Below are 57,671 nucleotides of genomic sequence, written 5' to 3'. Positions count from 1 at the left end.
GTTTTCCGTGCTTTTTCTGGAGACAAAGCAGCCGGTAAAATGGATGCGCAGAATCGGTGCAGGAGTGTTAGGTCTGTTCGGTACTGCAGTGGCATTTTTTGCCTGCATTGCTCTGGACGCTTTGGGCAGTGGGAAGCAGATGGAGAATGTGCTTCTGGCATGGTGGAAAGTCTTTTCCCCCGGGAAATTCACATGGATTGCTCTCTATGAACAGCCGAACCTCTACACTTATGTGCCTTATCAGGTGGTAGCAGCCATTATGGTTACGATCCTTGCAAGCGGTGTATTCAGTTACTGGTGCAGGATAAAATGCGAAAGACAGTCCGTGTGGCTTGCACAGGTGTTAGCACTTGGAATCTTAAGTGGTTACGGAATGTTAAGTGAGGACATGCCGGGATTTACGCTTTTGTATCTGCTGCTGGCCATAGTTGCCGGTGCAGGAATACAGGCGATTCTGCCGTACGAAATGGAACGACTGCGGGATGCTGGCGGGATGCCGTCTGAGACTGTTGAGGCGGTCCCCGTAGGAGCGGTTCCCCGAAAGCACAGACTGAAAGTACAGGATCTGGAGACTGAGGATCTGCCGGAGGAAGAGACGGCACCGGCACCGGAAGAGGTTCCGGAGACAGACAAAATACAATTTATCGAAAATCCCCTGCCTCTGCCGAAAAAGCATGTGCCTAAGGTGTTGGATTATAAGCTTGGTGATAATGTCGGCGATTATGATTATCCGGTAGCGGATGATGACGATTTTGATCATTAAAATAATAAAAACAGGACATACTAAAAGACGATACTAAGGTAAGATGCCTTTGTGTCGTCTTTTTTGTTTTTATATTTCAAAAATCATAAATCATTGAAACAGGGAGGGCACAGACCGTGCAGAATCATAAAAAAAACGATCAGAACAGGAACGAAGCGCCGAAGACCGAAGCACCGAAGACCGAAGCGGAAGAGCACAGAGATGAACGGATTGAAAAAACAGGGCAGCTGACATTGTCAGATGAAGTTTCCGGAAAAAAGATTCATCTGCTGACCATCATCGGTGAGATCGAGGGTCATGAAAATCTCTCAGGCAATTCCAAGACCACAAAATACGAACATATTCTTCCACAGCTGGCAGCAATCGAAGACAGTGAGGAGATCGGAGGTGTTCTGGTGTTATTAAATACCATGGGTGGGGATGTGGAAGCGGGACTGGCTATTGCGGAGATGTTAGCCTCCTTAAGCAAGCCCACGGTATCTTTGGTGCTGGGCGGCAGTCATTCCATCGGTGTACCCATTGCGGTGAGTTGTAAGTATTCTTTTATTGTACCGACAGGGACTATGGTGATTCATCCGGTACGGATGAACGGCATGGTGATCGGTGTGCCCCAGACATTTGAATATTTTAAGCTGATTCAGGACAGGATCACGGGATTTGTGTGCAGACATTGCAAGATCAGCAGACAGAAGCTGGAAGATCTTATGATGGAAACCGGTTTCCTCACAAAAGATGTGGGAAGCATTCTGGTGGGGGAAGAAGCGGTAAACACAGGTATTATCGATGAAGTAGGCGGTATCGACCGGGCAATCGGCAAACTTAGGGAGATGATCGGGGATGATCAGGTGCAATAGAAAAAAGGATGACAAGGCAGTGGAAAAATGATATACTTCTAATTATGACTATTATGCTAACGTAAAAGAATAGCATCGAAGATACGATTTTACGAATGTGGTTCTGAATAGTTATATTAGTATTAACATTAAAGTTAGGGGTATGATGACATGGCATCTTCATCAGGCAAAAGAACATCATCTTCCGGCAGGACAAGAAAAAGCACGACAGGCAGTCGCAGCAGGCAGGCGCAGAGATCTGCACAGGACAGTGAACTTTTTCACGAGATCGGTCTGATCGTCCTGTTTGTTGCGATGTTGATATTATTTTGTTGCAATTTTGGTATTATCGGTCCGGTTGGCAATGCGATCAGCGGGGTCTTATTTGGCATCTTCGGATTTACTGCGTATATAGCGCCCATCGTAATATTTCTGGCGGTGGCTTTCTGGTTCGCCAATGAGGGGAACCCTACCGCAGTCCGAAAAGTGATCGCCGGTGCCGTATTGTTTTTAATGATCGGCGTGGTATGCGATCTGATCGCGAAGACTGCCGGCTCCATGGAACAGTACGATATCAAACTGTTATATACGAACTGCAGCACCGGTAAAAAGGGCGGCGGTATTCTGGCAGGCAGTATCTGTTATCTGCTGTTACAGTATCTGGAGACCGTAGGAACAGTGCTGGTAGTGCTTTTATGTTCAGTGATCAGCCTGATCCTGGTAACAGAGCGATCCTTCTTAAACAGTATGCGTAACGGTGGCGACAGGATCCGTGAACTGTCCAGAGAGGATGCAGCGCGCAGACGGGAAAATGCCGAAATCCGCAGGCAGGAGCAGGAAGAACGTACTTCCCAGAGAGAGGAAGCCCGTCGCATCCGTGAAGAGGAGCGCCGTATTCGTGAGGAAGAGCGAAGACTCCGCGCTGAGGAGAAAGAGAACGAAGAAATCCTGAATGCTGTCCCCCGCAGAGAGAAAAAGGTGACAGGAGTCATGATGGATACCTCCTTGAAAAAGCAGGATACACAGCCTGCCGGCAGACGGGATGATATCCATGAGATCGTATACGAAGAGGATGCACAGGAAGCTCCCGCGGTGGAAGAGACCCGGGTGACTTCCAGTGATTTTGATAAAATCAATGTGACGGATATACATCAGGTGACCATGCAGGAAGCGGCAGACGATGTTTCCTATGAAGATATTCCGGTGGAGGAAGTAAGCAGTGCAGCTACGTTTAAAAAGCCTTTTGAACGTAGAGAATCCTGGCAGGAGGAAGCGGCGCTTCTGACACCCCAGGCAGAATCTATCCGGATCCATAAGGAAGACATTCCGGAGCCTGAAAATACACCTGTGGAATCCGGGGGGCCTGACCGGGGAATGCAGCAGATGCAGCCGGAACAGAACCCCTATGAGGCACCATCCGTTAGCCGTGTACGTCCGAAGATTACAGCACCGGAGCCTCCTAAGGGGAATTCCCTTGCGGAAGACCAGATACATAAGGATATTGCGAAAGCGGCCAAACAGCCGCCCGCAGAATACCGGATCCCTCCTTTAAGTCTGTTACAGAAGGGAAAGGCAGCTACGGGAGATTCTTCCAGAGAATTAAAAGAGACTGCCATGCGCTTACAGCAGACACTGAATACTTTCGGTGTGAAGGTAACAATCACCGATATCAGTCAGGGTCCCAGTGTTACCCGGTATGAATTACAACCGGAGCAGGGCGTGAAGGTATCCAAGATCGTAGGTCTGGCAGATGATATCAAATTGAATCTGGCAGCCACGGATATACGTATCGAGGCACCGATCCCCGGCAAGGCAGCCATCGGTATCGAAGTCCCGAACAAAGAAAATATGACTGTGGCACTCCGTGATCTTTTAGAGAGTAAGGAATTCAGGGAATTCAATTCCAATATTGCTTTTGCAGTAGGTAAGGATATTGCGGGCAAGACGGTAGTGGCAGATATTGCCAAGATGCCCCATATGCTGATCGCCGGAGCTACCGGTTCCGGTAAATCCGTATGTATCAATACCCTGATCATGAGTATTTTGTACAAGGCACATCCGGATGATGTAAAACTGATCATGGTAGACCCGAAGGTCGTAGAACTGAGTGTGTATAACGGCATTCCTCATCTGCTGATCCCGGTAGTGACAGATCCTAAGAAGGCATCTGCCGCATTACACTGGGGGGTCAGTGAGATGGAAGACCGTTACCGGAAGTTCGCGGATTATAATGTCCGTGATCTGAAGGGCTATAATAAAAAGATTGAGACCATGTCTGTTCCCGAGGGCGAGGAACGACCTAAGAAGATGCCGCAGATCGTTATTATCGTGGACGAGCTGGCGGATCTGATGATGGTATGTCCCGGTGAAGTGGAGGAATCCATCTGTCGTCTTGCACAGTTGGCAAGAGCGGCAGGAATCCATCTGATCATTGCTACTCAGCGGCCCAGCGTGGATGTTATCACCGGTCTGATCAAGGCGAACATGCCCAGCCGTGTGGCGTTCTCCGTATCCAGTGGCGTAGATTCCCGTACGATCCTTGACATGAACGGTGCAGAAAAGCTGCTTGGTAAAGGCGATATGCTGTTCTACCCTCAGGGCTATTCCAAACCGGCCCGTGTACAGGGAGCTTTCGTATCGGATAAGGAAGTATCCGATGTGGTGGATTATTTGAAAAATCAGACCATTGGCAATGTCTATAACAGCTATGCCGAGGATATCGAAGAGAAGATCAAAAATATTGGTTCGTCGGGTGGATCTTCCGGAAGTGGATCCGGTGGAGGCAACGACAGAGACGAATATTTTGAGGAAGCCGCACGTTTTATTATTGATAAAGACAAGGCCAGCATCGGTATGTTACAGCGCGTGTTGAAGATCGGCTTTAACCGTGCCGCAAGGATCATGGACCAACTGTGTGAATACGGCGTGGTCGGTGAGGAAGAAGGCACAAAGCCCAGAAAGGTACTTATGAGTATGGAACAGTTTGAGCAACTGTTGGAGGAGATCTGACAAAGACCCGGAACTGTCTGAATAAACGGAGGGAAAAAGGACATGAAAACAGATATTGAAATCGCACAGGAAGCGGTAATGGAGCCCATTACCAAGGTCGCCGGAAGTCTGGGAATCGATGCAGACGATCTGGAACTTTACGGAAAATACAAGGCAAAGCTTTCCGAAGAATTTTTAACTAAGATTCAGGACCGTCCCAACGGAAAACTGATTCTGGTTACAGCCATCAACCCTACACCTGCGGGAGAGGGCAAGACCACGACTACAGTCGGTCTGGGGGAAGCATTCGGCAGAATGGGCAAAAAAGCTGTCATTGCTCTCAGAGAGCCATCCTTAGGCCCCTGCTTCGGCATCAAGGGTGGAGCTGCCGGCGGCGGTTACGCACAGGTAGTACCCATGGATGAACTGAATCTGCATTTTACCGGTGATTTTCATGCCATCACATCTGCCAATAATCTGCTGGCAGCTCTTTTGGACAACCATATCCAGCAGGGGAATGAACTGGGGATTGATACCAGACAGATCGTCTGGAAGCGTTGCGAAGATATGAATGACAGAGTCCTTCGTAATATCGTGGTAGGACTGGGGAACAAGACAGACGGTTTCGTCAGAGAGGATCATTTTGTCATTACCGTGGCCAGTGAGATCATGGCAATCCTGTGTCTTGCAGACGATATGAAGGATCTGAAGGAGCGTCTATCCAAGATCGTTGTAGCTTATAACTATCAGGGAGAACCGGTGACCGCAGGACAGTTAAAGGCGGTTGGTGCTATGGCAGCTCTGTTAAAGGATGCGATCAAACCCAACCTGATCCAGACCTTAGAACATACTCCGGCACTGGTACACGGTGGTCCCTTTGCTAATATTGCTCACGGATGTAATTCCGTAAGAGCCACCAAGGCAGCCATGAAGATGGCAGATTATTGCATCACGGAAGCAGGCTTCGGTGCCGATCTGGGTGCTGAAAAATTCTTCGACATCAAGTGCCGCAAGGCAGGGCTTACTCCTGATGCGGTAGTACTGGTTGCGACTATCCGCGCACTGAAATATAACGGCGGCGTTGCGAAAGCCGATCTGGGCGCAGAGAACCTGGAAGCATTGAAAAAGGGTATCGTGAACCTGGAGAAACATATTGAGAATCTGCAGAAATACGGTGTACCAGTAGTGGTTACCCTGAATTCTTTTATTACAGACAGCGAGGCAGAGACCGCTTACGTCAGAGAATTCTGTGAGACAAGAGGCTGTGAGTTCGCTCTCTCCGAAGTATGGGAGAAGGGCGGCGAGGGCGGCATCGCTTTAGCCAAAAAGGTATTAAAAGCATTAGAAAAAGAGAATCATTTCCATGTATTATATGAGGATGAATTATCTCTTCAGGATAAGATCACAAAGATTGCCAGAGAGATCTACGGAGCAGACAGTGTGAACTTTGCACCGGCGGCAGCAAAACAGTTAAAGCGCCTGACAGAGCTGGGCTTCGGCAACTTGCCGGTATGTATGGCGAAGAATCAGTATTCCCTGTCGGATGACCCCACGCTGTTAGGAAGACCCTCCGGTTTTGAATTAAACGTAAGAGAGGCTTATGTATCTGCCGGTGCCGGTTTTGTCGTAGTGCTCACCGGTGCGGTCATGACCATGCCGGGACTGCCCAAGGCACCCGCTGCCTACAATATTGACGTGGATGACAACGGGAAGATCACCGGATTATTCTAGTAAGGAGGACAAGTGTCCCATGGCACAGTTAATAGACGGAAAAGCAATTTCCGCACAGATCAAAGAGGAAGTAAAAGAAAAAGTTGCTGCTTTAAAAGAGCAGGGGTGTGAAGTGACTCTGGCAGTGATTCAGGTAGGAGCCGATCCGGCTTCTTCCGTATATGTTCGGAATAAGAAAAAAGCATGTGAATACGTGGGTGTTCGTTCTCTGGCGTATGAACTTCCGGAGGAGGCCACAGAAGAAAAGCTGCTGGAGCTGATCCGGGAACTGAATGACAGAACGGATGTGAACGGCATTCTGGTGCAGCTGCCGTTACCCAAACACATCGATGAGGAAAAGGTACTGGATGCCATTTCTCCCTTAAAGGATGTGGACGGCTTCCATCCGCAGAATGTCGGTGCTCTCTGTATTGGCAAACCAGGTTTCGTGTCCTGTACCCCGGCGGGAGTGATCCAGCTTCTGAAGAGATCCGGGATTGAAATCGCCGGAAAGGAATGTGTGGTGATCGGCAGAAGCAATATTGTCGGCAAGCCCATGGCACTGCTTTTGCTTCGGGAGAACGGTACGGTGACAATTGCTCACAGCCGGACGAAGGACCTGAAAGAAGTGACAAAGAGAGCGGATATTCTGGTGGTGGCTGTCGGCAGACCGAAGATGATCACAGCAGAATATGTAAAGGAGGGGGCTGTTGTTATTGACGTGGGAATTCACCGCAATGCAGAGAACAAATTGTGCGGCGATGTGGATTTTGACTGCGTAGAACCGATATGCAGCGCCATCACTCCGGTTCCCGGAGGGGTAGGCCCCATGACCATAGCCATGCTGATGAACAACTGTCTGGAATCTGTAGCTTTGCAGGCAGCAAGAGGATAATTGTATGAAATGTCCGAATTGCGGAGCAGAGATGGAGGAAGGAAAACTTTACTGCGAACATTGCGGTGAAGACATCCATATCGTACCTGATTTTGAACCGGAAATTGAATACAATATGGCACAGACGCTGAACAATATCGCAAAAGAGATGGCACCGGATACGGAGCCGGAGGAGACGGATTCTTCCGCAGATACCGCGGAACTTCAGGACTGGGATGAACCTATGGATGAACCTTTGGCACATCCGTTCCGTTGGAAATTTATCGTGCTTTTACTGGTGCTTACAGTGGTGGCGGTGGTATGTACGGGAACCGGAATCTCATATTCCCATTACCATTCCGTAGAATACCAGACGAAATGTGCAAGAAATTATGTGGCAGAGGGAGAATACGACCAGGCAGTTACTTGTTACAACCGTGCATTGGAACTGGATCCCGATAATATTACACTTAAATTCGAACTGGCGGATATCTATTTTCAGAAGAATAACAAGATGGAATATGAGTATCTGCTGCGGGAGATCGTGACGGATGGAAAGGCAACTTCCGAACAGTTAGAGAGCGCCTATGGGAAACTGATCGCCATTTACGCTGCCAGAGAAGATTATAAGACTATTAATGATCTGTTGCAGAATTGCGGGAATGTCAATATTATGAGCAAGTACCAGAGCTATATGGCAATGGAACCGGAATTCAGCTTACAGGAGGGGTATTACACCAGCATCCAGCCGTTAAAGCTGACTACCTTCGGGACCGGCAGTATTTATTACACCATGGACGGCAGCGAGCCGGGAGAGAACAGCTCTCTGTATACGGCACCGATTCTGTTAGAAAGTGGCGACTACTGTATCAAAGCGGTGTATATCAATGAGAATGACATCAGCAGCAAAGTGGTAACCAAAAAGTATCACATTGAAATTGAACAGTTAAGTACACCGGATGTAACGGCAGTCAGTGGAGATTATGAATTCCCGATCAATATTGAAGTAACAGACGGGGAAGATGTCTATTACACGACGGATGGTACGGATCCGACACAGAATTCGACTGTATATGATGGACCGATTCCCATGCCCCTTGGTAAATCCGTATTCCGTTTTATCCGGATCGCGGAAGGCCGTAAGAGTGAGATCGTGGAGAGAAGCTATAATCTGGTCATGAACACAGAGTTTACCCCGGAAGAAGCGGTGCAAAAGATTGTGGAATACGCACTGCTAAGCGGTAAAATACAGGACGAATCCGGTAGCTTTGATGAATCCGGTGCTGTGTATCTGTACCAGTATCAATATGTGACCAATATTAATAAAATTGATGATTTTTATGTGATCGCGGAGATTTACAGAGGAGCTGACGGTACAGTTACCAGAACAGGCAATCTGTTCGCGGTCAATGCCTATACCAGAGAGCTCTGGAAACTGCAGACGGACGAGAGCGGCCGCTTTTATACACTGGTGGCTGTTTCAGCTATATAAATTCTATTAATCCTAACAGAAGGGACGGAAAAGAGAAATGTATAAGATCGTAAAAAAACAGGAGCTGACAACCAACATCTATCTGATGGAGGTAGAAGCAAACAGAGTGGCAAAGACCTGTGAACCCGGTCAGTTTGTCATCGTAAGAATGGACAGTGAGGGAGAGCGTATTCCGCTGACCATCTGTGATTACAACAGAGAAAAAGGAACCGTGACCATTGTGTTCCAGACCGTAGGTGCCGGTACGAAACTCATGGCACAGTTGGAAGAAGGAGAATACTTCCATGACTTCGTAGGACCTTTAGGATGTCCCTCCGAACTGGTAGAACAGCCTCTGGACGAAGTAAAGGCAAAGAAGATCCTCTTCGTAGCAGGTGGCGTTGGTGCAGCTCCGGTATATCCTCAGGTGAAATGGCTGCATGAGCATGGAATTGCTGCTGATGTTATCGTAGGAAGCAAGACCAAAAATCTGCTGATCCTGGAAAAAGAGATGGAAGCGGTTGCCGGCAATCTTTATGTGACCACCGATGACGGATCCTATGGAAGAAGCGGTATGGTAACTCAGACCATCAAAGATCTGGTAGCGGAAGGCAAAAAGTACGATCTGTGCATCGCTATCGGCCCCATGATCATGATGAAATTCGTATGTCTCCTGACCAAGGAACTGGAGATTCCCACAGTAGTCAGTCTGAACCCCATTATGGTCGATGGAACGGGAATGTGCGGTGCCTGTCGTGTCACTGTCGGCGGCAAGGTAAAATTCGCCTGCGTAGACGGTCCCGAATTCGACGGACACGAAGTAAACTTTGATGAGGCAATGAGACGTCAGCAGATCTACAAGACAGCTGAGGGACGTGCAATGTTAGCCCTGGAAGAGGGAGATACCCATCACGGCGGCTGCGGCAACTGCCAGTAGTTCTACTGCAAACGTGTGAAGACGATAAATCAGAAAGGCATGGTTAAATAAAATGGATGTATTAAAAAGAATTCCTGTCAGAGAGCAGGATGCAAAGGAACGTGCTACCAACTTCAAAGAGGTGTGTCTCGGATATAACAAAGAAGAAGCAATGGAAGAGGCTTCCCGCTGCATTAACTGTAAAAATGCACAGTGTGTAAAGGGCTGTCCCGTAGCGATCCAGATCCCTCAGTTCATTGAACAGGTGAAGAACGGCAATATCGAAGAAGCATATCGTATCATCAGCGAATCCAGCGCACTTCCCGCTGTCTGCGGTCGTGTATGCCCCCAGGAAAGCCAGTGTGAAGGAAAATGTATCCGTGGCTTCAAGGGGGATCCCATCTCTATCGGTAAGCTGGAGCGTTTCGTAGCTGACTGGGCAAGAGAAAACGGCATCAAACCTACACCGGCAGCACAGAAGAACGGTAAAAAGGTAGCTGTTATCGGTTCCGGTCCCGCAGGTCTGACTTGTGCCGGAGATCTGGCAAAGATGGGTTATGATGTTACCATCTTCGAGGCACTGCATGAGGCAGGCGGTGTACTGGTATACGGTATCCCTGAGTTCCGTCTTCCCAAGAGCGGCGTTGTGGCAAAAGAGATCGAAAATGTAAAATCTCTCGGTGTTCATATTGAAACCAACGTAGTGGTAGGTAAATCCGTGACCATCGATCAGTTGATGGACGAAGAGGGCTTCCAGGCTGTATTTATCGGTTCCGGTGCAGGACTTCCGAAGTTCATGGGTATCCCCGGCGAGAATGCCAACGGTGTATTCTCTGCCAATGAATACCTGACCAGAAGCAATCTGATGAAGGCGTTTGATCCCGATTCCAGAACACCTATCATGCATGGTAAGAAGGTAGCTGTGGTAGGCGGCGGTAACGTGGCTATGGATGCTGCAAGAACCGCACTTCGTCTGGGTGCTGAGGTACATATTGTATACCGCAGAAGCGAAGAGGAGCTTCCTGCCAGAGTGGAAGAAGTACATCATGCAAAAGAAGAAGGCATCATTTTTGATCTGCTGACCAATCCTATAGAAATCCTGTCTGACGATAAGGGCTGGGTGACCGGCATGAAGTGCATCCGCATGGAACTGGGCGAGCCCGATGAGAGCGGCAGACGCCGTCCCGTGGAAGTACCCGGATCCGAATTCGTGATGGAGTTAGATACCGTGATCATGTCATTAGGTACCTCCCCGAATCCTCTGATCTCTTCTACCACCAGGGGACTGGATACCAATAAGTGGAAGTGCATCATTGCGGATGAAAATAACGGCAAGACCACCAAGGAAGGTGTCTATGCCGGTGGAGATGCGGTAACAGGAGCAGCTACCGTTATTCTGGCGATGGGAGCAGGAAAGGCTGCTGCCAAGGGTATTGACGAATATCTGAGTGTAAAATAATTACCCCGCATCCGGTCGCTGGACCGGACAGAATGGAGGCTTACATGGTAAGACATATTGTTATGTGGAGCCTGGAAGGTAATCTGACCTCCCAGGAGAAGAGAGCAGCCGCCGAGAAGATCAAGGCACTTTTAGAGCCCATTAAAGAAAAAGTACCCGGTGCCGTGAAGGTGGAAGTGATCATAAATGAACTGGACAGCAGCAACCGGGATGTGGCACTGATCTCTGATTTTACAGATACAGAGGCACTGGCGGCATATCAGGTGCATCCGGATCATCTGGCAGCAAAAGAATATATTGGATCTGTGGCAGGAGGAAGAGCCTGCCTGGATTACGAATATTAAGGATGGTGTTAGCATATGGCATGGTGTCCGAAATGTAAAAATGAATATCGGGAAGGGATCACCGTATGTCCCGATTGCGGAGAAACACTGGTAAGTGAGGAAGAATTGACGGACTTTACTTCCGTGCTGTTCGGTGAACAGGATGAGATGGAGAAGTTAAAAGACTTCCTTACATACAATGGCGTGGAAAAAAGTAAACTTGTCTATGATGAGACAGAGCAGGTCTATGAACTGTTTGTAGATGCAAAGGACGAGAAAAAGGCGAAGACCATCGCCAGAGTTTTCTTAGAGCAGCAGGAAAAGGAACGCAAGGAGAATGTCGCAGAGGAAGAAGCAGCGGTAGACGAATTCCTGATGCCGGACGGAGATGAAGCATCGGAAGAAAAGCCAAATTCTGTGGAACTATTGAAAACCGCATCCACACAGGGTGGTCTGACTTATATGAACAGTGGTGCCAAAGCAGAGGAAAACAGATCCTCTGCCTGGGTACTGTTAATTGTGGGTGTTTTGGGAATCTTGGTGATGGCCCTTGGAATTGCAGGAGTACTACCCTTTAACATCGGGAACCCATACATGTTCTACGGGGTCATGAGTGCTGTATTTATCCTCTTCATTGTTATGGGCGTGGTGTCCATGCGTAATGCAAAGCTTTTCGAGAAAAAGGCAGAGTCCGAGAACTCTCTGGTAGATACCTTGCTTAAATGGAGCGAGGAAAACCTGACTGCGGAAAAAATCGACGCGCAGATCGAAAATGCAGCAGATACTCCCGAAGAAGCCCTGTATTATAAGAGATTTGAAGTCATACGCAACCAGATAAACCATCAGTTCATGAATTTGGACCAGCAGATGCTGGAGAATCTCATTGACACGAAGATCTACGAACAGATCTTCCCGGATACTGACGGAGCAGAGGAAGAATGATCAAAATATCCATCATATGTGTAGGGAAGATCAAGGAGAAATTTTTCCGTGATGCCATTGACGAATACAGCAAACGGCTGAGTCGTTACACGAAGTTGAACATTATCGAAGTGGCGGATGAGATGACACCGGATGGAGCAAGCACTGTTCTGGAAGATCAGATCCGTGAAAAAGAGGGAGCCCGCATTCTTGCAAAGCTGCCCCAGGATGCTCTGATCGTGACACTGGAGATCGCCGGCAAAAATTATTCTTCCGAAGAGTTTGCTGCGTGGATCGAGGACTGCAGTGTCCGTGGAAAAAGCCACATCTGTTTTGTCATCGGTGGCTCCTTAGGACTGCACAATAGCGTCTGCAGGAAAGCGGATCTGGCACTTAGTTTTTCCAAAATGACCTTTCCCCATCAGCTGATGCGTGTGATCCTGTGTGAACAGATCTATCGGGCGTTCCGGATCATTCAGCACGAGCCTTACCATAAGTAAAAGTTTTGTAACTATTTTAAACAAGAGTGACGAAAATATGACAAAAAAACAACGTGCATTAGAAATCATAGAACGTCTGAAAAAAGAATACCCGGATGCCGGATGCACTCTGGATTACGATCAGGCATGGAAGCTGCTTGTCAGCGTCCGTCTCGCGGCCCAGTGTACCGATGCCCGGGTAAATATCGTGGTGGAGAAGCTTTACGAGAAATTCCCGGATGTGGATGCCCTGGCGGATGCTCCGGTGGAAGAGATCGAGGCAATCGTAAAGCCCTGCGGCTTAGGTCACAGCAAGGCGAGAGATATCAGCGCCTGCATGAAGATTCTTAGGGATAAATATCAGGGGAAAGTGCCGGATGACTTTGACGGGCTGCTGTCTCTGCCGGGAGTAGGCAGGAAAAGTGCCAATCTGGTCATGGGGGATGTCTTCGGTAAGCCCGCCATCGTGACGGACACTCACTGTATCCGCCTGGTGAACCGTATGGGACTGGTAGACGGTATCAAGGAGCCTGCCAAGGTGGAGAAGGAGCTGTGGAAGATCATTCCGCCTAAGGAAGGCAGTGATTTCTGCCACAGACTGGTATATCACGGAAGAGAGGTATGCACTGCCAGAACCCATCCCTATTGCGAGAAATGCTGCATCCGTGATATCTGTAAAAAAGTCGGTGTATAAGAGTTGGTGGTAATGTTGCCGCAGACAGGAGGAAGCCTATGAGAATGTATGACATCATCATGAAAAAGAGAAACGGCGGAGAGTTATCCAAAGAAGAGATTCACTTTTTTATTGAAGGCTACACGAAGGGAGAGATACCGGATTATCAGGTGTCTGCTCTGATGATGGCAATTTATTTTCAGAAGATGACGGAGCGGGAGACTTACGAACTTACCATGGCCATGGCACATAGCGGGGAGATGCTGGATCTGTCCAAAATCCATGGCTGTAAAGTAGACAAACACAGTACCGGCGGCGTGGGTGACAAGACTTCTCTGGCACTGACTCCCATGGTGGCTGCCTGCGAAATCCCGGTGGCCAAAATGAGCGGCAGAGGACTGGGCCACACCGGAGGAACCATTGACAAGTTAGAGAGCTTCCCCGGATTTACCACAGCACTTACCGCAGACCGCTTTATTGAAAATGTCAATAAGATCGGGATCGCCATTATGGGACAGACGAAAGACCTGGCACCGGCAGATAAAAAGCTGTATGCCCTGCGGGATGTGACGGCCACCGTGGACAATATGTCCCTGATTGCCAGCTCCATCATGAGCAAGAAGCTGGCAGCCGGTGCGGATGCCATTGTGCTGGATGTCAAGACCGGCAGCGGTGCTTTTATGAAGAGTCAGGATGATGCATTTGCCCTGGCGGAAGAAATGGTCAAGATCGGTAAAAATGCAGGCAGACAAACCATTGCCGTAGTCTCGGATATGGATCAGCCGCTGGGGCGTGCTGTGGGAAACGCTCTGGAAGTAAAAGAAGCCATTGCAACCCTGCGGGGAGAAGGACCGGAGGATTTTAGAGAACTCTGCATGGTACTGGGCAGTCAGATGCTGCTTGCCGGTGGCAAGGTGGAGAATGCCGAAGAGGCAAGAGGAATGCTTACTAAAGTCATCGAAGACGGCAGTGCCTTACGGAAATTGGAACAGTTCGTGGAAGCCCAGGGGGGTGACCCGTTGGCAGTAACGAACCCCGAACTCCTTCCTAAGGCATCGATGGTAGTGCCTGTCTGTGCGGACAGAGACGGTTTCGTGGGAAGAATCGCCTGCGAGGACATTGGCATCTGTTCCCTGCTGTTGGGCGGAGGAAGAGAGACCAAGGAAAGTACGATCGACCTGTCGGTAGGTATCGTATTAGAGAAGAAAAAGGGAGATGCTGTGAAAAAAGGCGAGGTTCTCGGGTATCTTCATGCCAATGATGAACAACGTCTGAAAGCGGCAAAGGAGAAATTCTTAAATGCTTACTGCATTACCGACAGCTGCCCCCAAAAGGAGCCTCTGATCAAGGGGATTTTGCAGTAACATATTTCGGTGCTCTTCGTCATATAGTTTTATATGAAAATGAGAAGAGCACAACAGCAAAAAGAAAAATGGATCAATTCCCTGCAGCTTCCCAAGGATGTCTGTATGGGAGCGCTGCGCGTGACACTTACCGGCAACTGTGAAGTCTGGATCGAGAATTACAGAGGGATTTTGGAGTATACCGGCGAACGGATCCTGCTGCAGGCGAAGACCTGTCAGGTGTGTCTGGAGGGAAGCCGGCTTTCCATCGACTATTATACCAATGAAGATATGAAGATCAGCGGAAATATCAGTACGCTACGCTATTTATAGATCATTACTGGTAAACGGAGGTCGTCTGGAAATGACGGAATGGATCAAACGTCTGCAGGGATATGTGAAAATTCGTGTATGGGGATTTGCACCGCAGCGGTTTATCAATCTGTGCAGTAATAAGGGTGTATTACTGTGGAACATTGAAAAGCAGGATGATATTTATACGATGTGTGTCAGTCTGAAAGCTTTTTATCAGCTGCGTCCCATCGCCAGAAAAACAAAAGTAAGGGTAGTCATATCGGAAAGATGTGGACTACCTTTTTTAGTGCCCGGAATGCTTAAAAGAAAGGTATTTTTTGCAGGCTTTTTTCTGACAGCAGCGTTTTGGATTCTATCTTCTTTTTTCATATGGGATATCCGGGTCTCCGGAAATTTACAGGTGACGGAGGATGTTTTTTTAAAATTTCTGGAGCAGGAAGGCGTACATACCGGAATGTGGAAAAGCAATCTGGACATCGGAGAATTGGAAAAACAGATCCGCCGCAATTTTCCACAGGTCACCTGGACCTCCGGACGACTGGACGGAGTACGTCTTTTTATTGAACTGAAGGAAAATGATATGCCTGTTCCGGAAGAAACTGTTGCAGATCCTAAGACAGGCAGGGATCTGGTGGCACAATACGACGGTGTGATCACGGAGATGATCGTTCGAAGCGGTGTGCCAAAAGTAACCACCGGCAGTGAAGTAGCAAAGGGGGACATTCTGGTGGAAGGCAGGATCCCCATATATGCGGAGGATGGCACCGTAAGGGAATACCGGCCGGTAGTATCGGACGCAGATATCCGGATGGAACACACCGGTACTTTCCAGGCGTATCTGCCGGCGGATTATATCCAAAAACAGTACACAGGGAGGGAAACAAAGTATTATTTTATTCGCTTCGGCGACATAGAGTGGAGACCGAAGGCGGAGCCCGGGTATCTGCAATACGACAGCATCCTTGACACCTGTCCGGTAAAAGTACTGGAATATCTGCATGTTCCCTGCACACTGTGTAGGATCACTTATAGAGAGTATCAAAAAACAGAATATTCCTATACGACACAGGAAGCAAAAACTGTTTTACAGAAAAAAATATTGGACTTTCTCGAAAGTTTAGATGAAAAAGGGGTACAAATAATCTCGAAAGATGTTAAAATAGAAACAAAGTGCGCCGGATGGACTGCTCACGGAGAATTGACATTACGCGAGGCGGCGGGAGTGCTTACAGATTCCGTGCCGGAGATGGTCGAAGATCTGCGTACGGAAGATACTGATGGAAATGAGGAATAAGGCATAAATGGGTGTGACAACAATCAGTTTTGAGATGGATACGGAACAGATGCGTAAAATATTCGGCATGCAGGATGCCTATATCAAGAAGCTGGAACAGGATTTTCAGGTGACTATCGTGGACCGTAACGGCAGCGTTGTGATCACCGGAGAGGAAGAGAATTCTTCGAAGGCATCCCGGGTATTGAAACAGTTGACTGCCCTGTCGGATCATGGCAATGAGATCGAAGAACAGAGTGTGGATTATGCCATTGAAATGGGAAAAGAGGATCAGGAAGATAAACTGATGGAAATGGATGCGGACTGCATCTGTCATACCATCAGCGGCAAACCGATCAAGCCAAAGACTCTGGGACAGAAAGCTTATGTGGATGCCATCCGCAAGAATATGATCGTATTCGGACTGGGACCTGCCGGTACCGGTAAGACTTACCTGGCCATGGCAATGGCGATCACAGCATTTAAAAATAACGAGGTCAGCCGTATCATACTGACCAGACCTGCCATTGAAGCCGGTGAAAAGTTAGGATTTTTGCCCGGAGACCTGCAGAGTAAGGTAGACCCGTACCTGCGTCCGCTATATGACGCGCTGTACCAGATCATGGGTGCTGAGAGCTTTGCCAAAAATATGGAAAAAGGTCTGATAGAAGTGGCACCTCTTGCTTATATGAGAGGCCGTACTCTGGACAATGCCTATATTATCCTGGATGAAGCGCAGAATACCACCCCGGCGCAGATGAAAATGTTCCTGACCCGTATCGGGTTTGGCTCCAAGGTGATCGTAACCGGTGACTCTTCCCAGAAGGATCTTCCCGTGGGAGCAAAGTCCGGTCTGGATGTGGCGACGAGAGTCCTTAAAAATATTGACGACATTGCTTTCTGTAATCTGACCAATAAGGATGTGGTTCGACATCCGCTGGTACAGAAGATCGTAAAAGCATACGATGATTATGAAGCCGGGAGCAAAAGAAGCCCTAAGTTAAAGCATACGGACAAGGGAAAAAGATAAGTATGAAAACGGAAAACAAAAACGGTCTTTTGGTATTTCTGCTGCCGGAACTTCTGACAGTTTTGGCGGGAAGTGCCGGGGTTTACGGGCTGGGGATTATTGCCAGACAATTATCGGCGGAAAATGCATTGCGGGATGCGGTGATGACAGCACTGGGATTTGCTGTGGCAGGTTTTTTCCTTCGAAGGGAGACCCTGGACGATCATTTGGATTATGATAATGCAGATCATCCGATCCGGTTTTGGATCGTGGTCTGGTGCTGCCTTTTGTTTTCTCTGGCATGCGTTTTTTTGCCGGCGGGAGGATGGCCGTTCCCTGCGGTGTTTGTAGTATTATCGTTATTTGGCAATCTCCCTGTGGGAATTCTGTTTTCCTCAGTGTTTTTAATGATTGCTGCGTTTGAAGGACAGTCTGCCGGCATTTTCTTTTTGTATTTTATCAGCGGTATTTTCGCAGCCTGTCTGTTTCAGCATCTGGAAGAGGAATTTTCCATTGCGATACCCTTATTTTTATCCCTGTTGTGTCTGCTTTTGTGTGAAACGGCCAATATTGTATTGCTGACCAATGAACATCTTACGTTGGAACAATTCCTGGTACCGGCGGCAAATCTGATCATCTCGGGAATCCTGCTTTTGGGAATACTGAAAATCTTCTCGGGAATGGTGGTCTACAAGGACAGAGTGCGGTATCTGGATCTGAATGACACGGAGAACCAGACGCTTTCCCAGTACCGGAAAACGGATCGTGCAGAGTATTTTCTCTGTATACATACGGCGTATTTCTGCGAGCGTATTGCCGTCAAACTGGGAATGGACAAGGAGGCACTGAAGTGTGCGGGGCTATACCATAAAAAGTGCTGGGATCAGATGACAAAGGAAGGCGTGGAATTCCCGAAAGGGGCTCGGACGATTCTAGAAGAATACACAACGAACAAAAAATATCACCACAAAGAGACAGTGGTATTGTATTGTTCCGATGCGATTGTCAGTGCGGTTTTGTTGCTGCTTCAAAAGGAGCCTGACAAGAAGCCGGATTATGACCAGGTCATTGATAAGATATTTGAACGCATCTGGCAGAAAGAAATCGTCAGTGAATGCGATATGACGCTGCATGACTGGAAACGGATGCAGAAGATATTTAAGGAGGAGAAACTGTATTATGACTTTTTACGTTGAAAATGAAACCGGGGAGAGCTTTTCCGAAGGGACAGAGGCGTTTCCTGTGGAGGATACGGTAGAAAAGGTAGCATGTGCTGTACTGGATATGGAAGGCTGCCCTTATGAGGTACAATTAAATGTTCTGCTCACCGATAACGACGGCATTCACGCATACAATAAGGAATACCGTAACATTGACAGGGAGACGGATGTGCTGTCTTTCCCCAATCTGGACTTTGACAGACCCGGTAATTTTGAGATCTCCGAAGACAGAGAGGCGGATTATTTTGATCCGGATACGGGAGAACTGATTCTGGGAGATATTATTATCTCCGTGGATCGCATAAAGGAGCAGGCAGAGAGCTACGGACACAGCAGAAAAAGAGAATTTGCGTTCCTGGTAGCCCACAGTATGTTGCATCTGTGCGGATATGACCATATGGAAGAAGACGAAGCGAAGGTAATGGAGGCTAAGCAGGAGCAGGTTCTTTCATCCCTTGGAATTACAAGAGATTAAAAAGGGCGTGTAATACACGTATAGGTAACCGAAATGAATCAGGTAGAGGTAAAAAGAAAACAGATACAATTTTTCGCATATGCTCTGGCGGTGATCAATGTCTGGATATTCGGAAGGAAACTTGGCAATAACGGGCTGGCTTATCTTACGGCGGCTTTATTGGTGTTTGCATTTTTCTGGATCCTTACGGGGAAGAACATTCCTGACCGGATGGGGAAGCTTCTTCGCGGAAGAAGTGCCAAAGGACAATATAAAAATGTATCGATAATGCGTAGAAATATGATGCTGTTCCAGATGGCTGCCGGACTTTTGGCGGCGTTATTTTGTGCAGCTGCTGGATATACGGTATTGGAAAAGATATTTCGCATCCCCTACGGCAGTATGATCTTATGGATTCTTTGCCCTGCGTTATTTTTCAGATGCATTCAATCCGTGTTTCTCGGATGTTTCCAGGGGGAAGGATCGGAGATGCCCTCCGCTGTGTCTTGTGTGCTTCGTCAGGTATTTTATCTGGGACTTGGTCTTTTATTCTTAGGAATCTTCGGCAATTACGGAGAAAAAGTAAGTCTTCTTCTGAAAAGGGATGATTTCACGGCAATGTACGGAGCCATGGGGGTGGCTTTGGGTATTCTGATCTCGGAGCTTTTAGTGACGCTGTTTTTATTCGTGATCTACCGGGGCAGCATGTCGGGAAGAAGAGCGAACGAGAACGGGATGAAGGGAACCGACAGCTTTGCGGGGCAGATCGGATCTCTGTTTCCCGGAATCGGCGGAGATATTTTAAGACAGCTTCTTTTCCTGCTGCCGTTATGGCTGGGACTCATTCTGTTTCAGAGACAGTCGCAGGATATTTATGCATCAGCAGAACAATACGGAGTGTTTGCCGGAAGATATCTGGTGACGCTGCTTTTCCCCACGTTGATATTGTATGCGGGAATGCTGTCTTGTATTGCCAGGACCTGCGCTCATCTTAAGAAAAAAGAAGACCGGTTTGCAAAATCCGTGTTTCAGGCAGGTATGCAGGGTGTTTTCCTTCATGGAATGTTTTTTACCATAGTGACCGCTGTGTTGGCATTACCGATTGCCCAGACCCTGGATAACGCCGTTTCCACACAGCTTGCGGATATGTTCGCCAAAGGCTCCTCAATTATTTTGTGGCTGCTTTTGCTCCTGTATTGCTCGGAAATCCTTAAGATGACAGGAAAGGGTTATCTTGTCCTTGCAGGATACGGCATTATGGATATTGTTTTTGTGATAGCGGAAACAGTGCTTTTAAATTTGGAAAATGCCGGAAGCTTAAGTATTGTGCTGGGCAGTGTCATAAGTATGGCATGCGGTGCCGTGTTCTTATGTGTGATTGTCTGTCTGCAGATGAAGACATGGCCGGACGCCCTTAGGAGTCTGGCAATTCCCGTCGGATGCAGTCTTGCCTGCGGTCTGCTGGCGTTCGGGCTGGAGAAGATTATGCTTCCCCGTTTGGGAGCAGTGGTGACGGTACTCTTGGAACTGGTGATTACGCTTTTGCTGTACTGGTTTTTGCTTATTATGTTACGATGCTTTAAGGGATCCGATTTTTCCTATATTCCCTGCGGCCGGCTGATGCGTAAGCTTGGGAAAATACTCCGGCTGATTTAAGACTTTCCCAAAGCGGGTTGGCAGGATGTATATTTTCCAAAAAATAACTGATACTGATACAAAGAATGAAACATTGACACCAGGGATGTGAGGCAGTATGAAATTTGTAAAACGTATCAGTTACTTTTTTGTGGTTCCGGTCTTTTTCCTGGGACTGGGAATATATCTCGGCGTCTGGGGAATCCATTTTTTCTATCCGGGTCTTTGGTATGATATGAATGATACAGCTAAGCCACCGTATGTTGTAGATGAGACAGTGACAGACGAAGAGGACAATTCACCACCAGCGAGTGTGGCTGTGGCTTCTTCCGGGGAGACACTGTGTGCGGATACGGAATATGTGCTGGAAGAGACCGATATTCTCCGGGGGACTAGCGTTGAGACCTCCTGGAAGATTCCGCACAAATATATCGGTATGGATCGGGAGAACTTTTTGGAGACCATGGATCTGTATGCCGAACATCCGCCACTTTCGGAGATTGAGCGGGGATTTGTGGGGCTGGAGGTATTGTCATTTTCCAGGGAGAGAGTGGTGGTCCGCATGGATTACCGGTATGTGCAGCCCAGTGAAAGTTATTATCTGGCGGTGACGGATCATGAAGTGGTGGTATATTTAGAGGACCGGACCACGGTATATATCAATACGGGAATTGCACTGGAGGATCTGCCGGAGACTTTGCAGCTGCAGATCATGGACATGCTGTTCGTCCCGGATGAAGAGACATTGTATGATTTTTTGGAGACTTATTCCTCTTAAATAAAGGTGAAGAAACAGATGAAGAAACAGATAGGTGTGATCGGCGGCGGAGCTGCCGGTATGATGGCAGCGATAACTGCTGCAAGAGAAGGCGCTAAGGTGACGATCTTCGAGCGCAATGACCGTGTAGGGAAGAAGATATTACAGACAGGAAACGGAAAGTGCAATCTGGGCAACCGGGCACTTTCTGTGGAATGTTATCACGGCACTGATCTGCAGTGGATCGGAAAGGCACTGGAACGGTTTGACACAGAAGATACGATCCGCTTCTTCCAAAGCATCGGGCTGATGGTAAAAGAAAAAAACGGATATCTCTATCCGGTCTGCGAACAGGCGGCTGCTGTATTGGATGTACTGAGGTATGAATTACAGGCGCTCGGCGTGGAGATTGTATTTTCGTGTAAGATTACAAAAGTAGAACGGATGGATTCCGGGAAGCTGCTTGTCAGTGACGGGGAAAAAGAGTGGATGTTGGATGCGGTGATTCTGACCTGCGGAGGTAAAGCAGCTCCTGCCACCGGATCGGATGGCAGTGGATTTAAGCTTGCGAAGAAGCTGGGACATACCTGCACACTTACGGTTCCGGCACTGGTGCAGCTGCGTTGTCAGGAAACGGATCTGCTAAAAGGTATCGCCGGGGTCCGGACGGACAGCGAGATCCGTTTCCTGTGTGACGGAGAGGAAATCAGCAGAGAGCGTGGAGAATTGCAGTTGACGGATTACGGTATCTCCGGCATTCCGGTATTCCAGTTAAGCAGCAGTGTGAACTACCGGCTCAGAGAACGCAGAGAATGTGTGGCACAGATTGATTTTCTGCCGGAATTGTCAAAAGAAGAATATCGTAAATTACAGGAGAACCGTAAGCTGCTTTTGGGAGACCGGACAGCGGAGGAATTTTTTACCGGTATAGTACATAAAAAGCTGACTTCGACACTGCTAAAGCTGGCGGGGATCCGTCTGGCAACGCCCATGCGGGAGATCCCGGAGGAGAAGATCCGCAATTTCTATGGGCTTTGCAGGAACTTCAGACTGCATATTACAGAGAGCAATCCCTACGAGAATGCACAGGTATCTGCAGGTGGAGTCGCAGTAACGGAAGTAAAAGAGACGATGGAATCCAAATACTGTGCCGGCGTCTATTTTGCAGGAGAGATCCTGGATGTGGACGGCAGATGCGGAGGTTACAATCTGCAATGGGCATGGAGCAGCGGATATCTGGCAGGATATCATGCAGCACAATAACAGGAGTAAAATGATTATGATCAGACTGAACCAGCTAAAGCTTCCGGTGAATCATACCGAAGCGCAGCTTATGAATAAGACGGCACAGATCTTAAGGATTCCGGAAGCGGAGATCCTTGAAATTGAGATCGTAAGGCAGTCACTGGATGCCAGAAAAAAACCGGAGCTTTTCTACAGTTATAGCGTAAATGTGACGGTGAAAAGAGAGCAAAAAGTATATAAGGATGCGGTTCACAGACTGGGAAAGGCAAATGTAGCGCTTGTAGAAAAGACAGAGTATCATTTCCCGGATGGCGGCACACAGCCGCAGAAACATCCTACTGTGATCATCGGTATGGGACCGGCAGGATTATTTTGTGCCTATTACCTGGCACAGCACGGATATGCACCGGTGATCTTAGAGCGCGGCGAAGACGTGGATACCAGACAGGCGGATGTGGAAGCGTTCTGGCAGACGGGAAGGTTAAAACCGGATTCCAATGTACAGTTCGGGGAAGGCGGCGCCGGAACTTTTTCCGATGGTAAATTAAATACACTGGTAAAGGATAAATACGGCAGAAATACGGAAGTGCTGAAAACCTTTGTTCGTCATGGCGCCGATCCGTCGATTGTTTACCAGGCAAAGCCTCATATCGGTACGGATGTCTTGAGCAGAGTCATAAAAAGCATGCGGGAAGAGATCCTGCGTCTGGGTGGTGAGGTTCGTTTTAAGAGTCAGGTGACAGAGATTAAAACGCAGAACGGGCAGGTCACCGGAGTCATCGTAAACGGCAGGGAAGAGATTCCCTGTGAGCAGGTGGTACTGGCTCCGGGACACAGTGCCAGAGATACTTTTGCTATGTTATATGAGAAAAATTTCCCCATGGCGTCGAAACCTTTTGCAGTTGGATTCCGCGTGGAGCATCCACAGAACCTGATCAATAGAAGCCAGTATGGCGCAGAACATGTGAAAGAGCTGGGGGCTGCTGCCTATAAAGTAACGGCGAAGACAAGTTGTGGCAGAGGTGTTTACTCTTTCTGTATGTGTCCCGGAGGCTATGTGGTCAATGCATCCTCGGAACCCGGGCGGCTTGCGGTCAACGGTATGAGCTACAGCGGCCGTGACGGAAAAAATGCAAACAGTGCCATTATCGTAGCGGTTACTCCCGAAGATTACGGCTCCGATCACCCGTTGGCGGGAATCGAATTCCAACGCAGACTGGAGCAGCGAGCCTACGAACTGTGTGACGGAAAACTTCCGGTTCAAAGGTACGGAGACTTCAGGGAAAAGGTCACCGGAGAACTCTGTAAGATACAGAACGGACCTAAGGATGACTTGTGGGATAACTTGGAACCGCAGTGCAAGGGAGCGTTTGCATGGGCGGATCTTACGGGGATCCTTCCCGGGGAGTGTAACCAGGCATTCGTGGAAGGAATGGACAGCTTTGATAGGCAGATCAATGGTTTTGCCTCTCCGTCAGTGATCCTGACGGGAGTGGAGAGCCGGACTTCTTCCCCGGTGCGGATCGAGCGCGATGAAAATTTACAGTCCGGGATCCGTGGGTGTTACCCCTGTGGGGAAGGCGCCGGATATGCCGGAGGAATCACCTCTGCGGCGATGGACGGTATCCGTGTGGCGGAACAGATCGCATCACAGTTTGCTCCGTTACAGCGTTGACGTACGGAGCAAAATAGTATATTATGCAGATAATCCATAGTTTGTATGCAGAAAGGCAAGCAACGTGAATAACATAAGGGAACAGATTAAGAACAAGAAAAGAATCGTTATTAAGATCGGTTCTTCTTCTTTACAGCATGCTGAGACAGGAGATCTGGATTACATCCGTCTGGAGAAGTTAGTCAGAGAACTCTGTGATATCAGTAATCAGGGGAAGGAAGTCGTGCTGGTGACTTCCGGCGCCATCGCAGTTGGTAAAAAAGCTGTAAATTTAAAAACGATAGAAGGAAAGACCCAGGCAGAAGCTATGGCAGTGAAACAGGCATGCTCCGCCATCGGTCAGGCGAGACTGATGATGGCTTATCAGAAGCTGTTTGCGGAGTACAATCATGTGGCAGCACAGATTTTGATGACAAAAAATACCATCGTGGACAATCTGAACCGTTACAATGCCCACAATACCTTTACCCAGCTGTTGAAAATGGGTGCAATCCCGGTCGTCAATGAAAATGATACCGTAGCAACCTACGAGATCGAGATCGGTGATAACGATACCCTGTCCGCTATTGTGGCGGCGCTGATCGATGCGGATCTTCTGATCCTTCTGTCGGATATCGACGGTCTCTACACCGATGATCCCAGACAGAACCCGGAGGCGGAATTTATCGAACAGGTGGATGAACTTACGGATGAATTCATGAATATGGGTAAAGCTACCACCGGCAGCAATGTAGGTACCGGAGGCATGAATACCAAAATGATCGCTGCGAAGATCGCCACCAGCTCCGATGTGGATATGATCATTGCCAACAGCAGAGACATCGGTGTGCTGCACCGGCTGTTAGAAGGGGAGAACGAAGGTACCCTGTTCGTGGCACATAGGGACGAAGCCTTTGACCTGCCGGGCTTTGTCGAAAATCTACATAAAAATTAATGATGAAGAGTCACACGACTATTTGTGACGTCTGCGGAATGGAGATTACTATGAATATGGATGAGAGAATAAAGCGCATTAATGAGCTTTATCATAAATCACAAAACGAAGGACTGACAGACGAGGAAAAGCTGGAACAGTCCATACTGCGACAGGAATATGTAGACAGTATCAAACGTAACATGAAAGCACAGTTAGACAACATTGAGATCGTCAGACCGGACGGTTCTGTTGAAAAATTAAAGCCGTCTTATAAAAAGAACAAAAAATAAAGAAAAATGATCAGAGAAGAAAAAAAATTACTTCGTAAGGAAATATTATCCCGCAGGGATGCCCTGACAGAAGTCGAACGGGAGAGGGGAAAGTTGCTCATTACCGAACGGATCCTTGGGCATCAGTGGTATTATCTCTCCAACAGGATCCTTAGTTTTGTAAGCTACGGAAGTGAGATCTGTACCACGGAGATTTTAGGAAATGCCCTGCAGGATGGAAAAGAGGTTTATGCCCCTAAGGTGGAAGGACGGGAAATGCAATTTTACCGAATCCGGTCGCTTACGGAACTGAAGGAAGGCTATAAGGGAATCCGGGAACCGGAGGGAAATACGGAAAGCTATGTGTTCACTCCGGAAAATGCGGCAGGAAGCCTTTTTCTTATGCCGGGAAGTGTATTTGATCCATTGGGTAATCGCTTAGGGTACGGCGGTGGATTTTATGACCGGTATCTGGCAGACAAAGAAGCCTTAAGACTGCGCAGCATCGCTGTGGGATTTCGGTGTCAACAGGCAAAAGAGGTGCCGGTGGAAGAGACGGATATAAAGCCTTATCAGGTGATTTTAGTATAAACAAATGTTTTAGAAAGGCGAAGAAAAATGGCTGAGCTTTTAGAACTGGGGAAAAATGCCTGCGATGCAAAATATATATTGCAGAAGTTGACAACCGAAGAGAAAAATAAAGCATTGCAGACTGCGGCAAACAATTTGTGTGACAGACAGGAAGAAATCCTGTCCGCAAATGCAGTGGATCTGGAAAACGGCAGAAAAAACGGAATGAATCCGGGACTGTTAGATCGTTTAAAGCTTACCGCTGACAGAATCTCGCAGATTGCGGAGGGGCTTATGCAGATTGCAGTGCTCCCGGACTGCATCGGCGAGACCATGGAGCATTTCGAGCGTCCCAACGGACTAAAGATCGACAAGGTCAGAGTTCCGTTAGGTGTTATCGGTATTATCTATGAGGCACGCCCCAATGTCACCGCGGATGCCTTTGGTTTATGCTTTAAAACCGGTAACGCCGTGATCTTAAAGGGCGGCAGTGATGCCATTCATTCCAATATTGCAATCGTTAAGGTATTACAGGATGCACTGGAAGTTTGCGGAATGCCCCGGACTGCGGTGCAGTTGATTGAAAATACGGATCGCGCGGTTACCGCGCAGTTTATGAAAATGAAGGAATATGTGGATGTACTGATTCCCAGAGGCGGTGCGGGACTGATCCGCAGCGTGGTGGAGAACAGTACCATTCCCGTGATCGAGACCGGAACCGGTAATTGCCACGTCTACGTAGATCAGGACGCAGATGTGGATATGGCAGTAAAAATTCTGATGAATGCCAAGACCCAGAGGATCGGTGTCTGCAATGCCTGTGAGTCTCTGGTGGTACATCGGGCAATCCGTGACAGATTCCTTCCCAAAATGGCGGAGACCCTGAAAACAAAAAATGTGGAACTGCGGGGAGACGAAAGTACCCTTGAAATCCTGCCGGACTGTATTCCGGCAACGGAAGAAGATTACGGTACCGAGTATCTGGACTATATTTTATCCATTAAAACGGTCGACAGCGTGGACGAGGCGATTGCTCATATTAACCGCTATAATACGAAGCATTCCGAATGTATCGTGACAGAAAATGCGCAGACGGCGGAAAAGTTCTTAAACGAAGTGGATGCGGCCTGTGTCTATGTCAATGCATCCACACGTTTTACGGATGGATTTGAATTTGGATTTGGTGCCGAGATCGGCATCAGTACACAGAAACTGCACGCAAGAGGCCCTATGGGTCTGAAGGAGCTGACCTCCTATAAATACAAGATCCACGGAAACGGTCAGATCCGCGGATAATAACCTGTGTATTCTCCGGATGTTTTGACCGGAAATAACTATAAGAGTAGAGGAGAGAGATTATGAAAGAAGTAAACGGAAGCATTTGGCACACCATGAGCACCCAGAGAGTCACCCCCACAGATTTTGTCTGTGTCATTGAGATCTCCAAGGGCAGTAAGAACAAGTATGAACTGGATAAGGAGACCGGCCTTCTGATCCTGGACCGTATCCTGCATACATCCACCCATTATCCCGCTAACTACGGATTCATTCCCAGAACCTACGGCGATGACGGTGACCCCCTGGATGTACTGTTATTATGTTCCGAGCCGGTACAGCCCATGACCCTGGTAAGAGCGTATCCTATCGGTGTGATCTCCATGCTTGACAACGGCAAAAACGATGAGAAGATCATTGCGGTTCCTTTCAATGATCCCAATTATAACTGCTACCATGATATTTCCGAGCTGCCCAGTCATGTGGTGGACGAGATGGAACATTTCTTCACAGTATATAAGGCACTTGAGAACAAGACCACCGCAGTCAATGAAAAGGGTAACAGAGAAGAAGCTATCGAAGTCATCAAGAAATGTCTCGATAACTACATTGATACGTTTATCAAGAGCTGGTAAATAATTGATAATTGATTTTCAACAGTCACATAACACCATATTCCTGCGCTACGGCGTAAGAATATGGTGTTTTTTCATAGGAACTAATGAAAAAAATGTCAAAACCCACTAGATTTTTTTAGGGAAATATGAGAGAATGAACACGACCATTATGATATTATTTTATCAATAGTATTATAAGTACATATTGAAAGGAGATTTCACATGATTTATTCAAAAGAAGTTGAAGAAATGTGTCCCGTTGCACAGGGCGTACATCATGGTTGTGCTCCCATTCCCGAAGAGGCAAAATGGGTGCAGGCAAAAGAAGTTAAGGATATTTCCGGTCTGACTCACGGTGTGGGCTGGTGTGCACCTCAGCAGGGTGCATGTAAGCTGACCCTGAACGTTAAGGAAGGCATCATCCAGGAGGCTCTGGTTGAGACCGTTGGATGTTCCGGTATGACCCACTCCGCAGCTATGGCTGCTGAGATCCTGCCCGGTCTGACCGTTATGGAAGCTTTAAATACTGACCTTGTATGTGATGCAATCAATACCGCTATGAGAGAGCTGTTCTTACAGATCGTATACGGTCGTACCCAGAGCGCATTCTCTGAGGAGGGTCTGCCTGTCGGTGCAGGTCTGGAAGATCTCGGTAAGGGCTTAAGAAGCCAGGTTGGTACTATGTACGGTACTCTGAAGAAGGGCCCCCGTTATCTGGAGATGGCAGAAGGTTATGTAACCGGTATCGCTCTGGACAAGGATGATCAGATCATCGGTTACCAGTTCGTTAACCTCGGCAAGATGACCGACTTCATCAAGAAGGGTGACGATGCCAACACTGCATGGGAAAAGGCTAAGGGCCAGTATGGTCGTGTAGATGATGCAGTTAAGATCATCGATCCCAGAAAACAATAAGATATAGGAGGACAGAAAAAATGGCTTTATTTGAATCATATGAAAGACGTATTGATAAGATTAACGCTGTATTGAACAGCTATGGTATCTCCTCTATCGAAGAAGCAGAGAAGATCACAAAAGATGCAGGTCTGGATGTATACGATCAGGTTAAGAAGATCCAGCCCATCTGTTTTGAAAATGCTTGCTGGGCTTACACCGTAGGCGCTGCAATCGCAATCAAAAAGGGCTGCAGAAAGGCATCTGAAGCAGCAGCAGCTATCGGTGAAGGCTTACAGTCATTCTGTATTCCCGGTTCCGTTGCTGATACCCGTAAGGTAGGTCTTGGCCATGGTAACCTGGGCAAGATGTTACTGGAAGAGGATACTGATTGCTTCTGTTTCCTGGCTGGACATGAGTCCTTCGCAGCAGCAGAGGGCGCGATCGGTATCGCAGAGAAGGCTAACAAAGTTCGTCAGAAGCCTTTACGTGTTATCCTGAACGGTCTTGGTAAGGATGCTGCAAAGATCATTTCCCGTATCAACGGATTTACCTTCGTAGAGACCTCTTATGATCCTTACACCAACACCGTTACCGAGGTAGAGAGAATTGCTTACTCCGAGGGACTTCGTGCTAAGGTTAACTGCTACGGCGCTAACAGCGTTCCCGAAGGTGTTGCTATCATGTGGAAGGAGAACGTAGACGTATCCATCACCGGTAACTCTACCAACCCTACCAGATTCCAGCATCCCGTAGCCGGTACTTACAAGAAGGAGAGACTCGAAGCTGGCAAGAAGTACTTCTCCGTTGCATCCGGCGGCGGTACCGGACGTACTCTGCATCCCGATAACATGGCTGCAGGCCCCGCTTCTTATGGTTTCACTGATACTCTGGGCCGTATGCACTCTGATGCGCAGTTCGCTGGTTCTTCCTCCGTACCTGCACACGTTGAGATGATGGGTCTGATCGGTATGGGTAATAACCCTATGGTAGGCGCTACCGTAGCTGTTGCAGTATCCATCGAAGAAGCTGCTAAGGCTGGCAAGTTCTAACTAAATCTGATTTTCAGAATTCTGAGACTCCCGATTTTTCGGGAGTCTTTTTTTCCATAAAAATCACTTTGCAATCGAACATACATTCTGCTATAATATAATGAGCCCAGGCTCATTAGCGAACGAATATCCTGCAAAGCAGGATGTAGAGTGCAATAGCACGAATTCGTGAGCTTATGATATAATGAGCGCAAGGGAGCCAATATGCTTGCATAATTGGCGAACGGCGAATTTGATCATGATCGTTGTGAAGCAACGGTAAGCACCATAGGTGCGAATCATGATGTAATGAGCAACCGCAGCACAGAAAGGAGACATTTGTGGAAATATCATCACATACATATATTGCTATGGATCTGAAGTCCTTTTATGCCTCCGTGGAGTGCGCAGACAGAGGCCTGGATCCTCTGAATACGAACCTGGTGGTGGCAGATGCCTCCAGGACGCAAAAGACCATCTGCCTGGCAGTATCTCCCTCCTTAAAAGCCTACGGAATCCCCGGAAGAGCCAGACTGTTCGAGGTGATCTCCAAGATAAGGGAAGTGAATGCTCTGCGGAAAGTGCGGGCACCCGGAGGCAGTTTTTTAGGAAAAAGCACTTTTGCGGATGAATTACAGGAACATCCGGAACTGGAAGTGAGTTTTATCACGGCAACACCCCGGATGGCGAGATATCTGGAGTACAGTACACAGATCTATGATATTTACCTGAGATATCTTGCACCGGAGGATATACATGTCTATTCCATTGATGAAGTATTCCTGGATGTAACGCAGTATCTGAAGATCTACAAAATGACGGCGGAAGAACTGGCAACTACGATTGCCACAGAAATCCTTAAGAAAAAGGGACTGACCGTCACGGCGGGGATCGGAACAAATCTGTATCTGTGTAAGGTGGCAATGGATATTGTTGCCAAGCACATAGAACCGGATGCAAATGGCGTACGGATCGCAAAACTGGATGAGATCAGCTATCGGGAACTGCTGTGGGACCATAAGCCGTTGACGGACTTCTGGCGGGTGGGCGCAGGATACCGTAAAAAGCTGGAAGCCGCCGGAATATTTACCATGGGAGATATCGCCCGTTGCTCTATCGGTGGAGTGGGTGATTACTATAATGAGGATCTACTGTATGGAATGTTTGGAATCAACGCGGAACTTCTGATCGATCATGCCTGGGGATACGAACCGGTGACCATGGATCTGATCAAATCCTACCGCCCGGAGACCAACTGTATCAGCGCCGGGCAGGTTCTGCATTGTGCTACGGATTTTACACAGACGAAGATCGTGGTTCGGGAGATGGCAGAGCAGCTGGTACTGGACCTGGTGGAGAAGAAACTGGTGACAGACCAGGTTGTTTTGACGGTGGGGTATGACATTGATAACTTGAAGATACCAAGGATTGCGGATCGTTATCACGGAGAGATCACCGTGGACCGTTACGGCAGAAGTGTACCGAAATACGCGCATGGCACCGGGAATCTTGGAAATATGACTGCATCCGCTGCCAGGATCACAGACACGATCATGGAACTATATGAACGGATCGTGGATCCCATGTTACTTGCCCGCAGGATCACACTGGTGGCAAATCATTTAAAAGAGGCAGACAGTGTGAAGGATGAGCCGGTCTATGAACAGCTGGATCTGTTTTCCGGCGGACTGTTGTCGGATGACACCAAAGAGAAGGACATGCAGAAGGAAAAGGAACATTTGGAAAAGGAAAAACATCTGCTGGAAGCCATGCTTAGCGTGAAATCCAAATACGGAAAAAATGCTATTTTAAGAGCCGCCGATCTTCAGGAGGGCGCTACCACGATAGACAGGAACCGCCAGATCGGCGGTCATAAGGCATGAATCAAATTTGAAATTTGCTTCGCGATTCCTCCGACGAAAGGAATCGTCTGCGGAATGGAGATTACTATGAACGAAAAATATAAAGACATGCTCCATCTTCCCCATCCGGTATCTGCGACACATCCCAGGATGTCACTGCCAAATCGTGCCGCCCAGTTTTCTCCTTTTGCGGCGCTTACGGGATACGACAATGCTCTGAGAGAGACCGCCAGACTGACGGATCGCTTTATAGAATTGGATGAGGACAGGAAACAGGAGATTGACAGACAACTCTATTATATTCACGAACATTTGACACAAAAGCTTCCTGTGAAGATCACTTATTTTGTACCGGATTTCCAAAAAGATGGAGGCAGTTACCGGACTCTGGAAGGTCATGTTCAGAAAATAAATGAAACAGCCGGGAAAATTTGCATGAACGACACGGAGATTCCGATAAATAAGATTTATCAGATAGATTTCACATGATTTTATAAAAATTGCACGTTATAACCTCTTATAATGTGAAAATAACACTGGTAAAATATACAAACATCTTGTATAATGTACAGTAATGGCTGAGAAAAAAGCTGGAAAATAAATGAGGGAGGAAGACCAAATGTACTTTTGTAAAAATTGCGGCGAGCCTTATATGACGGATGAAGCTGTAATGTGCGTAAAGTGTGGAGTAGCCAAAGGACAGGGCAATAATTACTGCCATAACTGTGGAAAGCCTTTAGCACCGGATGCAACAGTGTGTTTGAACTGTGGTGTTGCCAATAAGCAGGCACCGGCAGCGGATGCCAAATCCAAACTGGTAGCCGGACTGTTAGGTATTTTCCTGGGATCCTTCGGTGTACATAATTTCTATCTGGGTTATACCGGTAAGGCAGTTACCCAGTTGGTACTTACCATTGTAGGAATCCTTTTAAGCTGTGTGGTTGTCGGCGTATTTCTTGTAATGGGTGTAGGTATCTGGGGACTCGTAGAGGGTATCATGATCCTGACCGGCAAAATCGACACCGACGGCAAGGGCAATCCGTTAGCGGATTAAAATAAGAAGTCTGAACAAGACAGAAAGAGGAAAAAATGGACGGACAGAACTTTGAAAATGAAAACAATGTTACAATAGACACTACGGCTGCAGAAACGGTTTCCGAAGCCGAAGTAACTCCGGCAGCAGAACCTGTACAGGAGACCCCCGTGGTAGAGCCCGTTAACAATTATCAGGACTATACCGCTAATGTACAGCCCCAGACAATTGTAGAAGCCCCTAAGGCTGAGAACAAGGAGACCAACGTACTGGCAATTGTAAGCCTGGTACTTGGTATTCTCTCTATCGTTCTCGGATGCTGTACCGGCTGGGTAGGAGCACTGTTCGGAGTCGGCGGTATCATCTGTGCTGTATTTGCCAACAAGCAGGGTAAGACCGGACTGGCAAAGGGCGGACTGATCTGCTCTATCGTAGGTATCGTGCTGGGAATTCTGATCACGATTCTTGCAGTAGTATTTTCCGTTGCAATGATCGGCAGCGGTGCATATGGTACATACTAAAAAAGGCTGCCTGGAAGACTATCTCTATTTGACGGGATGGATATTCCTGGTACTTGGTTTGACGGGAAGCTTAGTATATCTCAAGGCTATCGTACCGATACTGGAAAATACAGGATATACCTGCATCGTCTATCGTCTGTTCGGAATCTATTGCCCGGGATGTGGCGGTACCAGAGCGTTAAGTGCCCTTCTTCAGGGACATTTCCTGGTATCAGCCTGGTATCATCCGCTTGTGATATATACGATCATCATTTTTGGAGGATTCATGATAAGCCAGACACTTGCCAGATTACATTTCAGCAGGGTAAAAGGCTGGCGCTTTCATGAATGGCATCTGTATGCGGCGGTAGCGATCATGATCGGGAATTTTATTCTGAAAAATATTTTGCTTCTCGGCTTTCACATTTCACTTTGACTGTATTTGCATTTTTACATATACAGAATATTTTATCGCACACAAAGTGCAGAGGGAGAAAAAATGGATAAAAAAACTACGGGTATTGTTGCGTACATCACTTGGATTGGCTGGATCGTCGCTTTTTGCGCAGGTGACAAGGAGGGAGCTAAGTTCCATCTGAATCAGGCATTGGTTATTTTCTTAGCGCAGATCGTTGCAAGCGTTATCCGCGTTATTCCTTATGTAGGCGGCGTTGTAAGCACAATTCTGAGCATCTTCCTGTTCGTATGCTGGATCATGGGTCTGATCTATGCTTGTAAGGAAGAGGAGAAGGAAGTTCCCCTGCTCGGCCAGCTCAAAATCTTAAAATAATAAGATGCCAGGGTCAAAAGGTCTAAGCCCACATGAGCTTGCTCATATGTGGGTGAAAGACCTTAGGACCCGCCCCGATATGAGCATAAAAGTGGGATGATAATCCCACGATATGCGAATATTGGGTAGGGTGCTATGTGCCAGTGGCACATGTTTAGCACGGACCGAAGCGGAGCGGAGACGTGAGAGTGCGCAGCACGGAGCAATCCGTAGGCATCAAAGTCGGGGGCTTTTGTCTCCGATATCATAATATAATAAGCTAATTAAAAATACCCCCGTGCATTGCACGGGGGTATTTTTACTCTGTGATTTGAAATTATTCAGCAGAAGAAGCTTCCTCAGTGGCTTCTTCTGTCGTCAGATTGACATCCTCAGGCTGTTCACCGTGAAGGAAAGTGATGATGATCTGAATACGCTTGTAAGCTCTGGCGTAATTCTCCTTGGCATAATCGGCAGTCAGCTGATTGTATCCGCCATTGCTGAAAGCATCATGATAGCTCTGTACGGCAGTGGTCATATATTCACTGGCTTCATCGGCCATACTTTCCAGATAATCAAATTCCGTAGGAAAATCCAATGCGGCGAAATCCTTAAAATCCTGATCCAACTGATCCAGGTATCCCAAAAGTTCATCGGCTGCATTATCGGATTCGGCATCCACGTTGTTGATCGAGGTGTCAATGTTTGAGATCTCGGTACAAAATGCATCGATCTCCTCTCGAAACTGCGTCAGCTCGGGATCCTTTCCACAGGCGGTAAGAGCCATAGCGGTAAGAAGTCCCGCTGTAATAGCAAGTATTTTGTTTTTCAAGATATTTATCCCTCCAAATCATATAATCCATCTAAAAATTTATCATATTCTGCGGTTTTACGCAACCACATAATGTTAAAACGTCCCCTTTACGAATAAAAGGACAGTGTGGTATGATTAAAAGAATCAAGCAACAGGAAAAGAGAGCCATGACAAGAGAAGAATTTAGTACATTAAGTAAAGATCATATTTTATATTTGGACGGTGCCACCGGATCGAATCTGGTGAAAGCCGGAATGCCCTCCGGTGTCTGTCCGGAGCAGTGGATCCTGGAACATAGGGATGTTATGCTGAAGCTGCAGAAGGATTATGTACAGGCGGGTACCAATATTCTGTATGCACCTACTTTTACAGCTAACCGCGTCAAGCTGGCCGAATATCATCTGGAGAAAAATATGTCCGCCATGATCCACGAGCTGGTGGCAATCTCCAGGGAAGCAGCGGCGAGCAGCCCCGGACATACTGTGCTGGTAGCCGGAGATATCACAATGACCGGTGAACAGTTAAAACCCATGGGCCAAATGGAACTGGAAGACCTGATCGATATTTACAAAGAACAGATCCTTAGCATGGTGGATGCAGGAGTGGATCTGCTCGTAGTAGAGACCATGATGAGTCTGGCAGAGACCAGAGCGGCATTGATTGCTGCAAAGGAAGTCTGTGATCTGCCGGTGATCGCCACACTGACTTTTGAAGCAGACGGAAGAACATTATTCGGTACGGATGCGAAGACCGCAGCCATTGTACTGGAGAGCCTGGGTGCCAGCGCCATCGGTGCCAACTGTTCCACAGGGCCTGCCCAGATGGAGAGCATTATCTCGGATATGGTAACCCATACCCGAATCCCCGTGATTGCAAAGCCAAATGCCGGACTTCCTTTTCTGGATGAAAATGGCAATACCTGTTACAACATGGAAGCAGAAGAATTCACAGAAGAGATGGAAATACTGGTTAATGCCGGTGCTACGATCTTAGGCGGCTGTTGTGGTACCACCCCGGAATTTATCAGACAGATCCATGACCGCTTTGGTACGGAGGCAAAGGCTACGGCAGCCAGACGACCGGAGGGCATCCGGTATCTGACCTCCGAACGCATTACCCACAGCTTCGGACTGGAGGATGGCTTTTTTGTCGTGGGAGAGCGCATCAATCCTACCGGGAAGAAGGCATTGCAGGCACAGCTTAAGGAAGGCAGTTTCGAGAAAGTAATCCAGTTTGCCGAGGAGCAGGAAGCCTGCGGTGCAAAGGTACTGGACATCAATATGGGTATGAGCGGTATTGATGAAAAAGCCAGTATGCTGCGGACACTGGAAGAGGTAAGCGGCGTGACGAACCTGCCGCTGTCTCTGGATTCCAGTTATGTGGAGGTTTTGGAAGCAGCCCTTCGCCATTATCCGGGACGGGCTTTGGTCAATTCCGTCTCTCTGGAGACAGAGAAATTCGAAAAGCTTCTTCCTATCGTAGCAAAATACGGGGCAATGTTCATCCTGCTACCGTTGTCAGATGCGGGATTGCCCAAGGATATTGATGAGAAAAAAGAAATCATTCATAAAATATATGACAGAGCCACTTCCCTGGGAATGCATAAGGAAGATATCGTGGTAGACGGACTGGTGGCAACCGTGGGAGCTAATCCCAAAGCAGCTTTGGAGACGTTAGAAACGATCCGCTACTGCAAGGCAAACGGATTTGCAACCATCTGCGGTCTGTCCAATATTTCTTTTGCCATGCCGGAGCGAAGCTTTGTAAATACGGCATTCTTAACGCTGGCAATTCAGGCAGGACTAACCATGGCAATTGCTAATCCGTCCCAGGAACTGTTAGTGAGCTGTGCGCTTGCAACGGATCTGTTGCTGAACAAAGAAGAAGCGGCACTTCGATATATCGAGTATGCCGGCGGTGTCAGGGAACGAAGAGAAGCAAAAGAGGCGGAACTGGCAAGAAAGCTCTCCCTCTTGGAAAGTCAGGGGGCGGCAAACGGTCAGACAAGTAATGCAGGCAGTGTGGAAAAATCGGCTGTCGAAAAAGGACCGCAGATCAATGAAATGCAGGACAAGTTAAAGACTGCTGTCCTGAAGGGTAACCGCAACGGTATCGTAAAGATTACGAAGGAGGCACTGGAAAGCGGGGAAAAGCCAGCGGAATTGTTGAATCAGGTATTACTTCCCGCCATTAATCAGGTAGGCGAATACTTCGATCAGGGGAAATACTTCCTGCCGCAGTTGATTGCCAGCGCAGAAGCCATGAAGAATTCCATCGAGATACTGGAACCCCTGTTACAGACGGGCAGTGCCGGTGAAGAGATGCCGGTAGTGGTCATAGCTACCGTAGAAGGAGATATCCACGATATCGGCAAGAACCTGGTGGCTCTGATGCTTAAAAATCACGGTTTCCATGTGATCGATCTGGGGAAAGACGTGCCGCAGGCAAAGATTCTGGAGACGGCGAGGGAACACCATGCGGAGTTTATCGCTCTGTCTGCACTGATGACCACGACCATGCAGAGAATGCGGGAGATCGTAGCCGCAGCAAAACAGGAAGGTATCACCGCCAAGATCATTATCGGCGGAGCCGTGATCACCCAGGAATATGCAGATGAGATCGGAGCGGACGGCTATTCCAAGGATGCCGCGGATGCGGTGAAATTAGCAAAAAGTTTAATGGAGTAATAAAAAGTCAGAGTATACATAAAGGAGCGGAGCAAAATGATTGGAGCAGATGCGATTATTAAATGTCTCGAAGCCGAGGGGGTAAGCACGGTATTCGGATATCCAGGTGTTGCCATATGTCCTTTTTTCAACAGTATTCTGGATTCCGAGATCAGGACGGTGCTGATCCGGACGGAACAGAATGCTGCCCATGCCGCCAGCGGTGTGGCACGTATGACCGGCAGACCCGGTGTGTGCGCGGTGACTTCCGGACCGGGCGCTACGAATGTCATCACGGGCATCGCCACGGCATTTGCGGACAGTATTCCCCTGATCTGTATCACCGGTCAGGTAAACAGCGAACTGCTGGGCAGTGATGTGTTCCAGGAGGCGGATATCACCGGCGCAGTGGAATCTTTTGTTAAATACAGTTATCTGGTAAAAAATGTTAATGATATTCCCCGGGTATTCAAAGAGGCGTTTTATATTGCAAATACCGGAAGAAAAGGTCCGGTATTGATCGATATTCCCATTGATATTCAGAATGCCGTTATCAAGAACTTCCATTATCCGGAAGAGGTAAATCTGCGTACTTATAAGCCTACGGTCAAGGGGCATGCCGTACAGATCAAAAAGGTTATCAAGGAGCTGGAGCGTGCAAAACGCCCTATCATCTGTGCCGGCGGCGGAGTATTACTTAGCGAGGCCGAAGAAGAGCTGCGCAGCTTTGCCGAAGAACATGGCATTCCCGTAGTATCCACCATGATGGGGATCGGTGTCATGCCTACCGAACATCCGCTCTATTACGGAATGGTGGGCAATAACGGTAAGTCTTACGCAAACCGTGCCATGAACGAATCGGATCTGCTGATCATGGTAGGTGCAAGAGTTGCGGATCGTGCGGTCAGCCAGCCGGATCTTATTACCCGGAACAAGGTGCTGGTGCATATCGATGTGGATCCCGCGGAGATCGGTAAAAATGCCGGTCCATCCATCCCATTGGTCGGCGATGCCAAACACATTTTCCAGGATTTCCAGAAGGAAGAATTTTGCTGCGACTATAGGGAATGGCTTACTACCTTAAATGAGTACCGTTCCACAATGGAGAAAAAGAGAACTCCGAATCCCGATTATGTGGATCCTGCGGCCTTTATTACAAAACTTTCCGAGAAAATGCAGGAGGATGGTGTGTATGTAGCGGATGTGGGACAGAACCAGATCTGGTCCTGCGGTTATCACATTGTGAAAAAGGGTAAATTTTTAACCTCCGGCGGCATGGGAACCATGGGGTATTCCATTCCGGCAGCCATGGGAGCCAAGACAGCAGCCATGGACAAACAGGTCATTGCCGTCTGCGGTGACGGTTCTTTCCAGATGTCCATGATGGAATTAGCTACTATAAGACAGCACAATATCCCGGTGAAGATCATTGTATTGAAGAACAATTATCTCGGCATGGTAAGAGAATATCAGCATTATACCTACAAGGATCACTATTCTGTGGTGGATCTGTCGGGAAGCCCTGATCTGGAGAAATTATCCGCAGCCTACGGCATCCCTTATCTGCGCCTGAATACGATGGAGCACGCAGATGAAGTACTGGATGCATTTTTAGCAGAAGATAACACGATGCTGTTAGAGTGTCTGATCGATCCCATGGATCTGGTAAAATAGCGAAGGGGGCTGGACGTAAATGAAGAGAATATATTCCGTACTGGTAGAGAACCGTTCCGGTGTTCTGTGTAAGGTGGCCGGTCTGTTCTCCCGAAGATGTTTTAATATTGAAAGTCTTGCCGTGGGAGAGACCGATGACCATGCGGTATCCTGCATGACCATCGTAAGTTCCGGGGATGAACGCACCTTGGAGCAGATTGAAAAGCAGCTGAATAAGAAGCTGGATGTCATCAAAGTAAAAACTTTATCCCAGGAACAGTGTTATACCCGGGAATTAATGTTATTAAAGGTTAAATATAATAAGAATAATCGTAGGGATATCATAGAAATTTGTGACATTATGAAAACAGAGATCGTAGATATGTCAAAGCACTTCATGATGCTGCAGATTTGCGATGCTCCGGAGAAAATCGATACACTGATCAAGATGCTTCAGACGATCAGTATTGTGGAAGTAGCAAGAACCGGAACCCTGGCATTATCAAAATGCACCGAGAATGATGATTAAAATACATCAATTATAATGTTAAATTCACTAATTGACATTGTAAAGGCATCTTGCTATATTAAGAATACAGTTGCTACTCCGGAAGGAGAGCAGTTGCAGAAATACGAAAGGTATGGTAGATCATTCATGCAGAAGAGAGTATTTCAGCTGTTGGTTGATAACACATCCGGCGTACTGAGCCGTATTGCCGGTCTGTTTTCCAGACGCGGTTATAACATCGAAAGCATTACGGCAGGAGTAACGGCAGATCCCCGTTTTACCCGAATTACGATTGTGACCTCGGGCGACGATGATATCCTCGAACAGATTGAGAAGCAGGTAGGGAAGTTAGTAGATGTGCGTGATATCAAAGAACTGGATCCGGAGGACAGTGTGTACCGTGAACTGGTACTGGTCAAGGTTAAAGTGGATCCCGAGAAGCGTCTGGAGATCCGACAGGGAGTAGAGTTCCTTGCCAATAATTTCCGTGCGAAGATCATTGATGTCGGTGCGGAGAACCTGATCGTGGAATTTACCGGTAACCACAGCAAAGTGAATGCACTGATCCAGCGTTTTAATGAAGAGTATGAGGTGCTGGAGCTGGCGAGAACCGGTATTACGGGACTTGGCAGAGGTATTGAGAACGTTACTTATATCGAAGATTAATATTGAAAGATTAATATCGAAAGATCAAAGTTCTTATCAGTTAGCTCTAGGGTATATCCCTATCAGTTATAAATTTTATGTCTCATAACGGAGGAGAAGAAAATGGCTAAGATTTTTTATCAGGAAGATTGTAATCTCTCTTTATTAGAGGGTAAGACTATCGCTATTATCGGCTACGGCAGCCAGGGTCATGCACACGCACTGAACCTGAAGGATTCCGGATGTCATGTTATCATCGGTCTGTACGAGGGCTCCAAGTCCTGGGCAAAGGCTGAGGCACAGGGATTTGAAGTATTTACCGCTGCAGAAGCTGCAAAGCGTGCTGACATCATCATGATCCTGATCAACGATGAGAAGCAGGCAGATCTGTACAAGAATGACATCGAGCCCAATCTGGAAGAGGGCAATATGCTGATGTTCGCTCATGGTTTCAATATTCACTTCGGATGTATCGTACCTCCCAAGAATGTTGATGTTACTATGATCGCTCCCAAGGGCCCCGGACATACCGTAAGAAGTGAGTACCAGGCAGGTAAGGGTGTTCCCTGTCTGATCGCAGTAGAGCAGGATGCAACCGGTAAGGCACAGGATCTGGCACTGGCTTATGCACTGGGTATCGGCGGCGCAAGAGCAGGTGTTCTGGAGACCACTTTCAGAACCGAGACTGAGACCGATCTGTTTGGTGAACAGGCTGTTCTGTGCGGTGGTGTATGTGCTCTGATGCAGGCTGGTTTCGAGACACTGGTTGAGGCTGGTTACGATCCCAGAAATGCATACTTCGAGTGCATCCATGAGATGAAGCTGATTGTAGATCTGATCTACCAGAGTGGTTTCGCAGGCATGAGATATTCCATCTCCAATACTGCAGAGTATGGCGACTACATCACCGGACCCAAGCTGATCACCGAGGAGACCAAGAAGACCATGAAGAAGATCCTGTCCGATATTCAGGACGGTACTTTCGCTAAGGAGTTCCTGTTAGATATGTCTCCCGCAGGCAAGCAGGTTCACTTCAAGGCTATGAGAAAGCTGGCTTCCGAGCATCCTTCAGAGAAGGTCGGCGAAGAGATCCGTAAGCTTTACAGCTGGAACAATGAGAACGATAAGCTGATCAACAACTAATCGATCGTAAAAATACAATGCTATGAAAAGGGCTGTGTGAGGAATGTAAAAGTTCTGACACAGCCTTATTTTTGGCAAAAAAACAGTTGTTTATATGTAAAAACCGCAAAAAGAAACTGGAAAACGCATATTAATTGCGCTAAAATGAAAGGAACGAACAAATGGGAAAGGTATCCTGCAAATATGAAAGACTTTGAAGCAAAAACATCTCCGAAAAAAAAGATGGACACCGAGAGCTGGTTTATCGAATGCTATCGGAAGAATCAGGGACATCCCCTGCGAACACTGATGCATCTGTATAAGGGGAATTATCATAAATTTGTCATGGCAGTGATCTGCTTTTTCGCAAAACATGCCTGTGTCTGGGTACTGCCCATCATCACGGCGAATATTATTAACGATGTGACGGCACACAATCCGGATACTTTCCGGAATATTATATTTTACAGTATTCTGGAAGCAGGACTGATCCTGCTTAATATTCCCATGAATTATCTGTACACTTCCTATAAAAGCCTGGCGACCCGCTATGCAGAGACAGGACTTCGGAAAGCACTGATCCGGAAATTACAGCAGCTGTCCATTTCCTATCATGTGGAGACCCAGTCCGGACGACTACAGTCCAAGATCATGCGTGATGTGGAAGCGGTGGAAGGTCTTTCCACACAGCTATTTTTAAGTATTTTAAATATTGCCCTGAATATCGGAGTGGCACTGGTGGTCACTATCAGTAAGAGCCGCATCGTATTCGTATTTTTCCTGTTGACCACACCGGTGGCGGCAATTACCATGGTTACCTTCCGGAATATTATGAAGAAGAGAAATACGGAGTTCCGTAAGGAAATGGAAGAGACCTCTGCCAGAGTCATGGAAATGGTGGAACTGGTACCCGTGACCAGAGCCCATGCCCTGGAGGATGAAGAAGTATCTAAAATGAGCGGGCAGTTGTTTGCTGTGGCGGAGAAAGGATATAAGCTGGATCTGATCCAGGCACTGTTTGGCTCGGTAGGCTGGGCGGTATTCCAGATCTTCCAGGTGATCTGCCTGGCATTTACCGGATATCTCGCCATCGGCGGGAAGATCCAGGCCGGTGACATCACGCTGTATCAGAGTTATTTTGCTACGGTGGTCAATCAGGTATCCTCCATCGTTACTCTGCTGCCTACTATTGCAAAAGGTATCGAATCCGTGAATTCCATCGGTGAGGTATTGTTATCTGAGGATATCGAAGACAACGAAGGCAAGGAAAGACTGGAGCAGGTAACCGGTACCTTTGACTTTGAGGATGTATGCTTCCATTACAAAAACAATGAGCATAACGTATTGAACCACTTAAACCTTCATGTGAAAGCGGGAGAGACCATTGCGCTGGTAGGCGAGTCCGGTGCCGGAAAATCCACGATCTTAAACCTGGTCATTGGTTTTCATCAGGCAGAGAGTGGAAAAGTCCTGATCGACGGCAAAGATTTAAGCAAAATCGATCTTAGAACATACAGAAAGCATTTAGCGGTGGTACCCCAGACATCCATTCTGTTCTCCGGAACGATCCGCGACAATATTACCTACGGCTGTGAAAATGTCTCAGAGGAAGAATTACAGAATGTGATCAAGGCTGCGAATCTGTCAGACCTGATCGCATCCCTTCCAAAAGGCCTCGACACTATGGTGGGAGAACACGGCGGCAAGTTATCCGGCGGCCAGAGACAGCGTATTTCCATTGCCAGAGCACTGATCCGGAATCCGAAGGTGATCGTGCTGGATGAAGCAACCTCGGCATTAGACAGTATCTCCGAAAAGCTGATCCAGCAGGCGTTAAACAATCTGACGGAGGGGCGGACGACATTTATTGTGGCGCACAGACTGTCCACGATCCGGGATGCTGACAGGATCGCCGTAATAGCCGATGGACATTGTTCGGAATACGGTACCTATGACGAGCTGATGGCTCTGAAGGGAGAGTTCTACCAGTTAAAACAGATCCAGAGTTAAAACCACTTGAAACATATGTTCGGCTATGGTATGATAAACATATCGTAGCCGAATTTTACGTGCTATTATTTTGTATGCCAGGAAAGACGAGGATTTAACATACATGTTTGCATATGTGAATGGCTTTTTGGAAGATGTTACGGTAGATAACGCGGTGATCGATGTCAACGGCTTCGGGATCAATGTCCGGATCTCTGCGGATACGGCATCGAGACTTCCCGGAATCGGAGAGCAGGTTCGGCTCTATACATATACCTATGTGAAGGAAGACGCCTTTTTATTATATGGTTTTCTCTCCCGGAGCGATCTGGAGATGTTCAGGCTCTGTATTACGGTCAGCGGTATCGGACCTAAGGGAGCGCTCGCTATATTATCCGTTATGGATGCGGATTCTCTGCGTTTCGCCATTATGTCCGGGGATGCCAGAGCGATATCGAAGGCACCGGGTGTAGGCGCCAGAACAGCGCAGCGGCTGATCCTGGAATTAAAGGACAAGATATCCATTGACGATACTCTGATTTCCAGAGAGATTGCAGCAGGCGGCGCGGAAGGCATCCTGACCGCAGGAAGTCTGCATATTGACAGTGAGAAGAAAAAGGAAGCTGTGGAAGCCCTGGTGGCGTTGGGCTACGGACAGGCGGAGAGCTTAAAGGCTGTCAATGCCATTGAAGATGTGGAGAACATAGATTCCGGAGCAATCTTAAAGGCTGCCCTGAAAAAATTGTTTTAAGGAATGAGATCAACGACTATGCCCAGAAGAATGATAGAGACAAATATCACGGAAGAAGATATTAAGCTGGAAGGCTCCTTACGTCCCCAGACGCTGGACGATTATATCGGTCAGTCCAAGATAAAGGAGAACCTGAAGGTCTATATTACTGCTGCAAAGCAGCGTGGGGATGCACTGGATCATGTGCTGTTCTACGGACCGCCCGGACTTGGTAAGACCACCCTTGCCGGGATCATTGCCAATGAAATGGGAGTCCATATGAAGGTGACCAGCGGACCGGCGATCGAGAAGCCGGGAGAGATGGCTGCCATCTTAAATAATCTGGAAGAAGGAGACCTGCTGTTCGTGGATGAGATACATCGTTTGAATCGTCAGGTGGAGGAAGTATTGTATCCCGCCATGGAAGATTATTGTATTGACATCATGATCGGTAAGGGCTCCAGTGCCAGGTCCGTACGTCTGGAATTGCCGAAGTTCACGCTGGTAGGAGCGACGACCCGGGCGGGACTTTTGACGGCACCTCTGCGGGATCGTTTCGGAATGATCCATCATCTGGAATTCTATACCATAGAGGAATTGCAGCAGATCATCATGCACTCCGCAGGGATCCTGGATGTGGAGATCGAACCTGCCGGAGCAAAAGAAATGGCTAGGCGAAGCCGTGGAACGCCCAGACTTGCCAACCGTATCTTGAAGCGTGTCCGTGATTTTGCACAAGTCAAATACGACGGAGTCATTACAGAAGAGGTAGCCAGAACCGCACTGGATCTTATGGATGTGGACAAGATGGGCTTAGATCATATCGACAGGAATATCCTTGTGACGATCATCGAGAAATTTAACGGTGGACCTGTGGGACTGGATACCCTGGCAGCTGCCATCGGAGAAGATGCCGGCACCATAGAAGATGTCTACGAACCTTATCTGATCAAGAATGGGTTCCTGAACAGAACGCCCAAGGGACGCACGGTAACGGATCTAACCTACAAGCATCTGGGACTGAAACTTTAACGGAGACAACGGAGACAATCGGGCAATTTTTTACTTGCCACTCTATATAATCTGATATATAATAAATGTTGTATTATATTTTTTAACAGACGGCACATATTGTGTTTTCAAAAGATTGTTAAGAGGGGTGTTTAAGATGTCTCCGAAGACAGATACCGAAGTGATCATAGGCGGTAAGGTATTTACCTTAAGCGGCTATGAGAGTGAAGAATACATGCAGAAAATCGCTTCCTATATCAATAACAAGATCAACGAATATGGGAAGATAGACAGCTTTCGCAGACAGCCTTTGGACAGACAAAGTGTTCTGCTGCAGCTGAACATTGCCGATGATTATTTTAAAGCGAAGAAGCAGATTTCTATCCTCGAAGAAGAACTTCAGGGAAAAGAAAAGGAATTATACGATCTGAAGCATGAACTGATCTCCGCACAGATCAAACTGGAAAATGCAGAGAAGCAGGGAAAAGAGCTTCAGAAGCAGTTGAATGAAGATGCCAAAAAAATTGTTCGTCTGGAGACAGAACTAAAAGACAAGTAAATTGATAGCTGTCCGTTTTTCGGGCAGCTATTTGCAATAGAGGACGTTTATGAGTGCAATGAAGAAAGTAGAATTGCTGGCGCCAGCCGGGAATACGGAAGCATTTTACGGTGCGATCCATGCCGGTGCGGATGCTGTATATCTGGGAGGAAATCGTTTCGGAGCCAGAGCCTATGCGGAGAATTTTTCCGAAGAGGAACTGGTTGCATGTATCCGGTATGCGCATCTTTTCGGAAGAAAAGTATATCTTACGGTAAATACGCTGGTAAAAGAATCCGAATTTTCAGAAATATATGAATATTTGGAGCCTTATTACCGGGCAGGACTGGATGGTGTTATTATCCAGGATATGGGTGTATTTTCATTTATCCGGGAGAATTTTCCGGGCATGGAATTACATGGGAGCACGCAGATGACAATTACCGGGGAATATGGTGCAGAATTTTTGAAGGAACAAGGGGCATGCCGTGTAGTACCTGCCAGAGAACTTAGCCTTAAGGAGATCCGCAGGATCAAGGAAGCCACCGGTATGGAGATCGAGTGCTTTATTCACGGAGCCATGTGCTATTGTTATTCCGGACAGTGTCTGTTCAGCAGTATTTTAGGAGGCAGAAGCGGTAATCGCGGACGCTGTGCACAGCCCTGCCGTCTGCCTTACAGCAGTAAGGGACAGAAGGAATGCTATCCCTTAAGCCTGAAGGATATGTGTACCATAGAATCTATCCCTGAACTTCTGAGGGCGGGAATCGATTCTTTTAAGATCGAAGGCCGCATGAAAAAAGCGGAATATGCTGCCGGAGTTACGGCAATTTACCGTAAATATATTGATCGGTATTACAAGAACCCGGAGAAAACTCTGAAGATTTCCAAAGAAGATATGCATGCACTGTCCTGTCTGTACATCCGAAGCGAGCGTCAGGACGGTTATTATCATAAGCATAACGGCAAAGAGATGGTGACTCTGAACAGTCCGGCATACAGCGGAAGCGATGAAAGGCTGCTGGAACACATCCGTAAGGAACATTTGGCGAAACGTAAGACTCTTCCGGTACGGATGACGGCCCGGTTTATTACCGGGGAAGAGGCGAGTCTGACCATATCCTGCGGCGATATCCGCATCACATTAGAAGGCAATCCTGTGCAGGAAGCTTCCAGACAACCGATTTCGGAAGAAAATGTTATAAAACAGTTAAGCAAGTTAGGAGACAGCTCTTTCTCTCTGGACGGAAGTATAGAAGTCGAACTGAGCGGGAATGCATTCTATCCGTTAAAGGCGATCAATGAGCTCCGCAGAAGAGGGATTGCTCTTCTGGAAGAAAAAATAATTCTGGCAAACGGTTTTTGCTATGAGAGAGTAGAACTGCAACGTGAGGTACAGCATAAGACCGGAATAGCAGACAGAGCCCAGGAGTCTCCTCAAGAGTCTTCTATAGGAAAGAAATTTTCAATCCTATTGCAGACACAAGAGCAGTGGAGAGGATTTTGCAGATCGGTATTTGGGAACGGTAATGGAGAACCGACGGCTAGAATAAGGCTGTATCTGGATGCGGATCTGTTGTTACAGGATCCGGAAGCCGGAGCGGAAATGCTGAAAATGACTTCTGAAAAACAAATTCCCTGTGAGATCGTACTGCCTAAGATCCTGCGCCTAAGGGATGAGCAGTATTTAAAGAAGCTGTACAACTTTGCAAGAGAGAATGCGTCATGTTTTCAGGGATTCCTGGCAGGCAGCATGGAACATATCGGACTGCTCATACAATGGGCACTGCCCGGGAAAAAGATCATCGGAGATTACAGTCTCTATTTGTGGAATGTGGAAGGAAGAGATTTCTGGATGCAGTATCTGGATGGCTTCTGTCTGCCGCTTGAACTTACGGCAGCGGAGCAGAAGAAGATAATAGATCCTGCGATTCCCACAGAGAAGTTGATCTATGGTAAGATTCCTATGATGGTTACCGCTAACTGTGTGACACAGACCTTGGACAGATGTAGAAAAGGGGAAGGTGGGCGTATCCTGGAACTGACCGACCGGTATCATAAGAGATTTCCGGTAATGCGCAATTGTACCCATTGCTTTAATGTGATCTACAATAGTGTACCTTTATCTCTGCATAAGGAAGCGGACAGACAGATCGTCGTAGGGAGGCTGGATTTTACCACAGAGACAGAGGATGAGACTTTGCAGATCCTGAATTATTATGGCGGTGCGCGCAAGGAACTTCCCTATGTGGAATATACCACCGGTCACGAAAAACGTGGCGTAGAATAGACAGAAAGGTATTTTGCTGCATGCAGGAATACGTAATTGAATTATCCAAATATTTCATAGCCTTTTTTATGGTTTTATATACAGCAAGCTGTTTTTATACATTCCGATATCCGACGGGCGAACATCACAAGGGGATTTTTATCCTGCAGGATGTTCTGATGTTTCTGGTACAGGTATTATGTTTCCTGAATCTGTCACTTACCGGCGGAGATTTTCAATACCTGTTTTTCTTCGCATTTATCCTGATCTTTTTATTTGCAACGATCACGATGGTATCACTGATCTACGAGAATATTAACCGCCTTTTGCTGAATAATATGTGTATGCTTTTGGGAATCGGACTCTGTATGGTATCCCGGCTGTCTTTTGACAAGGCAATACGGCAGTATGTGATCGTGCTGGTATCTCTGATCATCTCACTACTGATACCGTATCTGCTTGGGAAAATTCATTTTTTCAAAAAAATCACCTGGCTGTATGCCACATTGGGAATCGCACTGCTTGGTACTGTGCTGATCCTTGGCGAAGTGACCCATGGGTCCAAGATCTCTTTTTCCCTGGGGGGAATTACGTTCCAGCCCTCGGAATTTGTGAAAATACTGTTCCTGTTTTTCCTGGCGGGAGCTTTATGGGAGAATGTATCCTTCCAGAGAGTGGTCCTGACTGCCATCATTGCCGGGGCACATGTGGTGATCCTGGTGGTATCCAAGGATCTGGGAAGTGCGTTGATCTTCTTCGTGGGATTTGTGTTCGTGGTATTTGCGGCAACACGCAATTATCTGTATCTGTTTGCGGGAATCGTAGGCGGAGGTGCTGCTTCGTATCTTGCTTACCAGCTGTTTGATCACGTGAGGATCCGTGTGCTGGCATGGCAGGATCCCTGGAAATATATTGACAATAAAGGATATCAGATTACCCAGTCGCTGTTTGCCATCGGCAGCGGAAGCTGGTTCGGCATGGGGCTGTTAAAGGGGAACCCGACAGCAATTCCCTATGTGGAAGCGGATTTCATCTTTTCTTCCATCTGCGAGGAACTGGGTGTGATCTTCGGTATGTGCCTGATCCTGATCTGTGTCAGCAGCTTTCTTGAAATGATTCGGATAGCGGTGAGGATTCATGACAGATTTTATCAGCTTGTCGTATACGGCATCGGCATTATGTATATTTTCCAGATTTTCCTGACTATCGGCGGCGGTACGAAATTCATTCCGCTGACCGGTGTGACACTTCCTTTTATCAGTTATGGAGGAAGTTCGGTGATGACAACAATGATCATGTTTTTCATCATCCAGGGAATTTATATCCGACTGCAGAAGGAAGGAGAGCGCAGAGGTGGAAAATAATAAGACGCAAAATAAATCCCCGAAAAAGACACCTGACAATAAGCGCAGAGGGAACCAGCGGGAGATCTGGCTGTCAGCAGGAGGGATCGGAGTCCTGTTTTTATGTCTCATGGTCTATCTGGGACATTTCGTGGCAACCAGCGAACAGGATATGATCAATAACAGCTACAATTCCAGGCAACAGATTCTGCTGTCCAGGAACTACCGTGGGGCTATTTACTCCAGAGATGGGGAAGTGCTGGCGGAGACCATCCTGAACGAGGAGGAAGAAGAGACCAGAAATTATCCCTATAAGAATCTGTTTGCGCACATTGTTGGTTATTCCACCCAGGGCAGAATGGGAGTGGAAGCACTGGCGAATTATTATCTGATCAACACAAATACTTCTCTGACCAATAAGGTCAAAAACGATACTGCCGGGAAAAAGAACCCAGGAGATAATGTTTATACTACACTTGACGTGAAGGTCCAACAGGTAGCAAACGATCAACTGGATATTTACCGTGGCGCCATCATTGTGACAGAAGTATCTACCGGTAAGATCATTGCCATGGTGTCTCATCCTGACTTTGATCCGAATTCCATTGCTGAGATCTGGGATGACCTGGTGGACAATGATTCCAGCACCGTACTTCTGAATCGTGCGACCCAGGGCTTATATCCACCCGGTTCCACTTTCAAAATAGTTACTGCACTGGAATATATCAGGGAAAATCCGGATACCTACCAGAATTACTCTTATAACTGTAACGGTTCTTTCCGGCTGGGAGACAGTAAGATCAGCTGTTACCACGGTTCCAGCCACGGGCAGGTGGATTTTAAGAAGTCCTTTGCCAAATCCTGCAACTCTTCCTTTGCAAATATCGGAATGAGTCTGGACAGAGAGGCGTTTCAGGAGACTTTAAATGATCTGCTGTTTAATAAAGATCTGCCGTTAACTTTAAATTACGCCAAAAGTTCGGCACTGGTCTCCGAAAGTACCCCGTCTGCTGAAATGATGCAGACCTCCATCGGTCAGGGAAAAACACAGATCACTCCCATGCATCTGAACATGATCACCTGTGCGATAGCAAATGACGGAACCCTTATGAAGCCTTATGTGATCGACCGTGTAGAGAATGATGAGGGAACTGTTGTCAAAAACTTTAAAGCCTCGGAGTATGGAAGACTGATGTCGGAAGACGAAGCGGCGATTTTGCGTCAGCTGATGACAGATGTGGTACAGGAAGGTACGGCGTCCAAGCTAAAAGGACTAAGCTATACAGCGGCAGGTAAGACCGGTTCTGCGGAATATAATAACGTCAAGGGAGACAGCCATGCCTGGTTTACCGGTTTCGCTCCTGCGGAGGATCCGGAAGTCTGCGTTACCATCATCGTGGAAGGTGCCGGAAGCGGCGGTGATTATGCAGTACCTATTGCAAGACGGATCTTTGATGCGTACTTTAGCGAAAAGCAGTGAGATCGGAGGATAAAAGAAAATGATAGAGGCGACCAGTTGTGGCGGAGTGGTGATTTTCCGCGGCAAAATATTATTACTCTATAAAAATATTAAAAACAAATACGAAGGATGGGTCCTGCCGAAGGGAACCGTGGAGCCCGGAGAAACCCACGAAGAGACTGCGTTGCGGGAAGTTCTGGAAGAGAGTGGCTCCAAAGCTTTTATCGTAGATTATGTGGGAAGAAGTGAATATTCTTTTACTGTACCGGACGATGTGGTGGAGAAAGAGGTACACTGGTATCTGATGAGCACCGACAGCTATTACAGCAAGCCCCAGAGAGAAGAGTATTTTGCAGATTCCGGTTTTTATAAATACCATGAGGCCTATCATCTTCTGAAATTTGCCAATGAAAAACAGATTTTGGAAAAGGCATATGCGGAATATCTGGAAAGAAAAAGGAATAATCAATGGATAAATTGATTATTCCTGCCTTTAAGGATTTATAGTGCTTATACATTTTTGACGATTTCCAAATCTGTTCTCTGTAAGAGATCCACGAATTCGTTCTTTTCGTTTTTCAGAATAGGACGGGAGAACTTGTTGGGATGAATGATCAGAACCTCCCAGATACTTCCGTCGTTCAACTGTACATTTGTACCGATCTGCGCGTCCGCAATCCTTTTCATAATCGGCATTAACAGTTCCACATCGTATTTATCCAGGCTCTTTTCAAAATTTCCCAAAATTTGCAGCGGTGTAAGCGCATTGCGGTAGGTTCTGGGAGAAGCCATGGCAATGTAGGCATCAATGACCGCCATATATCTGGCATAGACATCAATCTTCTGACCGGTCATATGATAAGGGTAACCGCTGCCATCCAGTCTTTCGTGATGCATGATCACCGCATTTTTTACATGTTCATTCAGATCCTGATTCCGGACAGTGGTATAACCGACCACGGGATGGGTTTTGATGATCTTGAATTCCGCATCGGTCAGCTTTCCGGGCTTCCACAGCAGTTCGTAGGGCAGCTGCAGCTTGCCGATATCATAATAGAAACCGCAGAGGATCAGTGTATTTTTCTCATCCTCCGACATGGACAGCCAGTCGGCAAAAGCTCCGGCTAAAAGAGCGGCATTCAAACCCTGGGTATAGGTAAGCTCATCTTCACTGGGCATCAGATTGTATAAATAATCCAAAAGAGCGGAACCGGAAGAGATATAATAATATAATTCCCTGTATATAGTCAGCAGAACGATATCTGCAGGCTTCCTGCCCATGACCAGAAGCTGTTTCATTGCAAGCTTATATTCCCCGAGGAAAATGGGATAGGCACGTTCAAAAGCTTTGAAATTAGAGTCAAAACGTATTTTTTCGTAATGAGTGGTGGCAAAATCCTCATCTTCCATGATCGTGACGCATACCAGATCATAACGCTTTAATTTTTCTATAATCTGCGGGGTCACAGTCGTACCGGCAGGGTAGATCACATGATTCTGATCCAGTATATCTTCGCCCAGGACCATGTCCGGCTGAAGCTCCATCTTCGTAATTACTTTCAATGGTTTTTCCTCCTAATTTATACTAATTCTAGTATAAAATAACATCCGGAAAAGTCAAGCAACAAAAATTGTAATATAGCAGAATTTATGCTATAATGAGCCATATGGCTGGCGGGAAAGTATGCCGGAGGGTTATTGACCAAAAGGAAATGATATATGGCAGGAAAGCTTACATTTGCACCAAATCTCTATTTGGGAGAGAGCATCGCATCTGAAAAACTGGATAAAATAAAAAAGAGACTGGTGAAAAATCCTCTTTGGGCAAACGTATATCTGATTACACCGGCGTCAAATCCGGCAGACCAATTAGATATTTTTGATGCAAGACAACTGATACAGCCCCATTACAAAAATGAAGAATTTCTGGTTCTCGGGATTGTATCCGGATATGAGGAGGCATTGCAGCTGATCGAACAGATCACCAGAGAATGCCTGGAAGCCAGGGGCGACTGCAATCTGCGGGAGTATTTACTATGTTGACGATTTTTTTTAAAATATTGAGCATTCTTGGAATCCTGTTGTTAATACTTCTCGGAATTGCTCTTGTGGTAATCCTTCTGGTATTATTTTTCCCGGTCTGTTACAAAATGTCCGGGAAGAAAAATGCCGAAGAAATGCAGTTCGCCGCAAAAATAAAATGGCTGTTCGGTCTGGTAAGGGTCTCTTACAGCTATCCGGTTCCAGGGAAACTGCTGGCAAAGGTTCTTTTTTTAACAGTATATGATTCTTCCGAGAAGGAAAAAAACTCTGCATCGGGGGAAGATACACACACAGCTCCAAAAAAAGATATAACGGAGGCTGCACAGGAAACATCAAGGACTTCAGAATCTTCGGATGCTTCAGAATCTTCGGATGCATCAGAAACTTCCGGACAGACGTTACTCTCGCATGATAGCGATATAGCGAAAACGGACCCTGCGACCGATACAGAAGCTTCAGCAGATGCAAAAATTTCTGCGGAAGAAAACACACCCGGTCCGCAGCAGGAAACTTCCACTTTCGGAAAAATCGCCGGTTTTTTTGAGAAAATACGATACACAATCCGTAAAATCTGTGATAAAATCAAATATATTTTGAAGAATATTTCTTTTTACAGGGAGTTATGGAATGATCCGGATACGAAGGGATTGCTTCAGCATGCGGGAAAGCGTATCGGGCATATTTTAAAAAGGCTTCGTCCACGAAAGCTTAAGATGAACGCCCGCATTGGTACCGGCTCACCGGATACCACCGGATACCTTTATGGCATCTATGGAATGATACTTCCGAAGCTTGGAAAGGGAGTCTGCATTACACCGGATTTCGAAGAGGCAATACTGGAGGGTGATTTTAAAGCCTCCGGGCATTTTACAGTAGCATGTGTATTGTTCCATTCCGCGCGGCTGCTTTTGGATAAGAGATTACAGCAATTAAAGCTTAAGATAAGAACATTTCAAAAAAATCAGAAGAAATAAAAGGATGTAACAGGAGGTTTGTTATGGCAGAAAAAGATAATCAGTTCCAGGGCGTGGTAGAATCTCTTTTAAAGGGAATGGATACGGTACTCTCCACGAAGACTGTGGTGGGAGAGGCTACGAAGATCGGAGATACGATCATATTACCGTTAGTGGATGTGACTTTCGGTGTGGGTGCCGGTGCCGGCAACAATTCCGAGAAAAAATCCGCTTCCGGAGCCGGAGGATTAGGCGGTAAGATGACTCCCAGCGCTGTCCTGGTCATTAAGAACGGTTCCACAAAGCTGGTAAATATCAAGAATCAGGATACGGTGACTAAGATCCTGGATATGATTCCCGATATCGTAGATAAATTTACCAAGCCGAAGGAACAAGAAGAAATGTCCGATGCGGAAGTGGTGGACATTGCATTTCCGGAAGAGGAAACAACAGAAGATAAGTAATATTTGAGATACTCTGCATATAATAAAGTGAGAATATTCCGGATCCGGATGTATTATGAAAAAGATTATTGGATTGATACTCTTTTTTGTAGCGGTCGGCATGCTGCTTATGCTGGTGATTCATAATCGCTTCATCGGTCTGATCGTGGTCGCACTTTTATTGTTTGCAGGGTATTATCTTTTCTGTGGTTGTGAGTAAGAGGGTGCGGCATGATTGATTGGGAAGAGGTCATTAAGGCGGAAAGTACCGAAGAATTAAAAGAAATAAAGCTGTGGCTTTTCCAGGAAAATATGCGTCTGGAACAGGAGCGTACGGAGTTGGAACAGGCCCGGAACAAATTTCTGGACGAACGGGTAAAGTTACGGGACGAGCTGGATGAGTTGAACCGGCGTACAGTTATGGAGCGGAAACGGCTAAAAGAAGAAAATCTGTTCTTCGAGAAGAAAATGGCTATTTTACAGGAGGGTTTCCGGCAGCTGGAGGAGGATCGGAAGCGGTTCGAGCAGGAACGGCAGACACTCTTGAAGGAGGCCAGAGAACAACAGTCCGGAGAGCAGGAGTTTGGGGAAGGCAGCTTTACAGCAGTACAGCTTTTATTCCGTGGAGTTAATAATCCACTGGCTCTGCGGAAGAGATATCGGGATCTGATCAAGATCTTTCATCCGGACAACCTCTTCGGTGATGGGGAACTGGCAGGCCAGATCAACAAAGAATATCTGAAGCGGAAGCAGGAAGAGAGGTTTTGGTAATTGCACAGAGAATAAAAAATAAGCCAGAAATGAAATTCATCATTTCTGGCTTTCAAAATCCAATATTACCGCAGGAGATTAAGCTCTCTCAACTTTACCAGATTTTAAGCAGCTGGTGCAGACATGCATTCTTCTAGCTCCGCCGTTAACCTTGCACTTAACGCTCTTAACATTAGAGTTCCAAATTGCGTTGCTTCTTCTATGAGAATGGCTTACGTTGTTACCGAAATGAACGCCCTTACCACAAATATCACATTTAGCCATCTTGACACCTCCTCGATCTAACGCGCATCTAACGCTTACTTTTAAACATTTTTTTCAATAAACACGTGTGAAATGCTCACAACATTGATATATTAACAGAAAAACAAAATAAAAGCAAGCAAAAAATATTTATTTTTTTTATTTTGTTGTTTCTTTTTCAAAGGAAAGCTGTTAAAATACATTTATATATGTCTGAACTTTAGATTTTGGGGGCAGGCATAGCAGAAGAAACAAGTGATCCGAATATGAAGGAGGTTCTGTATGAAAGGTTCTTCTATGAATACCCATATGGGAAACATTGACATTGATAATGAAGTCATTGCACAGTATGCCGGCAGCGTAGCGGTAGAGTGCTTTGGTATCGTAGGTATGGCCGGAGTCAGCATGAAGGATGGTCTGGTAAAGCTTCTGAAATTAGACAGCATCACCAGAGGGATCAAGGTATCCCTGGACAACAATAAACTGGTTCTGGACTTCCATGTGATCGTAGCATACGGTGTCAGCATTTTAACTGTCACCGACAATCTGATCAGCAACGTAAAATACAAAGTGGAAGAGTTTACCGGTATTGAGATCAAAAAGATCAACATCTTTGTTGAAGGTGTAAGAGTGATTGATTAAGGAGGAAGTAATTGTGGCTTTACAACAAATCGACGCTAAGATGCTTTCCAAGATGTTCTTAGCCGGCGCCAAGAATTTAGAAAATAAGAAGGAATGGATCAACGAACTGAATGTGTTCCCCGTTCCCGATGGAGATACCGGAACCAATATGACCATGACCATCATGTCTGCGGCCAGAGAAGTATCCGCACTGGGGGAGGATGCCGATATGGCAGCTCTGTGTAAGGCTATTTCCAGTGGTTCCCTGCGTGGTGCCAGAGGTAACTCCGGCGTTATCTTATCCCAGCTGTTCCGTGGTTTCACCAAGAGTATCAAGGAAGAGCAGGAACTGGATATTCCCGTATTAACCCGTGCCTTTGAAAAAGCGGTGGAGACCGCATACAAGGCTGTTATGAAGCCGAAGGAAGGTACGATCCTTACGGTAGCCAGAGGTGCTTCCGATAAGGCAAAGGAACTTTGCGAGGATGGTGCAGAGGATTTAGAGCAGTTCCTGGGAACAGTGATCGAACATGCCCGTTATGTTCTCAGCCAGACTCCCGAAATGCTGCCCGTATTAAAGCAGGCAGGAGTAGTGGATTCCGGCGGACAGGGTCTGGTAGAAGTATTAAGCGGTGCCTATGACGCATTTTTAGGCAAAGAAATTGATCTGACCGTAGCTCCCGCAGCGACCGCCAAGGCAGAAGATACCAAGAGTTCTCTGGAAGTACAGGCGGAAGCGGAGATCAAATTCGGTTATTGCACCGAATTCATTATTCTGTTAAACAAACCTTTTAATGTAAAGGCTGAGATGGATTTCAAGGCATTCTTAGAGTCCATCGGTGATTCTATCGTATGTGTTGCAGATGACGATGTGGTCAAGGTACATGTACATACCAATGATCCCGGTCTGGCTATCCAGAAGGCATTGAAGTATGGTGCATTGTCCAATATGAAGATCGATAACATGCGCTTAGAGCATCAGGAGAAGCTCTTCAAGCTCTCTGAGAAGGAAGCTGCACAGAAAAAGGCCGAAGAAGAGAAGGCTGCACAGCCTCCCAAGGAAGTAGGTTTCCTGGCAGTATCCGTAGGTGACGGTTTAAGTGAACTGTTCAAGAGTCTTGGTGTAGACTATATCATCGAGGGCGGGCAGACCATGAACCCCAGTACCGCAGATATCTTAGATGCAGTTGACAAGGTAAATGCAAAGACGATTTTCATTCTTCCGAATAATAAGAACATCATTCTCGCAGCCAACCAGGCAGCGGAACTGATGACGGATAAGGAACTGTTAGTCATTCCCACCAAGACCATTCCCCAGGGAATAACCGCAGTGATCAACTTCGTACCTGAACTGTCCATAGAAGAGAACGAAGAGACTATGCTCCGCGAGATCAAAAATGTCAAGACCGGTCAGGTGACCTATGCGGTACGTGATACTGTGATCGATGACAAAGAGATCAAGAAAGACGACTTCATGGGCATCGGTGACCAGGGCATCGTAGCTGTCGGTACCGACATGGTAAAAGTAACCCGTGATATGATTGCAGAACTTGTGGATGAAGATTCCGAACTCATCAGCGTATACTACGGCTGTGACGTAGCAGAGGATGCTGCCGAAGCACTGCGCGCAGACTTAGAGGATGCTTATCCTGCCTGCGATATCGAATTACAGTACGGCGGACAACCTATTTATTACTATACTGTTTCTGTTGAGTAAATTGAAAGTTACGAGCCATGCAAAAATAGAACGGAATGCCTCGGTGGGAGCTTGCTCACAC

58 protein-coding genes and 1 pseudogene (1 of these 59 running past the window's edge) are annotated in these 57,671 nt (G+C 47.1%); 55 read left to right on the top strand and 4 right to left on the bottom strand.

What is annotated here, in order from left to right:
• The 35 genes from ACTRDR_RS06940 to ACTRDR_RS06770 all read left to right on the top strand — a co-directional run.
• Positions 1–763 carry the 3' end of a hypothetical protein gene (locus ACTRDR_RS06940; RefSeq protein ID WP_440526626.1) on the top strand. It extends 794 nt beyond the left edge of the window, so the window shows 763 of its 1,557 coding nt (coding positions 795–1,557); its start codon lies off the left edge, out of view; it ends in the stop codon at positions 761–763.
• 116 nt (positions 764–879) lie between these two features.
• Positions 880–1,617, top strand: a complete 738-nt coding sequence (locus tag ACTRDR_RS06935; RefSeq protein WP_440526625.1) for a ClpP family protease — start codon at positions 880–882, stop codon at positions 1,615–1,617.
• A gap of 150 nt (positions 1,618–1,767) precedes the next feature.
• Positions 1,768–4,605 (top strand): DNA translocase FtsK 4TM domain-containing protein, encoded by a 2,838-nt coding sequence (locus tag ACTRDR_RS06930; protein ID WP_440526624.1) that lies wholly within the window; start codon positions 1,768–1,770, stop codon positions 4,603–4,605.
• 42 nt (positions 4,606–4,647) lie between these two features.
• The gene (locus tag ACTRDR_RS06925; RefSeq protein WP_440526623.1) at positions 4,648–6,315 is read left to right on the top strand and encodes a formate--tetrahydrofolate ligase; all 1,668 of its coding nucleotides are present in this window, start codon (positions 4,648–4,650) and stop codon (positions 6,313–6,315) included.
• A gap of 19 nt (positions 6,316–6,334) precedes the next feature.
• Positions 6,335–7,189, top strand: coding sequence for a bifunctional methylenetetrahydrofolate dehydrogenase/methenyltetrahydrofolate cyclohydrolase FolD (gene folD, locus ACTRDR_RS06920; protein WP_440526622.1), 855 nt, complete (start codon positions 6,335–6,337; stop codon positions 7,187–7,189).
• 4 nt (positions 7,190–7,193) lie between these two features.
• Complete coding sequence (locus tag ACTRDR_RS06915; protein ID WP_440526621.1) at positions 7,194–8,660, top strand: FN3 associated domain-containing protein; 1,467 nt, start codon at positions 7,194–7,196, stop codon at positions 8,658–8,660.
• A 37-nt stretch (positions 8,661–8,697) separates the two neighbouring features.
• Entirely contained in the window at positions 8,698–9,576 is an 879-nt protein-coding gene (locus tag ACTRDR_RS06910; RefSeq protein ID WP_176862819.1) for a sulfide/dihydroorotate dehydrogenase-like FAD/NAD-binding protein, read from the top strand.
• 52 nt (positions 9,577–9,628) lie between these two features.
• A complete protein-coding gene (gene gltA, locus ACTRDR_RS06905; protein WP_440526620.1) occupies positions 9,629–11,014 on the top strand; it encodes an NADPH-dependent glutamate synthase in 1,386 nt (461 codons plus the stop codon).
• Positions 11,015–11,058: 44 nt separating this feature from the next.
• The gene (locus ACTRDR_RS06900; RefSeq protein WP_176862814.1) at positions 11,059–11,358 is read left to right on the top strand and encodes a Dabb family protein; all 300 of its coding nucleotides are present in this window, start codon (positions 11,059–11,061) and stop codon (positions 11,356–11,358) included.
• Between the two features lie 15 nt (positions 11,359–11,373).
• Positions 11,374–12,279 (top strand): hypothetical protein, encoded by a 906-nt coding sequence (locus ACTRDR_RS06895; RefSeq protein ID WP_176862812.1) that lies wholly within the window; start codon positions 11,374–11,376, stop codon positions 12,277–12,279.
• Positions 12,279–12,758, top strand: a complete 480-nt coding sequence (rlmH, locus tag ACTRDR_RS06890; protein WP_440526639.1) for a 23S rRNA (pseudouridine(1915)-N(3))-methyltransferase RlmH — start codon at positions 12,279–12,281, stop codon at positions 12,756–12,758. Before ACTRDR_RS06895 ends, rlmH begins: the two co-directional genes overlap by 1 nt.
• Positions 12,759–12,795: 37 nt before the next feature.
• Positions 12,796–13,431, top strand: coding sequence for an endonuclease III domain-containing protein (locus tag ACTRDR_RS06885; RefSeq protein ID WP_440526619.1), 636 nt, complete (start codon positions 12,796–12,798; stop codon positions 13,429–13,431).
• A gap of 38 nt (positions 13,432–13,469) precedes the next feature.
• The gene (locus ACTRDR_RS06880; protein ID WP_440526618.1) at positions 13,470–14,774 is read left to right on the top strand and encodes a pyrimidine-nucleoside phosphorylase; all 1,305 of its coding nucleotides are present in this window, start codon (positions 13,470–13,472) and stop codon (positions 14,772–14,774) included.
• 33 nt (positions 14,775–14,807) lie between these two features.
• Complete coding sequence (locus tag ACTRDR_RS06875) at positions 14,808–15,086, top strand: YabP/YqfC family sporulation protein (RefSeq protein ID WP_440526617.1); 279 nt, start codon at positions 14,808–14,810, stop codon at positions 15,084–15,086.
• 31 nt (positions 15,087–15,117) lie between these two features.
• Positions 15,118–16,362, top strand: a complete 1,245-nt coding sequence (locus tag ACTRDR_RS06870) for a sporulation protein YqfD (protein WP_440526616.1) — start codon at positions 15,118–15,120, stop codon at positions 16,360–16,362.
• Positions 16,363–16,369: 7 nt separating this feature from the next.
• Positions 16,370–17,371 (top strand): PhoH family protein, encoded by a 1,002-nt coding sequence (locus tag ACTRDR_RS06865; protein ID WP_440526615.1) that lies wholly within the window; start codon positions 16,370–16,372, stop codon positions 17,369–17,371.
• Between the two features lie 2 nt (positions 17,372–17,373).
• Positions 17,374–18,546, top strand: a complete 1,173-nt coding sequence (locus ACTRDR_RS06860) for a hypothetical protein (RefSeq protein ID WP_440526614.1) — start codon at positions 17,374–17,376, stop codon at positions 18,544–18,546.
• Positions 18,530–19,045 (top strand): rRNA maturation RNase YbeY, encoded by a 516-nt coding sequence (ybeY, locus tag ACTRDR_RS06855; RefSeq protein WP_176862799.1) that lies wholly within the window; start codon positions 18,530–18,532, stop codon positions 19,043–19,045. The genes ACTRDR_RS06860 and ybeY overlap by 17 nt, the downstream gene beginning before the upstream one ends.
• Before the next feature lie 33 nt (positions 19,046–19,078).
• Complete coding sequence (locus ACTRDR_RS06850; protein ID WP_440526613.1) at positions 19,079–20,680, top strand: hypothetical protein; 1,602 nt, start codon at positions 19,079–19,081, stop codon at positions 20,678–20,680.
• A gap of 97 nt (positions 20,681–20,777) precedes the next feature.
• Positions 20,778–21,437 (top strand): hypothetical protein, encoded by a 660-nt coding sequence (locus ACTRDR_RS06845; RefSeq protein WP_440526612.1) that lies wholly within the window; start codon positions 20,778–20,780, stop codon positions 21,435–21,437.
• Positions 21,438–21,455: 18 nt separating this feature from the next.
• The gene (locus ACTRDR_RS06840) at positions 21,456–22,679 is read left to right on the top strand and encodes an aminoacetone oxidase family FAD-binding enzyme (RefSeq protein ID WP_176862793.1); all 1,224 of its coding nucleotides are present in this window, start codon (positions 21,456–21,458) and stop codon (positions 22,677–22,679) included.
• Between the two features lie 16 nt (positions 22,680–22,695).
• On the top strand, positions 22,696–24,336 hold the full coding sequence (locus ACTRDR_RS06835; RefSeq protein ID WP_440526638.1) for an NAD(P)/FAD-dependent oxidoreductase: 1,641 nt from the start codon (positions 22,696–22,698) through the stop codon (positions 24,334–24,336).
• Between the two features lie 64 nt (positions 24,337–24,400).
• Positions 24,401–25,270, top strand: coding sequence for a glutamate 5-kinase (gene proB, locus ACTRDR_RS06830; protein WP_440526611.1), 870 nt, complete (start codon positions 24,401–24,403; stop codon positions 25,268–25,270).
• Positions 25,271–25,320: 50 nt separating this feature from the next.
• Positions 25,321–25,542 carry a DUF896 domain-containing protein gene (locus ACTRDR_RS06825; RefSeq protein WP_440526610.1) on the top strand — a complete coding sequence of 74 codons (222 nt, stop codon included), beginning with the start codon at positions 25,321–25,323 and terminating at the stop codon, positions 25,540–25,542.
• Positions 25,543–25,548: 6 nt separating this feature from the next.
• Complete coding sequence (locus ACTRDR_RS06820) at positions 25,549–26,112, top strand: 5-formyltetrahydrofolate cyclo-ligase (protein ID WP_440526609.1); 564 nt, start codon at positions 25,549–25,551, stop codon at positions 26,110–26,112.
• Between the two features lie 27 nt (positions 26,113–26,139).
• The gene (locus tag ACTRDR_RS06815; RefSeq protein WP_440526608.1) at positions 26,140–27,387 is read left to right on the top strand and encodes a glutamate-5-semialdehyde dehydrogenase; all 1,248 of its coding nucleotides are present in this window, start codon (positions 26,140–26,142) and stop codon (positions 27,385–27,387) included.
• 62 nt (positions 27,388–27,449) lie between these two features.
• The gene (locus tag ACTRDR_RS06810) at positions 27,450–28,001 is read left to right on the top strand and encodes an inorganic diphosphatase (protein WP_022155101.1); all 552 of its coding nucleotides are present in this window, start codon (positions 27,450–27,452) and stop codon (positions 27,999–28,001) included.
• Between the two features lie 204 nt (positions 28,002–28,205).
• The gene (locus ACTRDR_RS06805; RefSeq protein WP_022155100.1) at positions 28,206–28,898 is read left to right on the top strand and encodes an iron-sulfur cluster assembly scaffold protein; all 693 of its coding nucleotides are present in this window, start codon (positions 28,206–28,208) and stop codon (positions 28,896–28,898) included.
• 20 nt (positions 28,899–28,918) lie between these two features.
• Positions 28,919–29,929, top strand: coding sequence for a GGGtGRT protein (locus tag ACTRDR_RS06800; protein WP_022155099.1), 1,011 nt, complete (start codon positions 28,919–28,921; stop codon positions 29,927–29,929).
• A gap of 320 nt (positions 29,930–30,249) precedes the next feature.
• Positions 30,250–31,791 (top strand): Y-family DNA polymerase, encoded by a 1,542-nt coding sequence (locus ACTRDR_RS06795; protein WP_440526607.1) that lies wholly within the window; start codon positions 30,250–30,252, stop codon positions 31,789–31,791.
• Positions 31,792–31,857: 66 nt separating this feature from the next.
• Entirely contained in the window at positions 31,858–32,259 is a 402-nt protein-coding gene (locus ACTRDR_RS06790) for a hypothetical protein (RefSeq protein WP_440526606.1), read from the top strand.
• 130 nt (positions 32,260–32,389) lie between these two features.
• Entirely contained in the window at positions 32,390–32,824 is a 435-nt protein-coding gene (locus ACTRDR_RS06785) for an NINE protein (RefSeq protein ID WP_176862779.1), read from the top strand.
• A gap of 35 nt (positions 32,825–32,859) precedes the next feature.
• Positions 32,860–33,324 (top strand): hypothetical protein, encoded by a 465-nt coding sequence (locus tag ACTRDR_RS06780; RefSeq protein ID WP_440526605.1) that lies wholly within the window; start codon positions 32,860–32,862, stop codon positions 33,322–33,324.
• Positions 33,311–33,739, top strand: a complete 429-nt coding sequence (locus tag ACTRDR_RS06775; protein ID WP_176862773.1) for a DUF2752 domain-containing protein — start codon at positions 33,311–33,313, stop codon at positions 33,737–33,739. Before ACTRDR_RS06780 ends, ACTRDR_RS06775 begins: the two co-directional genes overlap by 14 nt.
• A gap of 63 nt (positions 33,740–33,802) precedes the next feature.
• A complete protein-coding gene (locus tag ACTRDR_RS06770; RefSeq protein WP_176862770.1) occupies positions 33,803–34,093 on the top strand; it encodes a hypothetical protein in 291 nt (96 codons plus the stop codon).
• A gap of 22 nt (positions 34,094–34,115) precedes the next feature.
• Here ACTRDR_RS06770 and ACTRDR_RS06765 read toward each other — a convergent pair.
• Both ACTRDR_RS06765 and ACTRDR_RS06760 read right to left on the bottom strand, forming a co-directional pair.
• Positions 34,116–34,341, bottom strand: a pseudogene (locus tag ACTRDR_RS06765) (hypothetical protein).
• A gap of 68 nt (positions 34,342–34,409) precedes the next feature.
• Entirely contained in the window at positions 34,410–34,904 is a 495-nt protein-coding gene (locus ACTRDR_RS06760; protein WP_440526604.1) for a hypothetical protein, read from the bottom strand.
• Positions 34,905–35,053: 149 nt separating this feature from the next.
• On the opposite strand from ACTRDR_RS06760, the gene ACTRDR_RS06755 reads away from it, so the two are divergent.
• The 13 genes from ACTRDR_RS06755 to ACTRDR_RS06695 all read left to right on the top strand — a co-directional run bounded on the left by ACTRDR_RS06755 (position 35,054) and on the right by ACTRDR_RS06695 (position 51,300).
• Complete coding sequence (locus ACTRDR_RS06755) at positions 35,054–37,573, top strand: homocysteine S-methyltransferase family protein (RefSeq protein ID WP_440526637.1); 2,520 nt, start codon at positions 35,054–35,056, stop codon at positions 37,571–37,573.
• A 36-nt stretch (positions 37,574–37,609) separates the two neighbouring features.
• The gene (ilvB, locus tag ACTRDR_RS06750; RefSeq protein ID WP_440526603.1) at positions 37,610–39,226 is read left to right on the top strand and encodes a biosynthetic-type acetolactate synthase large subunit; all 1,617 of its coding nucleotides are present in this window, start codon (positions 37,610–37,612) and stop codon (positions 39,224–39,226) included.
• 19 nt (positions 39,227–39,245) lie between these two features.
• Complete coding sequence (gene ilvN, locus ACTRDR_RS06745) at positions 39,246–39,734, top strand: acetolactate synthase small subunit (RefSeq protein WP_176862760.1); 489 nt, start codon at positions 39,246–39,248, stop codon at positions 39,732–39,734.
• Between the two features lie 126 nt (positions 39,735–39,860).
• Positions 39,861–40,379 (top strand): acetolactate synthase small subunit, encoded by a 519-nt coding sequence (gene ilvN, locus ACTRDR_RS06740; RefSeq protein ID WP_176862758.1) that lies wholly within the window; start codon positions 39,861–39,863, stop codon positions 40,377–40,379.
• Positions 40,380–40,481: 102 nt separating this feature from the next.
• Positions 40,482–41,501: a ketol-acid reductoisomerase gene (ilvC, locus tag ACTRDR_RS06735; RefSeq protein WP_022155086.1), complete on the top strand. Its 1,020-nt coding sequence runs from the start codon at positions 40,482–40,484 to the stop codon at positions 41,499–41,501.
• Positions 41,502–41,684: 183 nt separating this feature from the next.
• Positions 41,685–43,490: an ABC transporter ATP-binding protein gene (locus ACTRDR_RS06730; protein ID WP_440526602.1), complete on the top strand. Its 1,806-nt coding sequence runs from the start codon at positions 41,685–41,687 to the stop codon at positions 43,488–43,490.
• A 103-nt stretch (positions 43,491–43,593) separates the two neighbouring features.
• Complete coding sequence (ruvA, locus tag ACTRDR_RS06725; protein ID WP_440526601.1) at positions 43,594–44,220, top strand: Holliday junction branch migration protein RuvA; 627 nt, start codon at positions 43,594–43,596, stop codon at positions 44,218–44,220.
• Between the two features lie 18 nt (positions 44,221–44,238).
• Positions 44,239–45,231, top strand: coding sequence for a Holliday junction branch migration DNA helicase RuvB (ruvB, locus tag ACTRDR_RS06720; RefSeq protein ID WP_176862854.1), 993 nt, complete (start codon positions 44,239–44,241; stop codon positions 45,229–45,231).
• Between the two features lie 136 nt (positions 45,232–45,367).
• A complete protein-coding gene (gene zapA, locus ACTRDR_RS06715) occupies positions 45,368–45,769 on the top strand; it encodes a cell division protein ZapA (protein ID WP_176862752.1) in 402 nt (133 codons plus the stop codon).
• A gap of 49 nt (positions 45,770–45,818) precedes the next feature.
• Complete coding sequence (locus ACTRDR_RS06710; RefSeq protein ID WP_440526600.1) at positions 45,819–48,038, top strand: peptidase U32 family protein; 2,220 nt, start codon at positions 45,819–45,821, stop codon at positions 48,036–48,038.
• 158 nt (positions 48,039–48,196) lie between these two features.
• Positions 48,197–49,381: an FtsW/RodA/SpoVE family cell cycle protein gene (locus tag ACTRDR_RS06705; protein ID WP_440526599.1), complete on the top strand. Its 1,185-nt coding sequence runs from the start codon at positions 48,197–48,199 to the stop codon at positions 49,379–49,381.
• Complete coding sequence (locus ACTRDR_RS06700; RefSeq protein WP_440526598.1) at positions 49,371–50,840, top strand: peptidoglycan D,D-transpeptidase FtsI family protein; 1,470 nt, start codon at positions 49,371–49,373, stop codon at positions 50,838–50,840. Before ACTRDR_RS06705 ends, ACTRDR_RS06700 begins: the two co-directional genes overlap by 11 nt.
• 19 nt (positions 50,841–50,859) lie before the next feature.
• Complete coding sequence (locus ACTRDR_RS06695; RefSeq protein WP_440526597.1) at positions 50,860–51,300, top strand: NUDIX hydrolase; 441 nt, start codon at positions 50,860–50,862, stop codon at positions 51,298–51,300.
• A 29-nt stretch (positions 51,301–51,329) separates the two neighbouring features.
• On the opposite strand, the gene ACTRDR_RS06690 is transcribed toward ACTRDR_RS06695, so the two are convergent.
• Positions 51,330–52,382 (bottom strand): HD-GYP domain-containing protein, encoded by a 1,053-nt coding sequence (locus ACTRDR_RS06690; protein WP_440526596.1) that lies wholly within the window; start codon positions 52,380–52,382, stop codon positions 51,330–51,332.
• Between the two features lie 156 nt (positions 52,383–52,538).
• On the opposite strand from ACTRDR_RS06690, the gene ACTRDR_RS06685 reads away from it, so the two are divergent.
• Genes ACTRDR_RS06685 through ACTRDR_RS06665 form a run of 5 tightly spaced genes read left to right on the top strand, consistent with a single transcriptional unit; the run spans position 52,539 to position 55,029 of the window.
• Positions 52,539–52,862 (top strand): hypothetical protein, encoded by a 324-nt coding sequence (locus ACTRDR_RS06685; RefSeq protein WP_176862742.1) that lies wholly within the window; start codon positions 52,539–52,541, stop codon positions 52,860–52,862.
• The gene (locus tag ACTRDR_RS06680; protein WP_440526595.1) at positions 52,856–53,836 is read left to right on the top strand and encodes a DUF2953 domain-containing protein; all 981 of its coding nucleotides are present in this window, start codon (positions 52,856–52,858) and stop codon (positions 53,834–53,836) included. Before ACTRDR_RS06685 ends, ACTRDR_RS06680 begins: the two co-directional genes overlap by 7 nt.
• A 23-nt stretch (positions 53,837–53,859) precedes the next feature.
• Positions 53,860–54,279: a spore germination protein GerW family protein gene (locus ACTRDR_RS06675; RefSeq protein ID WP_176862738.1), complete on the top strand. Its 420-nt coding sequence runs from the start codon at positions 53,860–53,862 to the stop codon at positions 54,277–54,279.
• A 55-nt stretch (positions 54,280–54,334) separates the two neighbouring features.
• The gene (locus ACTRDR_RS06670) at positions 54,335–54,478 is read left to right on the top strand and encodes a hypothetical protein (RefSeq protein ID WP_176862736.1); all 144 of its coding nucleotides are present in this window, start codon (positions 54,335–54,337) and stop codon (positions 54,476–54,478) included.
• 11 nt (positions 54,479–54,489) lie between these two features.
• Positions 54,490–55,029, top strand: a complete 540-nt coding sequence (locus tag ACTRDR_RS06665; RefSeq protein WP_440526594.1) for a hypothetical protein — start codon at positions 54,490–54,492, stop codon at positions 55,027–55,029.
• 78 nt (positions 55,030–55,107) lie between these two features.
• On the opposite strand, the gene rpmB is transcribed toward ACTRDR_RS06665, so the two are convergent.
• The gene (rpmB, locus tag ACTRDR_RS06660) at positions 55,108–55,293 is read right to left on the bottom strand and encodes a 50S ribosomal protein L28 (RefSeq protein WP_022155072.1); all 186 of its coding nucleotides are present in this window, start codon (positions 55,291–55,293) and stop codon (positions 55,108–55,110) included.
• Between the two features lie 261 nt (positions 55,294–55,554).
• Here rpmB and ACTRDR_RS06655 point away from each other — a divergent pair, with 261 nt between their 5' ends.
• Together ACTRDR_RS06655 and ACTRDR_RS06650 are read left to right on the top strand one after the other, a co-directional pair.
• A complete protein-coding gene (locus ACTRDR_RS06655; RefSeq protein WP_176862732.1) occupies positions 55,555–55,914 on the top strand; it encodes an Asp23/Gls24 family envelope stress response protein in 360 nt (119 codons plus the stop codon).
• Positions 55,915–55,966: 52 nt separating this feature from the next.
• On the top strand, positions 55,967–57,610 hold the full coding sequence (locus ACTRDR_RS06650; protein WP_440526636.1) for a DAK2 domain-containing protein: 1,644 nt from the start codon (positions 55,967–55,969) through the stop codon (positions 57,608–57,610).
• Positions 57,611–57,671 lie beyond the last annotated feature (61 nt).

Origin of the sequence: Simiaoa sp. (assembly GCF_051972595.1) — a bacterium.
GTDB lineage: Bacteria > Bacillota > Clostridia > Lachnospirales > Lachnospiraceae > Acetatifactor > Acetatifactor hominis.
Note: the sequence above shows the minus strand (reverse complement) of the source record. Positions and strands in the feature narration are given on the sequence as shown.

What these genes read in the sequence shown, in the direction of transcription:
- ACTRDR_RS06655 (WP_176862732.1), top strand. Translation starts at nt 55,555, where the DNA reads ATGAAAGGTTCTTCTATGAATACCCATATGGGAAACATTGACATTGAT.
- ACTRDR_RS06755 (WP_440526637.1), top strand. Translation starts at nt 35,054, where the DNA reads ATGACAAGAGAAGAATTTAGTACATTAAGTAAAGATCATATTTTATAT.
- folD (WP_440526622.1), top strand. Translation starts at nt 6,335, where the DNA reads ATGGCACAGTTAATAGACGGAAAAGCAATTTCCGCACAGATCAAAGAG.
- ACTRDR_RS06685 (WP_176862742.1), top strand. Translation starts at nt 52,539, where the DNA reads ATGGCAGGAAAGCTTACATTTGCACCAAATCTCTATTTGGGAGAGAGC.
- ruvB (WP_176862854.1), top strand. Translation starts at nt 44,239, where the DNA reads ATGCCCAGAAGAATGATAGAGACAAATATCACGGAAGAAGATATTAAG.
- ACTRDR_RS06900 (WP_176862814.1), top strand. Translation starts at nt 11,059, where the DNA reads ATGGTAAGACATATTGTTATGTGGAGCCTGGAAGGTAATCTGACCTCC.
- ACTRDR_RS06650 (WP_440526636.1), top strand. Translation starts at nt 55,967, where the DNA reads ATGTTCTTAGCCGGCGCCAAGAATTTAGAAAATAAGAAGGAATGGATC.
- ACTRDR_RS06915 (WP_440526621.1), top strand. Translation starts at nt 7,194, where the DNA reads ATGAAATGTCCGAATTGCGGAGCAGAGATGGAGGAAGGAAAACTTTAC.
- ACTRDR_RS06865 (WP_440526615.1), top strand. Translation starts at nt 16,370, where the DNA reads ATGGGTGTGACAACAATCAGTTTTGAGATGGATACGGAACAGATGCGT.
- ACTRDR_RS06835 (WP_440526638.1), top strand. Translation starts at nt 22,696, where the DNA reads ATGATCAGACTGAACCAGCTAAAGCTTCCGGTGAATCATACCGAAGCG.
- ACTRDR_RS06820 (WP_440526609.1), top strand. Translation starts at nt 25,549, where the DNA reads ATGATCAGAGAAGAAAAAAAATTACTTCGTAAGGAAATATTATCCCGC.
- ACTRDR_RS06925 (WP_440526623.1), top strand. Translation starts at nt 4,648, where the DNA reads ATGAAAACAGATATTGAAATCGCACAGGAAGCGGTAATGGAGCCCATT.
- ACTRDR_RS06810 (WP_022155101.1), top strand. Translation starts at nt 27,450, where the DNA reads ATGAAAGAAGTAAACGGAAGCATTTGGCACACCATGAGCACCCAGAGA.
- ACTRDR_RS06875 (WP_440526617.1), top strand. Translation starts at nt 14,808, where the DNA reads ATGAAAATGAGAAGAGCACAACAGCAAAAAGAAAAATGGATCAATTCC.
- ACTRDR_RS06880 (WP_440526618.1), top strand. Translation starts at nt 13,470, where the DNA reads ATGAGAATGTATGACATCATCATGAAAAAGAGAAACGGCGGAGAGTTA.
- zapA (WP_176862752.1), top strand. Translation starts at nt 45,368, where the DNA reads ATGTCTCCGAAGACAGATACCGAAGTGATCATAGGCGGTAAGGTATTT.
- ACTRDR_RS06850 (WP_440526613.1), top strand. Translation starts at nt 19,079, where the DNA reads ATGAATCAGGTAGAGGTAAAAAGAAAACAGATACAATTTTTCGCATAT.
- ACTRDR_RS06860 (WP_440526614.1), top strand. Translation starts at nt 17,374, where the DNA reads ATGAAAACGGAAAACAAAAACGGTCTTTTGGTATTTCTGCTGCCGGAA.
- ACTRDR_RS06815 (WP_440526608.1), top strand. Translation starts at nt 26,140, where the DNA reads ATGGCTGAGCTTTTAGAACTGGGGAAAAATGCCTGCGATGCAAAATAT.
- ACTRDR_RS06775 (WP_176862773.1), top strand. Translation starts at nt 33,311, where the DNA reads ATGGTACATACTAAAAAAGGCTGCCTGGAAGACTATCTCTATTTGACG.
- ACTRDR_RS06785 (WP_176862779.1), top strand. Translation starts at nt 32,390, where the DNA reads ATGTACTTTTGTAAAAATTGCGGCGAGCCTTATATGACGGATGAAGCT.
- ACTRDR_RS06705 (WP_440526599.1), top strand. Translation starts at nt 48,197, where the DNA reads ATGTTTCTGGTACAGGTATTATGTTTCCTGAATCTGTCACTTACCGGC.
- ACTRDR_RS06675 (WP_176862738.1), top strand. Translation starts at nt 53,860, where the DNA reads ATGGCAGAAAAAGATAATCAGTTCCAGGGCGTGGTAGAATCTCTTTTA.
- ACTRDR_RS06885 (WP_440526619.1), top strand. Translation starts at nt 12,796, where the DNA reads ATGACAAAAAAACAACGTGCATTAGAAATCATAGAACGTCTGAAAAAA.
- gltA (WP_440526620.1), top strand. Translation starts at nt 9,629, where the DNA reads ATGGATGTATTAAAAAGAATTCCTGTCAGAGAGCAGGATGCAAAGGAA.
- ACTRDR_RS06805 (WP_022155100.1), top strand. Translation starts at nt 28,206, where the DNA reads ATGATTTATTCAAAAGAAGTTGAAGAAATGTGTCCCGTTGCACAGGGC.
- ilvB (WP_440526603.1), top strand. Translation starts at nt 37,610, where the DNA reads ATGATTGGAGCAGATGCGATTATTAAATGTCTCGAAGCCGAGGGGGTA.
- ACTRDR_RS06840 (WP_176862793.1), top strand. Translation starts at nt 21,456, where the DNA reads ATGAAGAAACAGATAGGTGTGATCGGCGGCGGAGCTGCCGGTATGATG.
- rpmB (WP_022155072.1), bottom strand. Translation starts at nt 55,293, where the DNA reads ATGGCTAAATGTGATATTTGTGGTAAGGGCGTTCATTTCGGTAACAAC.
- ACTRDR_RS06730 (WP_440526602.1), top strand. Translation starts at nt 41,685, where the DNA reads ATGAAAGACTTTGAAGCAAAAACATCTCCGAAAAAAAAGATGGACACC.
- ACTRDR_RS06695 (WP_440526597.1), top strand. Translation starts at nt 50,860, where the DNA reads ATGATAGAGGCGACCAGTTGTGGCGGAGTGGTGATTTTCCGCGGCAAA.
- ACTRDR_RS06870 (WP_440526616.1), top strand. Translation starts at nt 15,118, where the DNA reads ATGACGGAATGGATCAAACGTCTGCAGGGATATGTGAAAATTCGTGTA.
- ACTRDR_RS06930 (WP_440526624.1), top strand. Translation starts at nt 1,768, where the DNA reads ATGGCATCTTCATCAGGCAAAAGAACATCATCTTCCGGCAGGACAAGA.
- ACTRDR_RS06790 (WP_440526606.1), top strand. Translation starts at nt 31,858, where the DNA reads ATGAACGAAAAATATAAAGACATGCTCCATCTTCCCCATCCGGTATCT.
- ilvN (WP_176862760.1), top strand. Translation starts at nt 39,246, where the DNA reads ATGAAGAGAATATATTCCGTACTGGTAGAGAACCGTTCCGGTGTTCTG.
- ybeY (WP_176862799.1), top strand. Translation starts at nt 18,530, where the DNA reads ATGACTTTTTACGTTGAAAATGAAACCGGGGAGAGCTTTTCCGAAGGG.
- ACTRDR_RS06910 (WP_176862819.1), top strand. Translation starts at nt 8,698, where the DNA reads ATGTATAAGATCGTAAAAAAACAGGAGCTGACAACCAACATCTATCTG.
- ACTRDR_RS06825 (WP_440526610.1), top strand. Translation starts at nt 25,321, where the DNA reads ATGAATATGGATGAGAGAATAAAGCGCATTAATGAGCTTTATCATAAA.
- ACTRDR_RS06780 (WP_440526605.1), top strand. Translation starts at nt 32,860, where the DNA reads ATGGACGGACAGAACTTTGAAAATGAAAACAATGTTACAATAGACACT.
- ACTRDR_RS06665 (WP_440526594.1), top strand. Translation starts at nt 54,490, where the DNA reads ATGATTGATTGGGAAGAGGTCATTAAGGCGGAAAGTACCGAAGAATTA.
- ACTRDR_RS06845 (WP_440526612.1), top strand. Translation starts at nt 20,778, where the DNA reads ATGAAATTTGTAAAACGTATCAGTTACTTTTTTGTGGTTCCGGTCTTT.
- ruvA (WP_440526601.1), top strand. Translation starts at nt 43,594, where the DNA reads ATGTTTGCATATGTGAATGGCTTTTTGGAAGATGTTACGGTAGATAAC.
- ilvN (WP_176862758.1), top strand. Translation starts at nt 39,861, where the DNA reads ATGCAGAAGAGAGTATTTCAGCTGTTGGTTGATAACACATCCGGCGTA.
- ACTRDR_RS06800 (WP_022155099.1), top strand. Translation starts at nt 28,919, where the DNA reads ATGGCTTTATTTGAATCATATGAAAGACGTATTGATAAGATTAACGCT.
- ACTRDR_RS06680 (WP_440526595.1), top strand. Translation starts at nt 52,856, where the DNA reads ATGTTGACGATTTTTTTTAAAATATTGAGCATTCTTGGAATCCTGTTG.
- ACTRDR_RS06770 (WP_176862770.1), top strand. Translation starts at nt 33,803, where the DNA reads ATGGATAAAAAAACTACGGGTATTGTTGCGTACATCACTTGGATTGGC.
- ACTRDR_RS06895 (WP_176862812.1), top strand. Translation starts at nt 11,374, where the DNA reads ATGGCATGGTGTCCGAAATGTAAAAATGAATATCGGGAAGGGATCACC.
- ilvC (WP_022155086.1), top strand. Translation starts at nt 40,482, where the DNA reads ATGGCTAAGATTTTTTATCAGGAAGATTGTAATCTCTCTTTATTAGAG.
- ACTRDR_RS06670 (WP_176862736.1), top strand. Translation starts at nt 54,335, where the DNA reads ATGAAAAAGATTATTGGATTGATACTCTTTTTTGTAGCGGTCGGCATG.
- ACTRDR_RS06710 (WP_440526600.1), top strand. Translation starts at nt 45,819, where the DNA reads ATGAGTGCAATGAAGAAAGTAGAATTGCTGGCGCCAGCCGGGAATACG.